Source organism: Helicobacter felis ATCC 49179, from assembly GCF_000200595.1.
Lineage (GTDB): Bacteria > Campylobacterota > Campylobacteria > Campylobacterales > Helicobacteraceae > Helicobacter > Helicobacter felis.
This window is the reverse complement of the sequence record NC_014810.2, coordinates 1,610,251-1,666,987: the sequence shown is the minus strand read 5'-3', so window position 1 is coordinate 1,666,987 and position 56,737 is coordinate 1,610,251. Positions and strand designations below refer to the sequence as shown.

General features: G+C 42.0%; 63 protein-coding genes and 2 pseudogenes (1 of these 65 cut by a window edge). 46 read left to right on the top strand and 19 right to left on the bottom strand.

What is annotated here, in order from left to right; all coding sequences use genetic code 11:
• The 4 genes from HFELIS_RS08375 to HFELIS_RS08360 form a co-directional block, all read left to right on the top strand.
• Window positions 1-519 carry the 3' portion of a phospholipase D-like domain-containing protein gene (locus HFELIS_RS08375; RefSeq protein WP_013470126.1) on the top strand. Its footprint begins 24 nt before the window's first position, so only the last 519 of its 543 coding nucleotides appear in the window; its start codon lies off the left edge, out of view; it ends in the stop codon at window positions 517-519.
• A gap of 31 nt (window positions 520-550) precedes the next feature.
• Window positions 551-991, top strand: coding sequence for a hypothetical protein (locus tag HFELIS_RS08370; RefSeq protein ID WP_013470125.1), 441 nt, complete (start codon window positions 551-553; stop codon window positions 989-991).
• Window positions 992-1,041: 50 nt separating this feature from the next.
• Complete coding sequence (locus tag HFELIS_RS08365) at window positions 1,042-1,860, top strand: phosphoethanolamine transferase (RefSeq protein ID WP_013470124.1); 819 nt, start codon at window positions 1,042-1,044, stop codon at window positions 1,858-1,860.
• Window positions 1,861-2,174: 314 nt separating this feature from the next.
• Complete coding sequence (locus HFELIS_RS08360; protein WP_013470123.1) at window positions 2,175-3,047, top strand: glycosyltransferase family 25 protein; 873 nt, start codon at window positions 2,175-2,177, stop codon at window positions 3,045-3,047.
• On the opposite strand, the gene HFELIS_RS08845 is transcribed toward HFELIS_RS08360, so the two are convergent.
• Window positions 3,022-4,293 (bottom strand): glycosyltransferase family 4 protein, encoded by a 1,272-nt coding sequence (locus tag HFELIS_RS08845; protein ID WP_013470122.1) that lies wholly within the window; start codon window positions 4,291-4,293, stop codon window positions 3,022-3,024. The genes HFELIS_RS08360 and HFELIS_RS08845 overlap by 26 nt on opposite strands.
• A 181-nt stretch (window positions 4,294-4,474) precedes the next feature.
• On the opposite strand from HFELIS_RS08845, the gene HFELIS_RS08350 reads away from it, so the two are divergent.
• Window positions 4,475-5,554, top strand: a complete 1,080-nt coding sequence (locus tag HFELIS_RS08350; protein ID WP_013470121.1) for a putative beta-1,4-N-acetylgalactosaminyltransferase — start codon at window positions 4,475-4,477, stop codon at window positions 5,552-5,554.
• 261 nt (window positions 5,555-5,815) lie between these two features.
• Here the strand turns inward: HFELIS_RS08350 and HFELIS_RS08345 are convergent, their stop codons facing one another.
• Window positions 5,816-7,324: a phosphoethanolamine transferase gene (locus tag HFELIS_RS08345; RefSeq protein WP_013470120.1), complete on the bottom strand. Its 1,509-nt coding sequence runs from the start codon at window positions 7,322-7,324 to the stop codon at window positions 5,816-5,818.
• Between the two features lie 770 nt (window positions 7,325-8,094).
• Here HFELIS_RS08345 and HFELIS_RS08340 point away from each other — a divergent pair.
• The gene (locus HFELIS_RS08340; RefSeq protein WP_013470119.1) at window positions 8,095-9,618 is read left to right on the top strand and encodes a replication initiation protein; all 1,524 of its coding nucleotides are present in this window, start codon (window positions 8,095-8,097) and stop codon (window positions 9,616-9,618) included.
• A gap of 205 nt (window positions 9,619-9,823) precedes the next feature.
• On the opposite strand, the gene HFELIS_RS08335 is transcribed toward HFELIS_RS08340, so the two are convergent.
• Window positions 9,824-10,999: a glycosyltransferase family 4 protein gene (locus HFELIS_RS08335; RefSeq protein ID WP_013470118.1), complete on the bottom strand. Its 1,176-nt coding sequence runs from the start codon at window positions 10,997-10,999 to the stop codon at window positions 9,824-9,826.
• A 293-nt stretch (window positions 11,000-11,292) separates the two neighbouring features.
• Here HFELIS_RS08335 and HFELIS_RS08330 point away from each other — a divergent pair, with 293 nt between their 5' ends.
• The 8 genes from HFELIS_RS08330 (at window position 11,293) to HFELIS_RS08305 (ending at window position 15,682) form a co-directional block, all read left to right on the top strand.
• The gene (locus HFELIS_RS08330) at window positions 11,293-11,553 is read left to right on the top strand and encodes a hypothetical protein (protein ID WP_013470117.1); all 261 of its coding nucleotides are present in this window, start codon (window positions 11,293-11,295) and stop codon (window positions 11,551-11,553) included.
• Window positions 11,554-11,598: 45 nt separating this feature from the next.
• The gene (locus HFELIS_RS09110) at window positions 11,599-11,805 is read left to right on the top strand and encodes a hypothetical protein (protein WP_041302962.1); all 207 of its coding nucleotides are present in this window, start codon (window positions 11,599-11,601) and stop codon (window positions 11,803-11,805) included.
• A gap of 61 nt (window positions 11,806-11,866) precedes the next feature.
• On the top strand, window positions 11,867-12,037 hold the full coding sequence (locus tag HFELIS_RS09105; protein ID WP_158305106.1) for a hypothetical protein: 171 nt from the start codon (window positions 11,867-11,869) through the stop codon (window positions 12,035-12,037).
• Between the two features lie 816 nt (window positions 12,038-12,853).
• Window positions 12,854-13,960 carry a DUF262 domain-containing protein gene (locus HFELIS_RS08320; RefSeq protein ID WP_013470115.1) on the top strand — a complete coding sequence of 369 codons (1,107 nt, stop codon included), beginning with the start codon at window positions 12,854-12,856 and terminating at the stop codon, window positions 13,958-13,960.
• Window positions 13,953-14,162: an AAA family ATPase gene (locus HFELIS_RS08315; RefSeq protein WP_013470114.1), complete on the top strand. Its 210-nt coding sequence runs from the start codon at window positions 13,953-13,955 to the stop codon at window positions 14,160-14,162. The genes HFELIS_RS08320 and HFELIS_RS08315 overlap by 8 nt, the downstream gene beginning before the upstream one ends.
• A gap of 31 nt (window positions 14,163-14,193) precedes the next feature.
• Window positions 14,194-14,943, top strand: a complete 750-nt coding sequence (locus tag HFELIS_RS08310) for an AAA family ATPase (protein WP_231844173.1) — start codon at window positions 14,194-14,196, stop codon at window positions 14,941-14,943.
• Entirely contained in the window at window positions 14,943-15,209 is a 267-nt protein-coding gene (locus tag HFELIS_RS08660) for a hypothetical protein (protein WP_013470112.1), read from the top strand. Before HFELIS_RS08310 ends, HFELIS_RS08660 begins: the two co-directional genes overlap by 1 nt.
• 230 nt (window positions 15,210-15,439) lie before the next feature.
• Window positions 15,440-15,682 (top strand): hypothetical protein, encoded by a 243-nt coding sequence (locus HFELIS_RS08305; protein ID WP_324732818.1) that lies wholly within the window; start codon window positions 15,440-15,442, stop codon window positions 15,680-15,682.
• Between the two features lie 264 nt (window positions 15,683-15,946).
• Here the strand turns inward: HFELIS_RS08305 and HFELIS_RS08300 are convergent, their stop codons facing one another.
• Complete coding sequence (locus HFELIS_RS08300; protein ID WP_013470110.1) at window positions 15,947-16,237, bottom strand: hypothetical protein; 291 nt, start codon at window positions 16,235-16,237, stop codon at window positions 15,947-15,949.
• A gap of 25 nt (window positions 16,238-16,262) precedes the next feature.
• Between HFELIS_RS08300 and HFELIS_RS09100 the strand changes: the two genes are divergently transcribed.
• From HFELIS_RS09100 to HFELIS_RS08295, 3 genes are read left to right on the top strand one after another with little or no spacing between them, the layout of a single operon-like run.
• Window positions 16,263-16,424, top strand: coding sequence for a hypothetical protein (locus HFELIS_RS09100; protein ID WP_013470109.1), 162 nt, complete (start codon window positions 16,263-16,265; stop codon window positions 16,422-16,424).
• A gap of 24 nt (window positions 16,425-16,448) precedes the next feature.
• Window positions 16,449-16,718, top strand: a complete 270-nt coding sequence (locus tag HFELIS_RS08655; protein WP_148229961.1) for a hypothetical protein — start codon at window positions 16,449-16,451, stop codon at window positions 16,716-16,718.
• 6 nt (window positions 16,719-16,724) lie between these two features.
• Window positions 16,725-17,342, top strand: a complete 618-nt coding sequence (locus HFELIS_RS08295; protein ID WP_013470107.1) for a hypothetical protein — start codon at window positions 16,725-16,727, stop codon at window positions 17,340-17,342.
• A gap of 769 nt (window positions 17,343-18,111) precedes the next feature.
• Here the strand turns inward: HFELIS_RS08295 and HFELIS_RS08285 are convergent.
• Complete coding sequence (locus HFELIS_RS08285; RefSeq protein ID WP_013470105.1) at window positions 18,112-18,672, bottom strand: ribonuclease H family protein; 561 nt, start codon at window positions 18,670-18,672, stop codon at window positions 18,112-18,114.
• Between the two features lie 947 nt (window positions 18,673-19,619).
• Between HFELIS_RS08285 and HFELIS_RS09545 the strand changes: the two genes are divergently transcribed.
• Both HFELIS_RS09545 and HFELIS_RS08270 read left to right on the top strand, forming a co-directional pair.
• Window positions 19,620-21,653 (top strand): methyl-accepting chemotaxis protein, encoded by a 2,034-nt coding sequence (locus tag HFELIS_RS09545; RefSeq protein WP_013470104.1) that lies wholly within the window; start codon window positions 19,620-19,622, stop codon window positions 21,651-21,653.
• Between the two features lie 1,038 nt (window positions 21,654-22,691).
• Window positions 22,692-24,455 carry a replication initiation protein gene (locus HFELIS_RS08270; RefSeq protein WP_013470103.1) on the top strand — a complete coding sequence of 588 codons (1,764 nt, stop codon included), beginning with the start codon at window positions 22,692-22,694 and terminating at the stop codon, window positions 24,453-24,455.
• An 88-nt stretch (window positions 24,456-24,543) separates the two neighbouring features.
• Here HFELIS_RS08270 and HFELIS_RS08265 read toward each other — a convergent pair whose 3' ends face one another.
• The 3 genes from HFELIS_RS08265 to HFELIS_RS08255 all read right to left on the bottom strand — a co-directional run bounded on the left by HFELIS_RS08265 (window position 24,544) and on the right by HFELIS_RS08255 (window position 26,420).
• On the bottom strand, window positions 24,544-24,798 hold the full coding sequence (locus HFELIS_RS08265) for a hypothetical protein (protein ID WP_197531853.1): 255 nt from the start codon (window positions 24,796-24,798) through the stop codon (window positions 24,544-24,546).
• 241 nt (window positions 24,799-25,039) lie between these two features.
• Window positions 25,040-25,894 (bottom strand): pirin family protein, encoded by an 855-nt coding sequence (locus HFELIS_RS08260; protein WP_013470101.1) that lies wholly within the window; start codon window positions 25,892-25,894, stop codon window positions 25,040-25,042.
• Between the two features lie 10 nt (window positions 25,895-25,904).
• Complete coding sequence (locus HFELIS_RS08255; protein ID WP_013470100.1) at window positions 25,905-26,420, bottom strand: NAD(P)H-dependent oxidoreductase; 516 nt, start codon at window positions 26,418-26,420, stop codon at window positions 25,905-25,907.
• A gap of 804 nt (window positions 26,421-27,224) precedes the next feature.
• Here HFELIS_RS08255 and HFELIS_RS08245 point away from each other — a divergent pair.
• The 3 genes and pseudogenes from HFELIS_RS08245 (at window position 27,225) to HFELIS_RS08230 (ending at window position 31,382) form a co-directional block, all read left to right on the top strand.
• A complete protein-coding gene (locus tag HFELIS_RS08245; protein WP_013470099.1) occupies window positions 27,225-27,788 on the top strand; it encodes a replication initiation protein in 564 nt (187 codons plus the stop codon).
• Window positions 27,789-28,366: 578 nt separating this feature from the next.
• Window positions 28,367-29,344, top strand: coding sequence for a sulfatase-like hydrolase/transferase (locus tag HFELIS_RS08235; RefSeq protein WP_049776981.1), 978 nt, complete (start codon window positions 28,367-28,369; stop codon window positions 29,342-29,344).
• A gap of 1,058 nt (window positions 29,345-30,402) precedes the next feature.
• Window positions 30,403-31,382 (top strand): annotated as a pseudogene (locus tag HFELIS_RS08230) (alginate lyase family protein).
• 211 nt (window positions 31,383-31,593) lie between these two features.
• On the opposite strand, the pseudogene HFELIS_RS08650 reads toward HFELIS_RS08230, so the two are convergent.
• From HFELIS_RS08650 to HFELIS_RS08985, 7 genes and pseudogenes are all read right to left on the bottom strand, one after another.
• A pseudogene (locus HFELIS_RS08650) lies at window positions 31,594-32,063 on the bottom strand (recombinase family protein).
• Between the two features lie 508 nt (window positions 32,064-32,571).
• Window positions 32,572-32,745 (bottom strand): hypothetical protein, encoded by a 174-nt coding sequence (locus tag HFELIS_RS09095; RefSeq protein WP_158305104.1) that lies wholly within the window; start codon window positions 32,743-32,745, stop codon window positions 32,572-32,574.
• Window positions 32,746-32,813: 68 nt separating this feature from the next.
• Entirely contained in the window at window positions 32,814-33,686 is an 873-nt protein-coding gene (locus HFELIS_RS08210) for a hypothetical protein (RefSeq protein ID WP_013470091.1), read from the bottom strand.
• Window positions 33,673-34,101 carry a hypothetical protein gene (locus HFELIS_RS09135; protein ID WP_041302949.1) on the bottom strand — a complete coding sequence of 143 codons (429 nt, stop codon included), beginning with the start codon at window positions 34,099-34,101 and terminating at the stop codon, window positions 33,673-33,675. Before HFELIS_RS09135 ends, HFELIS_RS08210 begins: the two co-directional genes overlap by 14 nt.
• A 119-nt stretch (window positions 34,102-34,220) precedes the next feature.
• Complete coding sequence (locus HFELIS_RS08200) at window positions 34,221-34,676, bottom strand: hypothetical protein (protein ID WP_013470089.1); 456 nt, start codon at window positions 34,674-34,676, stop codon at window positions 34,221-34,223.
• Between the two features lie 17 nt (window positions 34,677-34,693).
• A complete protein-coding gene (locus tag HFELIS_RS08195) occupies window positions 34,694-34,876 on the bottom strand; it encodes a hypothetical protein (RefSeq protein ID WP_013470088.1) in 183 nt (60 codons plus the stop codon).
• A 388-nt stretch (window positions 34,877-35,264) separates the two neighbouring features.
• A complete protein-coding gene (locus tag HFELIS_RS08985; RefSeq protein ID WP_148229959.1) occupies window positions 35,265-35,471 on the bottom strand; it encodes a hypothetical protein in 207 nt (68 codons plus the stop codon).
• Window positions 35,472-35,673: 202 nt separating this feature from the next.
• On the opposite strand from HFELIS_RS08985, the gene HFELIS_RS08190 reads away from it, so the two are divergent.
• From HFELIS_RS08190 to HFELIS_RS09255, 3 genes are all read left to right on the top strand, one after another.
• Window positions 35,674-36,153 carry a hypothetical protein gene (locus HFELIS_RS08190; RefSeq protein WP_013470087.1) on the top strand — a complete coding sequence of 160 codons (480 nt, stop codon included), beginning with the start codon at window positions 35,674-35,676 and terminating at the stop codon, window positions 36,151-36,153.
• Complete coding sequence (locus HFELIS_RS08185; protein ID WP_231844172.1) at window positions 36,146-36,736, top strand: hypothetical protein; 591 nt, start codon at window positions 36,146-36,148, stop codon at window positions 36,734-36,736. Before HFELIS_RS08190 ends, HFELIS_RS08185 begins: the two co-directional genes overlap by 8 nt.
• Window positions 36,737-36,831: 95 nt before the next feature.
• On the top strand, window positions 36,832-37,446 hold the full coding sequence (locus HFELIS_RS09255; protein ID WP_013470085.1) for a hypothetical protein: 615 nt from the start codon (window positions 36,832-36,834) through the stop codon (window positions 37,444-37,446).
• 209 nt (window positions 37,447-37,655) lie between these two features.
• Here the strand turns inward: HFELIS_RS09255 and HFELIS_RS08175 are convergent, their stop codons facing one another.
• Both HFELIS_RS08175 and HFELIS_RS08170 read right to left on the bottom strand, forming a co-directional pair.
• Window positions 37,656-38,372, bottom strand: coding sequence for a Fic family protein (locus tag HFELIS_RS08175; RefSeq protein ID WP_013470084.1), 717 nt, complete (start codon window positions 38,370-38,372; stop codon window positions 37,656-37,658).
• Between the two features lie 244 nt (window positions 38,373-38,616).
• A complete protein-coding gene (locus tag HFELIS_RS08170) occupies window positions 38,617-38,853 on the bottom strand; it encodes a hypothetical protein (protein WP_041302943.1) in 237 nt (78 codons plus the stop codon).
• A gap of 767 nt (window positions 38,854-39,620) precedes the next feature.
• On the opposite strand from HFELIS_RS08170, the gene HFELIS_RS08165 reads away from it, so the two are divergent.
• The 7 genes from HFELIS_RS08165 (at window position 39,621) to HFELIS_RS09085 (ending at window position 43,570) form a co-directional block, all read left to right on the top strand.
• Window positions 39,621-40,013 (top strand): hypothetical protein, encoded by a 393-nt coding sequence (locus HFELIS_RS08165; protein ID WP_041302941.1) that lies wholly within the window; start codon window positions 39,621-39,623, stop codon window positions 40,011-40,013.
• 82 nt (window positions 40,014-40,095) lie between these two features.
• Window positions 40,096-40,302, top strand: coding sequence for a hypothetical protein (locus tag HFELIS_RS08160; RefSeq protein WP_148229958.1), 207 nt, complete (start codon window positions 40,096-40,098; stop codon window positions 40,300-40,302).
• A gap of 17 nt (window positions 40,303-40,319) precedes the next feature.
• Window positions 40,320-40,919: an AAA family ATPase gene (locus HFELIS_RS08155; protein ID WP_013470083.1), complete on the top strand. Its 600-nt coding sequence runs from the start codon at window positions 40,320-40,322 to the stop codon at window positions 40,917-40,919.
• A 189-nt stretch (window positions 40,920-41,108) separates the two neighbouring features.
• On the top strand, window positions 41,109-41,729 hold the full coding sequence (locus HFELIS_RS08150) for a hypothetical protein (protein WP_148229957.1): 621 nt from the start codon (window positions 41,109-41,111) through the stop codon (window positions 41,727-41,729).
• Between the two features lie 69 nt (window positions 41,730-41,798).
• The gene (locus HFELIS_RS09090; protein WP_013470080.1) at window positions 41,799-42,566 is read left to right on the top strand and encodes a hypothetical protein; all 768 of its coding nucleotides are present in this window, start codon (window positions 41,799-41,801) and stop codon (window positions 42,564-42,566) included.
• Between the two features lie 8 nt (window positions 42,567-42,574).
• Complete coding sequence (locus HFELIS_RS08140) at window positions 42,575-42,982, top strand: hypothetical protein (RefSeq protein WP_041302935.1); 408 nt, start codon at window positions 42,575-42,577, stop codon at window positions 42,980-42,982.
• A gap of 423 nt (window positions 42,983-43,405) precedes the next feature.
• Window positions 43,406-43,570 carry a hypothetical protein gene (locus tag HFELIS_RS09085; protein WP_158305103.1) on the top strand — a complete coding sequence of 55 codons (165 nt, stop codon included), beginning with the start codon at window positions 43,406-43,408 and terminating at the stop codon, window positions 43,568-43,570.
• A 164-nt stretch (window positions 43,571-43,734) separates the two neighbouring features.
• Here the strand turns inward: HFELIS_RS09085 and HFELIS_RS08135 are convergent, their stop codons facing one another.
• Together HFELIS_RS08135 and HFELIS_RS09540 are read right to left on the bottom strand one after the other, a co-directional pair.
• A complete protein-coding gene (locus HFELIS_RS08135; protein ID WP_013470078.1) occupies window positions 43,735-44,118 on the bottom strand; it encodes a type II toxin-antitoxin system death-on-curing family toxin in 384 nt (127 codons plus the stop codon).
• Window positions 44,119-44,244 carry a hypothetical protein gene (locus HFELIS_RS09540; RefSeq protein ID WP_013470077.1) on the bottom strand — a complete coding sequence of 42 codons (126 nt, stop codon included), beginning with the start codon at window positions 44,242-44,244 and terminating at the stop codon, window positions 44,119-44,121.
• An 884-nt stretch (window positions 44,245-45,128) separates the two neighbouring features.
• Here HFELIS_RS09540 and HFELIS_RS08130 point away from each other — a divergent pair.
• The 14 genes from HFELIS_RS08130 (at window position 45,129) to HFELIS_RS08070 (ending at window position 56,557) form a co-directional block, all read left to right on the top strand.
• Window positions 45,129-46,754 carry an HAD-IIIC family phosphatase gene (locus tag HFELIS_RS08130; RefSeq protein ID WP_231844171.1) on the top strand — a complete coding sequence of 542 codons (1,626 nt, stop codon included), beginning with the start codon at window positions 45,129-45,131 and terminating at the stop codon, window positions 46,752-46,754.
• On the top strand, window positions 46,732-46,980 hold the full coding sequence (locus tag HFELIS_RS08125) for an acyl carrier protein (protein ID WP_013470075.1): 249 nt from the start codon (window positions 46,732-46,734) through the stop codon (window positions 46,978-46,980). Before HFELIS_RS08130 ends, HFELIS_RS08125 begins: the two co-directional genes overlap by 23 nt.
• Window positions 46,955-47,371, top strand: coding sequence for a MaoC/PaaZ C-terminal domain-containing protein (locus tag HFELIS_RS08120; RefSeq protein ID WP_041302933.1), 417 nt, complete (start codon window positions 46,955-46,957; stop codon window positions 47,369-47,371). The genes HFELIS_RS08125 and HFELIS_RS08120 overlap by 26 nt, the downstream gene beginning before the upstream one ends.
• A complete protein-coding gene (locus tag HFELIS_RS08115; protein WP_041302930.1) occupies window positions 47,364-47,828 on the top strand; it encodes a MaoC/PaaZ C-terminal domain-containing protein in 465 nt (154 codons plus the stop codon). Before HFELIS_RS08120 ends, HFELIS_RS08115 begins: the two co-directional genes overlap by 8 nt.
• Window positions 47,825-48,535 (top strand): SDR family NAD(P)-dependent oxidoreductase, encoded by a 711-nt coding sequence (locus HFELIS_RS08110; protein ID WP_013470072.1) that lies wholly within the window; start codon window positions 47,825-47,827, stop codon window positions 48,533-48,535. The genes HFELIS_RS08115 and HFELIS_RS08110 overlap by 4 nt, the downstream gene beginning before the upstream one ends.
• 13 nt (window positions 48,536-48,548) lie before the next feature.
• Window positions 48,549-50,009 carry an MBOAT family O-acyltransferase gene (locus HFELIS_RS08105; protein ID WP_013470071.1) on the top strand — a complete coding sequence of 487 codons (1,461 nt, stop codon included), beginning with the start codon at window positions 48,549-48,551 and terminating at the stop codon, window positions 50,007-50,009.
• 543 nt (window positions 50,010-50,552) lie between these two features.
• Window positions 50,553-51,356: a polysaccharide deacetylase family protein gene (locus HFELIS_RS08095; RefSeq protein ID WP_081458357.1), complete on the top strand. Its 804-nt coding sequence runs from the start codon at window positions 50,553-50,555 to the stop codon at window positions 51,354-51,356.
• Window positions 51,349-52,428, top strand: coding sequence for a hypothetical protein (locus HFELIS_RS08090; RefSeq protein WP_013470070.1), 1,080 nt, complete (start codon window positions 51,349-51,351; stop codon window positions 52,426-52,428). The genes HFELIS_RS08095 and HFELIS_RS08090 overlap by 8 nt, the downstream gene beginning before the upstream one ends.
• Window positions 52,429-52,706: 278 nt before the next feature.
• Entirely contained in the window at window positions 52,707-52,940 is a 234-nt protein-coding gene (locus HFELIS_RS08085; RefSeq protein ID WP_013470069.1) for an acyl carrier protein, read from the top strand.
• Window positions 52,941-53,269: 329 nt separating this feature from the next.
• The gene (locus HFELIS_RS09535) at window positions 53,270-53,677 is read left to right on the top strand and encodes an outer membrane beta-barrel protein (RefSeq protein WP_013470068.1); all 408 of its coding nucleotides are present in this window, start codon (window positions 53,270-53,272) and stop codon (window positions 53,675-53,677) included.
• Window positions 53,647-53,862, top strand: a complete 216-nt coding sequence (locus HFELIS_RS09530) for an outer membrane beta-barrel protein (protein ID WP_081458355.1) — start codon at window positions 53,647-53,649, stop codon at window positions 53,860-53,862. Before HFELIS_RS09535 ends, HFELIS_RS09530 begins: the two co-directional genes overlap by 31 nt.
• Entirely contained in the window at window positions 53,820-54,047 is a 228-nt protein-coding gene (locus HFELIS_RS08640) for an outer membrane beta-barrel protein (RefSeq protein WP_081458354.1), read from the top strand. The genes HFELIS_RS09530 and HFELIS_RS08640 overlap by 43 nt, the downstream gene beginning before the upstream one ends.
• A 783-nt stretch (window positions 54,048-54,830) precedes the next feature.
• A complete protein-coding gene (locus HFELIS_RS08075; protein WP_041302924.1) occupies window positions 54,831-55,913 on the top strand; it encodes a replication initiation protein in 1,083 nt (360 codons plus the stop codon).
• Entirely contained in the window at window positions 55,826-56,557 is a 732-nt protein-coding gene (locus HFELIS_RS08070) for a hypothetical protein (protein ID WP_148229955.1), read from the top strand. The genes HFELIS_RS08075 and HFELIS_RS08070 overlap by 88 nt, the downstream gene beginning before the upstream one ends.
• Window positions 56,558-56,737: the final 180 nt, after the last annotated feature.

Here is a 56,737-nt window from a genome sequence, read left to right as displayed (position 1 = left end):
CTCTTTGCCTTGTTTGAGGCGGCACTAGCCCACTCCGTTTACTTCCTTCCTAAGCAAAACAAAGAGGCAGAAAACGCCCTACTGACGGGCATTGAAAACGCTAAATCGACAATCGACATCGCCCTCTACTCCTTCACCTACAAAGACCTAGCTAAAGCTCTACGCCAAGCTAGCAAGCGCGGAGTTGTGGTAACCCTCATCCTAGACACCAGCCAAAACGCAGACAACCCCCAAAGTGTGCTAACCACACTTGCCAAGCTCTACCGCGTAAAAGTCTGCTTACTCAGCGGACTAAAATCCAAACGCTATAACCGCTACACCCAGCAATACATAGGGCTCATGCACAACAAGATGATGATCATAGATAAAACCCTTCTCTTCACTGGCTCTGCTAACTGGAGCACAAATAGTTTTCACAACAACTACGAAACTATCTCCGTTGATGACGACCCGCACATCCTCCAACAAGCTAATGACGCTTTTAAGGACATGACTCAAAAATGCCCCGGGTTTTTGTAAAATAATCATCCACATCAAAAAAAGGACTCTGATGGATTTTTTCAAAATCGGACAAGATGCCGGCACGCTTTGGGTAGAGCTCTACACCAAAACCCACCAACTCACCGCGCTACAAAAAAGTGCAATGCTGATCTACTACCACCTCACAAATGGCTACAGACTGCTCTATACAAGCCACACACAAGCAGACAAGGAACAAACCGCCCAAACCATCGCCAACACACTACAGCCCCTTACAGCTCAAAATATGAGCGAAAAACACCTAAGCCTAGAAGTGCTTAAAATCTGGGCGCGTGATCCACAACGCGAGGAGGAAATAGCAGAATACCCTATCTTACCCGCCCGCCCTTTTAGAAACACCCCCCACTACAGCACGCTCAAAGAAATTAACGCCCTCCCCGCTGATGAGTTGCACACCCTGCTAAAAACCGCGCTGGAGTTTGCTAGCAACCTTGACCCCTCAAAAATTTAAACGGACTTCGCTCCGCAACTTTTCCAGTAATTTCCCCCTTTGGAGGCACTATGCCTGTTTTTCAAGTTCTTCTAAATTACTCGGATGTGGAAAACAAACACATTCCTTGGTATCTTAAAGAGAACATTGGCACAATCCTTAGGGCTGCTGGTTACACCACTTTTTGGCTAGATAATCAAGACAACTGGCAAGATGAGTCGACCTATGCCAATGTCTATACACTCACTTCTCATTCCTTTGATTACACATACTGGACCAACCAGGGTTGGAAAAATCATGATCAGGTTCTCATCAATACTTACAACCATGAAGTCAAATCCAAACTTAGAGTTAAAAACTTTATTTTATTTCACTTAATGGGCAACCATCTCATATTCAACCAGCGTTTCCCTAAGTCATTTGCTAAATTCACTCCAAAAGACCTTCCTTACACTGGCCTAAAGGTACAAAATATGGCAGATAAGCAAATCGTAGCCGATTATGTCAATTCACTTTATTACACCGATTACATTTTACAAGAAATCTTTAATCTCTTTAAAGATAAAAATGCCTTGATTGTCTATCTCTCAGACCATGGGCAAAGTGTTTATGAAGATTGGCATGGTTATGAGCATAGTTGTTCTAAAAGCGGCGTGGAGATTCCTTTTGTCATCTATGTTACGGAGAAATTTAAACAAAAGTATCCGCAGAAGGTTAAAGCCATCGCCCAAGCCATCAATAAGCCTTTCATGACTGATGATTTGATTCATAGTTTATTACCATTAATGGGCATCCACACTAAAGACAATATCGAAAGTAAAAATCTCTTCAGCCCCACTTTTGATGTGAAAAGAAAACGGGTGTTTTGTGGGAGCGTTTATAAACCTTAGCTGTGGCGTTTGGTATTGTTAAGGCTAATTCGTGGGGATTATTTGCGTTGCTTTTTGTGCGCGAGTGCGTATTGAGAACGGGTTGTTTTTTACAAAAAACATTTCGAAAAGGCTTATAAATTAAAAGATTATAGATTGGAAGTGCCTGACAGATATTGGGAGGATTGGGAGGATTGGGAGGATTGGGAGGAGCGTCTTGTTTTTATTTTGAGTTTTTTGTTAAAATATGGGACTTGGTTATCTAGAATTTTAACATCTTTAATGCGTGATTTTATCAACTCCAAAGGTTTTGATCGCTTCATTTAGGGGATTTTATGGTTTTGCCTGTTTATTTTATTTCTCTCAAAGACCATCCTAGGCGCAAACACTGCCAAAGCATCATTGACAATCCACCTGCTCAAGAGGGCGATCTTAAACTTGAATTCCATCTTTTTGATGCGATTGACAAACACAGTTGTTATTTTAAGAAGGATTTGGGTTATAGCAGTTTGATTGAAAATTCTTATTCCTCTGAGTGGCTTAAAGAGAGCGAATGGTTCAGAGGCGCACATGGAAGAGAATTATTGCTGGAAGAATTGGGTTGTTATGCGAGCCATTACATGTTATGGCTTAGGTGTATCGAGTTAAATTGTCCCATAGTCATTTTAGAAGACGATGTGGTGCTCAAGCCCCACTTTTATGAAAGTTTGGTGCATTGCATGCAAAGTCCCTTTGATTTTGTGCGTTTATTTGCTACTTTTTGGGAGATTAAAACTAAAAAATCAGTCATTGCACATACGGGTGGTACACAGGTGCTACCCACCGATTCTAGGATAGAAGTAATCTTAAAAGAGCATTTTTATCTCTCGGCCTTAGAAGTCTTTGCTGCTGCTGCCTACTATCTCACCCCAAAGGCGGCAAAAGCCTTTGTGAGTGCGAGTTTGCACTTCACTGAACCAGTCGATAATTTGCTCACCCTAGTGCATACCCATCGGATACCCAATTTGACTTATATTCCCTTGAGCGTGGGATTTAGCAAACACCATTCTATTTCAGCGATTTCTTCAGATGACCCCACAAATTTACGGGCAAGCGCTAACAAATCTCCCAAGTGTTTATCCACACGCTTTTTTAATTCTGTTTTCTTTGCAGTCCGCCGCTACTACTATTACCGCCTTTTTCTCAAGCGCTATGCCCATTTGCGTTAAGAGTCTCTAGGAATTTTGGGATGATTTTGTCATAAGTGTAGTTTTGAATCGTGATGTGCAAGTTCTTAGCTACTTGGTAGTAGTGATCAGGATCACTTAATAGAGAGTCCACTTTATGTGCCATTTCTTGAGGAGTTTGCACCACCAAGTCAGCGTAAAGTTGCTTGACACAGCCTACATCCATGCACACAAAGGGTAGTCCGTACTGCATGCTCTCTAAAATCGCCATAGGATAACATGGGTGAGGAGCAGCGTGCAAAAACAAAGTAGCATGGGTGAAGAGTGCTAGTATCTGTGAGCGTTCTAGCGAATGGAGAAACAATACGGGCTTGAAACCATATTTATCATCTAAATCTTGTTTAAGCGTTTTTAACATACCAAGGGCATGTACATAATTGCAAAAGCCTACAAAAACCAAGGGGATTTGCACTTGGCTTAAATAATAGGCTTGCAAAATTTTGTCATGATTTTTAGCGGGATGATAGTTAGAAACACTGAGCAGATAGGAGCCTTGCATAAGGGTTTCTAAATCATTGTCATTGGTTTTTTTTAAGGGTGTGTGCAGAGTCTTGGGTGGATAGATCTCAAAAACCCCATGGGGTAAAATACTTATCCTAGAACAAAAAGGCGCAAGGGTGTGGTAATTGTGTGTTTTTTCATCTAAGAAAAACACACAATCAAAGTCTTTCAGATGATTTCTTAGCATGCCCTCAATCCATCTAAAATATTTTTTATCTTCGTTAAAGAATTTTGAGAGAATAATTTTAAGAACTTCTTTGATGCGACTCTTCCATGAATGACCCTGTCGTATATTAGGTGACTCATGGATTTTTAAAGCCTTCTTAACCTCTAAGGTAGGGAGCAAATCATAAAGCAGGTCGCATGTCCAACAGATTCCATAAATCCCTTCATTGACCCCAGAGCAAAGCAACAGATCGCACTCAAAATGCGCCACAAAATCCTTATAGGCCGCAATCTCACCTTTTATCAGGTAACCCTCTACATAAATGTGAAATCCGATGACAAAGAGATTAGGAGCTATTTCTACAACCTCTCTTGCAGTGTTGCCACTAGTGATGGCGTGTTTTTGGCCTTCCCATTGGAGGGTTTGCAAATCAAAAACATTAGCAGTACACACCAGGACTGTATGTCCAGCCCTAGCAAGAGCTAAACTCAAATTATGGGCAACAATCGCCCGTCCTGACTGCAAAGGATAATATTGGCTAGTGCAAAAGAGAATGCGCATTGAAGTCCTAAATTAAGTTTCTCATCCGTGTTTACACTATACTTAAATGCTCTTAATCTCACAATAAATCAAAAGTTGAAAGATGGGGTTCGACTGTGGTTTTTGAGTAACATCAAGATTTGACTTTATGAAAAACTTTGTTACAATTTGCGGTATGGAATGTGGAATAAGGAGCGGTTTTTTGGCAAATTTTAAACAACACATAAAGTCCAGACTAAAATGGGCAAGAGATAAATTGCTATCTAGTGTTCATAATAGGTTGGATCGCCTTGAGCACACCTTGCAGAATATGTCCGACCCACAATTTGGAAAGATTTCCCATCCTCAAAAATTCTTGGTATTTAAACGAATCGAAAATTTGAGCAATGAGAATTTTATCGTCGCCAACAAAAAGATCGCCGCAGGGGGGGGGGGGGAATCCTTTAGCGACAAACCAACTCACCACGGTTATTTCGAATATGATGAAAAAAGCAAAGACCCTGCAAGCCCTCTCAATCCATGGGCTTTTATTCGAGTGCGTAATGAGATTTGCACCTTGGAAGAATGTCTGCACTCAATACTCCCGGCGATTCAACGGGGAGTGATTGGTTATAACGACTGCGACGATGGAAGTGCAGAAGTGATTTTAGACTTTTGCCAAAAATTTCCCAGCTTTGTGCCCATTTCTTATCCCTACAAGGTAGCTCAACTTGGTCGGGAAACCCCTGAACACCTGCACAACACGCTCTATCACTATTCTAATTATGTTTTTTCCTTCATCCCAAGGAATCAATGGGTGGTAAAAATTGATGTGGATCACATCCACGATGCCAAGAAGCTTTACAAGAGTTTCTATACGGTGCGCAATACTTACGAAACCTTGGCTTACTCTAGGGTGCATTTCTTAGTAAAAGATGGACGAGTCTTTGTGTGGCATGTAAATGTTGCTGGCGAAGATGACTTTGGATTTGTAGAAAATTGCGCAGGGCATTTTTTACTCTACAATCGAGATTGTGGGTTTGTGAAACACCCGGAACAGAATTGGATAGAAGAAATGTGTTATAAGCGTCCCGTGGAATTTGTTGGTGATCCAGAGTTAATGAACTGGCATTTTCCCTATATCAAACCTCGAAGAGCCTCTGAAGCTGAAAAGTGCAAGTGGGTACCTTTAGCCGATTTTAAGGAGTATCATAAGAAGTTGTTAGGCAATAAGATTCCTTATGACATGGTGGATGAAGAGAGGATTCTAGAGATTTATTCTAAATTCAAAACCCCCCATTAAGTGCCTATTAGTTGTATTAAAAAAATTTTAAGCTATTCAAAACATTAAACATAAATCTAAGAGAATATGCAAGAAGGAATAATCTTGTGTAGTGAATGAGAAGGGAAGAAAGTTAAGGGGCGTTATGGTTGTGGGTTGTTGGGTATTCTAGGTTACCACAATAAACCCGTTTCCTGTTAGTGTCAAACTTTGGACTAAAGAGATTTTTAGCTTCTAGATTGTCTTTCGTGTGTATCCCTACAAGAGGCAGAAGAGAATGAATCAGACGTCGATCATGAAGGGTTTGTTCACTGCTTGGGCAATGGCTTTGACTTTCTGTGGGTAGCTTTGCTTAAATTTATCCGTAACATAGACTGCAAAAGGAACTTCAACGCCATAATTGGAGCATTTGTGGACAAAAACATGCCCACTCCTAAACATATCTTGCCCATGATCAGAAAGATACAAGATGATTGCATTTTTATCTTTAAACAAGTTAAATATTTCTTTAAGAACATGGTCTGTGTAGTAAATTGAGTTGACATAATCAGCGACTGTTTGTTTGTCGGTCATGTTTTGCACATGTAATTCGGTGTAAGAAACATCTTTTGGTGTAAATTTTGTAAAGCTATGAGGGAAACGATTAGTGTAAGGAAAATGGTTGCCCACTAGATGGAATAGAATAAAATTTTTAGTCCCTAATTTAGATTTGACTGTGTTATTGTAGGTATCAACGAGTATTTGATCCTTATTTTCATAATCATTGTTAGTCCAATATTTGTAGTCAAAAGAGTTAGAAAGGAGTGAAAAGGCATCTGTTAGGTAGGGGTTTGCTTGATTGTCCAGCCAAAAAGTAGTATAGCCTGCAGTTTTGAATATTTTACCCACACCTTCTGTGAGGTACCAAGGAATAGTTTTGCTATTTTCTACATCCGAGTAGTTCAAAAGAACTTGAAAAACAGGCAATGTGTAGGCAAATGGCGACACTACATCCGTAAATAAGAACAAGTGTTGCGATTGCTTGAGTTTGCTGAAAAATGGGGTGTTTGGAGTGCTGTAATCGTAAACTCCCATAAATGAACGCGATTCGCTCTCACCCACGACGAGTATCACATTAGGTGGGGTATCCGAATCAACATGGATATAGTCTTTAGGTAAAGGTTGCTTGAGCTTATCATATATTGCTTGGATTTTACTATGTTCTCTAATATTTAGAGCAATTAGAGCGATCTCTTTGACAGAAGGAATTATCTGTGTGCATAAGAATTTGTAAAAATGATCCATGTGTTTCAACGAAGAATAGTATCCTTTGAAAGCGTGCAATGCGTGAACTAGCAATAGTGTTGCAAAAATCACCTTGATTCTCTTGGGTTGGATTACCAATTGGAAGCGTATCGAGGCAATCGCTACACACACCGCTATTGTTGTGAGAACAAGTAATGTATGAGGGATGACTTGCAGTGTAAAAAAAGCTCGAACTTCCACCCAGTGGCTTGAAAAGATCATATTGACCAAGGATTCTGTTAAAATCATGTTGAAATAATAAGATGCAAAAAAATCAATAAATGCGAAGAAGAGAACTACCGTCAATAGGATGTTTTTAGTTGTCTGCAATACAAAGCGTTGTTTGATAAAAGAAAGTCCCCAATAAATCAAAAAGCTAATAAAAAAACTATAAAAAGCGACCTTTCCCACAACAAAGCGTCCGTATTGAGACTCGGCATTGGCACTAAAAAGCACCACAAAAACGGGAGCTAGCCACATCAGGAAAAATCGCATATCCAGGACCATCGCATACCTTGCATACTTGATTGCTCATACGCAGGGATACCAAAATGGCATGGTGTGCGATGAGAGATGCATAAGTTACTATTTTAACATAAAAAACGCGCAAGTTGACGGCGTTTGCTTATGATTTGTGGTCTCGTATGGTGAGGGATATATAAACAGTTGAATGTGAAACATTTAGAATATGATCAAAACATCAAAGAGGATTACACAATGTTATGCTGAGGTATAGTTCGTGTGGTTTTTACTTGTTCCTCTCTATCCTCCACTTTAAAACACCTCTATAAAGTACTCTAGGATACTCTACAATCAACAAGATGCCCTTAATCCATAGGAAAACCTACATACACTCCAAAAACGTTATATGGCCATTCTAGCGTGCTAATTTCCACCTCAAAAGCTAATGGGGGTGTGGGGGCTCGCCCCCACAGTTAAATCTTTCTGTAAGCAGTGCGTGAGCACTGCATTCCTAGTTTCCATTTCCAGCAATTTAACCTTAAGCGTTTTTTTCTCGCGCGCGCGTAAGAGTTTGTAATAAGTTTGTTAATATATTTGTAGGCCGCGTTTTTTTGCGCTTTCAGCTCCCATGTGTGCGGGGTTGCGGGGGCACTTTTTGAGCTATTTCCCCTACTTTTTGAGCTATTTCCCCTACTTTTTGAGCTTATTTCCCCTACTTTTTGAGCTTATTTCCCCTACTTTTTGAGCTTATTTCCCCTAAATAAAATATTAAACATGGTATAATATCAAAAATAAGCATAGCAGGTAGGCTTTAGATGGACACCACAGAACAGCTAGGACAGCAGATAAAAGCACTCCAGACAATCATTAGTGCTACAGCTGATATAGGTCTAAGAGAGGTACTAGAGAGAGAAAAGGCGGAATGCTTAAAGAAGCTCGTAGCCCTAGTCCCAGCTCTTGACCTACAATCACCTCAAGACCCCCCAAAAGTCGCCCCGGAGCCTACTTTGGACACCACACCAAAGAGTGAAACCGAGCACTCCAACAAAGCTCCCACCAAACAAGAACAAAAGCCTATAGACACCTCTACTCCAAAGGGCACGTCTGCTAAAGAAGTGCCCATCGCTAACCCCAACCAAGTAGTGATTCATAACGACATCTACAAGGTCAATCTAGGCAAAATGGGGGCGCGTGAGATCAATCTCCTCTTCTCTCTGTTTAACCGCCTCAAAGACCAGCAAGACACCTGTATCTACTTCACTCCTAAAGAAGTCAAGGAAATGATGGATGCGCCCAAAATTGGCGATAAAGACCTCTTAAAAGCGGTGAAAGCCCTTTGGAAAAATGTAAAAACTGCGAACTTTTGGGAGATCGCACGCTGTATTGAGGATGGAAGGAAAATTACTAGAGAAACCAACCGATTTTTATTCAAAGATTTCACCATTGCCTATGATGAAACCGAGAAACTTTGCTATATTGAAGTGGGAGTCAACGCCCCCTATTATTTGCATTTGCTCAATGACTTAAGCGCAAATTTCACCACTTTTCAGCTCAAAACCTTTTTATCCTTGCGTAGCAAATACGCCAAAAACCTTTATCGCTTATTAGTGCGCTTTGAGGATGTAAAGAAGAATGGCATGTGCGAGATGATCAGCTATAAAAATGATTTTGCGGGGTTTAAGGAGTTTATGGGCATTCCTACAACCATGCGAACAGATTTGATTGATGCTCACATACTTAAACCCGCCTGCCGTGAGCTAGGGGTAATCTTTGAGGAGGGCTACGACCCCAAAAACCCTAACCGCAATCTGCCCTATGAAACGATTTTTTATGTGAAAGAAAAAAAAGGCAGGGGAGGAAAGGTAGTAGGCATCACCTTCCACTTCATGCCCCACCCCCACGCAGATGCTCAAAAGGCTATCTTAAAACGCCGCTCTCAAAACCGCATCCAAGAGGCTGTGATCAAGGCGCAAAAACAAGAGCGCAAGGAACAAGAAAAACAAGCCAAAGAGCAGAAAAAAGCCCAACGAGGCTATTACACCAAAAAAGAACGCGAGGCCATAGGGAAATTTTGCGGACTAACAGGGTCAATCTGTATTGATAGCCCCTACCATGTGTTCCAAAACGCTAAACTCATTAATGTTTTGACCCGTCTTGGAGACAACCCCTCCATTGTAGGACTATTCCAGCTCATCCCAACGCATCCTAACGATCGCCACTACGCCCAATACTGTACAGAACACCTAGAGAGATTCAATACTCAAGGAGACGATTTATTCACCCACACCTTTAAAGACCATGAGGATTTTGTGAACAATTTCGTCAAACATGCGCGCTAGAACACACCTCCAAAAAAAAATGTGCGTTAGAAGCCCCTCTAAGCCTTTTAAAAATTTGGGGCAATACCTACAATCCTCCTAAGTCCCGTGTGGATTGTGGGGTAATTGTGTTACCACTCTGTTGCGTTCTGTTGGCTGACAAGGCACCAAATAGCCTTTTTAATGTAAAATGCGCCTGTAAGTTTGGATATAGAAATAACCAGCCCTAGCTTTCTTCTAGCATGCGTTCCACGATCTCTATGTGTTTTTGCATACTTTTTTTTAAATCAAACTCTTTAGCGCGTTTTAAACCCCTCTCTATGCACTCTTTTCTTAAAACTTCATCGGTTAGAGCCACTTCTAGTTGCCTGGTAATGTCTTGGACACTGTATGGGTCACAATAAATCCCTGCATCACCCAAGATTTCTGGCATACATGAAACATTACTGGCCAACACCACGCATTGAGCTTGCATAGCTTCCACCATGGGCAATCCAAAGCCTTCAGCTAAACTACCCCACCACAAAAGTCGGGCATTTTTGTAGAGAGTTTGTAAAAGTGCATCTGAAACATAACCTAGATTAACAATAAAATCTTGTTTAAAAACTTTCTCATCATCTTTTGTCAAAGTGCTAAAAGACGATGATGTTAAAACAATTTTGAAGCGTTTTTGTAAGTTCTGAGGAAGTCGCTGAAAAGCCTCGATTAATCGCGTTGCATTTTTACGCTTTGACTTGGCTCCCACCACTAAAATAAACTCTCCTAGATTAGGAGGCAAGCTCACATGGTGAGTATCTCTATATTCTCTCAGACCATGATAGATTACATGCACCTTAGATTCTGTAAATCCAAGAGCGTTGATAATATCTGCTTTAGTGCATTGGCTAAAACAAATCACCTCTGTATAGGTAGACATTTGTGGGAAAATATTTTTCTCAAAATCTAACCTCATTTTTTTGGGCAGACACCACATCTCACCAATAGGCATGTCATGGATGCAACCTAAAATCTTGCTGGACCTTATTCCCTTTGGACCTAGAAACTCTGGCTGGATGTATAAGTCAGACACAGTGTCTGAAACATTATGATGTCTTCTTTTGACACACAACTCCGCTAAAAAACGAAAACCTAAAGACAGATAAGAGTAAAGTGGACTGATCAAGAAAAACCGGAGTGCTTTCTTTATGGTCTTAATAAAACCAGTAGAACTGGGAAGCGGATCGCTTGGTAAATCCTTGAGATTAGCATAAAGTTTTCCATGTGCATAAAAATTAAGTTCCACATCACCTCTGCTTTTAAAGTATTCCTCCAAAGCTTGAGCCAACGCTAAAGTATAAAGTCCAATACCAGTCAAATTCCCTGCATTGGCTATAGAAGATGCGTTAAAAATCACTTTTTTCATTTTTTAAGAATTCTTTTAGATATATTTCAAACGGGAAAGCAAGCAAGCCAACTTGACCAACACTACTCAAAATCCAATCGACCTAAATTTTCGACAGATTACCAAAAAATACCCAAATTCTCTATCATGGGCTTTATTTATCAATCAGGTGAAAGTCATTGTGAGAAAATTAAGGTTGGTAGAGGTGTGGCGATTCGAATTCCAGCAAAGTGTGAGGTGTGTTATCTGATAACCGCTGATTGTATAGATATTTCCTAAATGGAGCACAATAAGTGGAATGTTTTGAGCAGATAATGAAGCTAACCACACAAACCCCCCACACACAAGACCAAAACCAACCAGCAGTCCAACAACAACCTATAACAACAAAAATCATCACACAAAACACTCCCAAATCCCCCCATGCCATCTCTAAAAAGTATGTTACTTTTTATAACGATGTCAACTCTACTTATTTAGGCAAGCTAGGTACATCAGAAACAAATCTACTCTTTGCAATCTTTAACAAACTCAAAGATAAACAAGATGATTTCTTGGTGTTGTCGATAAGATAGATAAAGCAATGGTGCGTGCGGTGAAAATCAGCCACAACGATCTTTGTGGTATTGCCAAAAGACTTTGGAAAAACATCAGGATCGCTAACTTTTGGATACTCTTTCCCCAAAGAGGGAAACTACATATTTTTTGAAACCCTTGCCACAAACTACCGCAATACCAAGAAAACCCAAGTCAATATGCCCTACTTTGGTTACTTGCTCAACTTTTTAAACGCTAACTTTGCTTCCTTTGAATTGCTAGAGTTTTAGAATATTAGTAATAGAGTGTGCCAAGAAACATAGAATTCTCAAGCAACGGAAAAGCACGGGAGTGCCTCCAAGGAAGGCATGGAGTGAGTTTAGAGAATTGATGGGTGTGCCAGTGAATCTACCAGCTATCAATGTGGGGCATGTTGTCCTCAAACCCGCCATTAAAGAACCCAAAAAGCCCCCTCACTCTGAAAATCTTTTCTACAAAAAACTAGAATTTATAAGTCTTTGAATAGCTGTTCTAAAACTCTCCGCCGATCTGATGTTTTCACTCTATAACTCTCACAATTCTTTTTGTCATTTATAACACATTTGATACTTAAATTAGCTATTTAGTGCGTATTTCTTCATTATTAGTACCTCACGAGCCCCGTACTACACGAACTTCTCGAGGGGTCCAAAAGGTTAAAAAGACGAAATCTTTTAAAAAATGGTTAAAAATCTGCCTGCGCGCGTGAGGAAAGCGAGAAAGCTTAAAGCAATTGCAAAAATTTTCAGTGTACGCTTTCTGATTGATGAGGAGTGGAGATGGGCATAAATGCCTCTAAAATCGATTTTAAGCGCATTTTAGAGTGTGGGGTATGTGTGTCTAAGGATGGTTTTTGCTAAATCGCGCTGTAAGATCCCTTTGTGTGTTTGGAATCGCTATGTTTTTCAAGGGGAAAAGAAATAGAGAGACGGAGGCAAAAACTCCGTCCTTTATGGTGGAGATGTAAGCGCACGCTAAGAAAAGAAAGGTCACTCTTGCAGTGAATTAGGTAAGCGGGATTAGTGGAAACCTAATGTGGCGGGGTTGGATATGCTCATTCTAGCCACTAAAGTTAAGCACGATGACGAGTTAGCAACTAGTCTCCATCCATCGGTGGGTCTGTAAGTCTTTTAGATTGGGAACTGGCCTTACGGACTAAACAGCAAAGTCTTTCGAGCACAGAAGCCTTAGTTTCTGTTGGTTAGGAGGCTCCTCCCTCAAGAGAGGAGCGGTTCATGTGATATTTTAACTTTGAGCTGGCTATAACCGCAAGATCAAGATAGATTAAGGATGCCTTGGATGTCTCAAGAATTAGAAGGCGAAGAAAGATTAGAAATTGCAACAAGCAAAGACAATTATCCTATTAAAGAACTCAGGTTAGCTAAGGATAGGATTAGTGTTTTTGACATGAAGAGAAGACTAGATGATCCCAAGCGCTGGAGGATTAATCTCCAACCAGATTTTCAGAGAAGCCCAAGAGTTTGGGACACTAAGCAAAGATCAGAGCTCATTGAATCGATCCTCATAGGGATTCCCTTGCCCGTCATTTACATGATTGAATCAGAAAAGCAGAATTCTCAAGAGCCTACTCGCCAAGTGATTGATGGTTTGCAAAGACTGACCTGTATTCAGGATTTTCTCAATGAAAGATTCGTCCTGAGCCCTTTGAAAATCTTGCCAAGTATTAACAAGAAAAGGTTTTCAGAACTAGAACCGTTTATGCAAAATAGGATTGAGGACTACCAACTGGAGGTATATACGATCCTACCTCCTGTGCCCGATCGGGTTAAGCTTGATGTCTTTGATCGACTCAATAGAGGAGGAACACAACTAAACAATCAGGAAATGCGCAATGCGATTTATTGTGGTCGTTCTACAACCTTTATCAACTCCATGTGTCAATCAGAGGGCTTTGAGAAACTTATGGGTAAAAAACTTAGTTTGAGAATGAAGGATCGCTATCTCATCTTGCGCTTTGTGGCGTTTTATTTGCTGAGAACTGAACGTTTAGGCGATCTTAAATACACAAACATGGATGATTTCTTAGGAGGGGTTATGGAGCAGATCAATCGATCTGAGGAGGGTGCTTACGAAGATGTGGCCAGAGATTTTAATCAGGCTATGCAAGATATATTGGAGAGGTGCGACGATTCTATTTTTAGATTCAAGAGCAAGGAAGGAAAGGCTCAGAAAAGGCCGATTAATATAGCTCTTTTCGAGTGTTTTGTGTATTTATTTGTGCGTGCTCGCCAAGAACACAAGGAAATTACCATCGAAGCACTTGAACGCTTAAAGAACGAATTTGAAGATTCTGGCACGTTTGCCTCTGGCGTGGAAAGTCCAAGCAATATTGGATTTAGATTCGATCAAGCAGAAGGGATACTAAGGAAGGCTTTACATGATTAGTTTTATTCAGATTGAAAACTTTAAGAGTATCCAAAAAGAAGTCTTTGAGTTAAAACCCCTGACTTGTTTTGCGGGCACAAACTCGGTAGGCAAGTCTAGTGTGTTACAAACCATTTTACTAGCCTCCTATTACAACCACAACAATATGTGGCTTAGAGATGCCATTTACTTCGTCATGAGCTATACTAGGTATCAAAAATAACGAAAGCAGAGCCGAAGAAAGTCGACTTTTTTTGTGTAAAGACCAGCAACAAGCAGAATTGGTGTGTAGCCACGATCGGCCTTGGCATTTTGAAGGAACACCTTTGGATTTGATGTTTGAAGAAAATCTTTTCTATCTTTGGTCAAACAGAATAGGGCAACAATCCCAAGCGAAATCCCAAGAGGAAATAAAATTTGGCATAGATGGCGAATACGCTTTTGCCTATTACCATGACAATAAACAGACTCTCAATCAAGACCTACACCGCGATATGCAGGGGATTTTAGACATCGATCTAGAATTGTTTACAGAAAAGGTTGGGGATGGTGTCCATGTTACTTTTAGAAAGTCCGGGACAGCAAATCCTTTTTCACCTTTTAATGTGGGAGCAGGGGTGAGCTATGTGGCTAAGATTTTAATCATAGCTCTCTCGCTTAAGGAGAACGACATTTTTCTCATTGAAAATCCAGAAATCCATTTACACCCTAAAGCCATCGCTAATTTAGCCAGTTTTTTTGCCAAACTCATTGCGTGTAAAAAAATCCAATTAATTATTGAGACACATTCGGCTTATTTTTTACACAAACTCCGCCATGAGGTCTATAAGAAAAATCTAGCCAGTGATGCCGTGCGTTTTTTTTATAAAGATCAGCCCAATAAAAATTTTGAGGTCATTGATATTGGCGCAGGGGGGCGATTGGTCAATCCAAACAAGGAGCCCATTAGCTTCCCCACGGGTTTTTTAGATGTCGGATTGGACGAACTATTGGAGATCATGTGATGGGCTTTTCCATGTGCTGTGAAGACGATTTATACGAAGTGTTTTTAAAATTCAAGAAGGGACAGCCCATAGAAATAGAGGATAAACCTCTTATAGAGCGCATGTTGCATTACTATAAACCTGAGATTTTGCCCACCAAAGAACAACTAGAAATCTTAAAAATTTGGGACCCAGAGTTGCGTGCCAGCAAGCATCATAAAAAGCGGGCATGTTTATCCCCAAAAGGAAGCTCCAGCCCACACGAAATACAAAATTGTTTTATCTAGCCATAAAAATGATTTTCCCTTCGTCAATGTCAAGGACGATGTGATTGAAAACAATTTCAGCGCTACTTTTTTTCATAAGGAAAACAGAGAGAAGGCCAAACAACACATCAAAACCTTGCTGGAACATTGCAAATATTGTGTCATTCGCGATAGGTATCTTCTCAAACAATCAAGATACATTTAAAAAATTCGCTACAGAATTGCTCCCTAAAAGGGAGTTAAGAATTTACTTGAGTATTGGCAACGATCCCAAAGACCCCAGAGAGCAATCTCTAATCACGGACCTAAAACAGATTTGTGAAGATTGGACCATCACAAAGAACACTACCCAATACCAGAAAACCCACGATCGTTACATCTTAATTGAAGACACAATGGAAGTCATTCTGACAAGTGGCATCGACTATTTGTATGATGAAAATAAAGATTTCAGTTACTTAGTTAGAAAGAAGTCCAAAAACTCACGATCCTAACAAACTCCTTTGGGTTACCACGCACAGGGTCTAATGTCATCGGTTGAATGAAATTCAGGCATTTTACCTCTTTAGATTTGGTAAGAAGCAGTTATAGCATTAAGATAGTATTTTTAGCAGTGTTAATTATTTATCATCCTCTGCCTTTCTTTGACTGGTAAGTGAAACTCCGTTGAGATTAGGGGGTTGATTTTGGGGTTTTTGGTGCTGTTGAAGTTGTATTTTTGAGGTCTGCGTTTTACAGCCATGAAGTATGAAACGCTCTTAAGAATCCCTCTTGCGGACATAGCGCATCTGAGTAAGCTCTGTAATGCGGTTTTCTAGTTCTTGCTTATCTTGTTCCCCCTCTCTTATTATAGAAACTCCTACCTCCATTTTTTCTTGCAAGCCCCCTATTTTGGGGGTTTTGTCGCTATCTCTTTTCGTGCGATTTTTGGGGGTGTTTTTGGCAGTGAATTGGGGGCGGGTGAGCTCACACCCATCCCCTTTAAACACATGATCTAACGCACCATTGATATGGTAGAATTTGGCTTTAAAAAAAACCCTTCCCTTCACCTAGCCAAAAGACAAGGAGTGCCCGATGAGCGTTTTTAGTACTAGCGTTTCAAAACCTAGCAATTTTCACGCCTTAGATCAGTGGTGTGTTGTGGAGTTTGAGAAGTGGGAACATATCACGCTAGGGGCGATTAAGTATGATGTGTCTGTGGTGCATTTTAGTGAGAGTTATAGCACCAAACACTAGCGCAGTGGCGAGAATGTGATAGGCTTGCACCCGTTTCTCTTTTACGATGTGGATAATGATAAGGAGGGCAAGAAACGCCCCTTGAGCGTTAAGGGCGCGCTTGATCTGCTAGCGCGTTTTGATATTGCCTTTGCCATCGTGCCCTCCCGTAACTACAAGAGAATCAAAGAGAGCGACCCACGCCCCGGTATCGAGCGTTTTAGAATTATCGTGTCCTTAGAGAAAGCCCCGCCTACAGAGTTAGTCAAAGATAAGGAGCTATTGTGCAAATTCCAAGAGTTGTTTGCGCAATAGCTAGGCGTGATTGACTATGTAGATGACGCGCCCTTAAGAGATATGGCGCGCTATTATGCCAAACACGAAACCGCCCCGCTTATGAACCCCCTTGTTGTGCAAGGGCGTTTAGCGCGCGTGGATAAGATTTACAGCATGGCGCGCCAAGAGCTCGCCAAAGCACGCCAAGAAAAAGAGGCGCGCCTAGCACAAGCAAGAGAGCAGCACACACGCAACATAACACCAAGAGCCCCCCGCCCCATGATTGTAAGCGGTGGTAGCATTGTAGTTGCTGATATGGAGCGGATTAAGGCAATCCCCATCGTTAAGCTCATTAGAATGTTAGAGAGAGTGGTGAGCGAATACACAGAGGGCACATACAACATGATTAAGACCGCGACTGCTAAGTATTCTATCATGGATGACAATGTCGCGCATGATTTTAAGAGCGGAGAATCTTATGGGGTGTGTGCTTACCTTGCCAAGCAGTTTAACACGCCCGTGTTAAATAGCATTGCGCGTAACCTAGAAAAGTTGCTAGGGGATAGTTTCCTTATCCAAGACCCCACCTTTGGTAGTGTATTGCAAAACGCTTTAGAGGGAGCGTGTAGCCGACAGGGAGTAGAGCGCAAAGTAGCAGACTAAAGTCTGCATTACCCAACAAGGCAAGTGGAGAGGGATTTAATGTTATTGACATACTCCTCCATAGCTAAAGCTAAGGGATTCTGGTAAAAGTGGGCAATGGGGGCATGCCTATAAAAACTTTGATTATTGAAGCCAAAATGACCAATAGGCCCATATCGCCGGGATAACCAAGTTCAAAGAACTCAACACACAAAAGACTAAAGACTCTTTGCAGACTTTAGGGCAGGTGCTCTTTTGCGAGTGGGCTTTTAGATTGCACAAGGAAGCAAAAAGAGACGCAATCATCACACAGATAAATTACAGCTTAGATAAGAGTAGCTGGAATATGCGTGTGCAGTTTAAACATTCCGATAATGGAGGACTTAAAATAACAAGCTTAAGAGAAAGAGCAAAGACTGAAACTAAATTTTAAAACGGTGTTAATCACGATATTGACTGCTATTTTCAGTATTTTTGATCCCATTACGATTCATCACGGCAAAATTAGATTTATTTCAATGGGAACGCATCTTAACATAGATTTTTTGGTGCTTTTGCTAAAGATTGTGTTCTCTTGTGTCAAAATGTCATCTTTAGCCCTCAAAAAATTGAAAGTGGGTACCAATGATGTCGTTTATGACCCCCTTACTAATTTTATTCAAATTGTTCTGTATGGCCTACCCCCACTTATTGTCTTGATAAGATCGGAAAAAGACAGCTCTTAATAGAGAAAACAAGACAGAGAAATCACCAGATAACTATTACAACATACAAAAACGCCACAAGTAAACTAGGACCCGGAAGATGTGGAAATAAATGGGTAAACACGGGACTTGGGAACATACTTGGGCGGGGGGACTTTAGAATAATGCTCATGGACAGTCTTGTGGGGGTAGTGCTGGAGAAAAAGCTCTTTCATGTTTTTGTAGGCGCGTGTATCACATTCCCAATAAAGAGTCGCAAACTCGGGTCTGTCATGAATATGAACAGCAGTAATAGGGATTTTGTTGGCGTGTTGCAAGAGGAGATTACGCCAAGCTTGTTGTTGTTTGGAGAGAGCATAAACTTGCAACCCCTTTGTGTTAATAGCTTCTATCATGCCTAGGTGGTCACAGTAGATAGTGATATGGAGGGGCTGGTGTTGAACGACAGCCTTAAGCCCTTCACTAATGGGGTAGAATTCCAAACTTGCGCAGTGCCCCTGTCTAGCTCCGCCACTTTCTACTAAAATGTTCTCTTGACTATCTAAAGCACAAAAGGCCCAACCACAAATGCCCAAGCGCGCTTGACATTTTTTGCATGGCCCTACGGTTTTGGCTAATCCAGTCGCAATGAGGGTTATGTTTTTCATGACCACCCCTAATATTGAGGATAAGAAAATCCACATCCGGAGCCTACCATTTCGATGTAAATATAAATTAAATTCATTTTAGAGATGATCTTGTGAACCTGAGAGAGGCGGATGGAATGTTTACGCCTACGATAGTGTTGCAGATGCGATTGTAATCTTATTACAACTGACTCTCTTGCCTTTGATCTTGCGTGAGGTGTTCAACTAACAGGCAGTGCCTAGAATCTCAGCAATTTTTCTTACACAGATTTTTAGCTTCTATAATTAAATACGGATGATCGAATCCATCCTGTAGAACATATAGCGATTTAAGCAGGAATTAAGTTCTCCCCATGATCTCCAAAAACTCACTAGACACTGCTTGCCATCCTAATGCAAATAATAATGAAGACCTTAATCAAGCCCTCTGTTTCTTTTTTTGTGTATTGCTTAAAATTCTACAATGCCATATTCCATTCAAAGTCTTGGACTAGGCTATCTAAACGAGCGGATAGTCCTTTGAGACAAAGAGTTAAGATATGGTGAGTTTAGCAAAGATGCTTGACATATCCTTGGTTTGTGCGTGCTGTTTTGGTAGTCTTTGTGGAGGAAACGCTGCAGTATATTACCCATTGACAAGAAATGTGTGTTAAAGGGAGCAAAGACAACGCCAATGGTTTAGAGATTTACAAACCAATGTCGCCAAATGGCCAGACATGTAAATATGTAGTGGAAAGTTACAAGTATGAACGAGTCAATGAAACCCCAAACAGCTAGAAGTCGGAGTGCAAAAAACGCCAAAACTGTCCAAGATACCGACAAAAACACCTAAAAATCAACGAAATTGCCAAGATTTTAGATGATACCAATAATCAAAAAAGTTTTGAAGTTTTAAGGAAAAAAAAGAAAATTTAAGTATCTGTCATCATTATAAATAACCATTATTATACGAGTGAGGAAAGAGTCATATGTTTTCTAAGTTTGGAATTGGCACTAAGATTATTGTCGGCATGTGTGTGGTTGTAGCACTTGGCATCACGATCTTAGGAGTCATAATTAACAAACAGACAAGAAGTGTTATGCACAACACTATCATCAACAATATGCAAGGAAATATCGATCAAAGTGCTGCCCGCCTACAAAGGGTGATGAATCGCTTGTTTGTGCGAATGAGTGCCCTAGGAGAGGATCTAGTTACCAATAATCTAAATAACGAGAACAAAAGACAACAGTTAGTCCGAAAGTTTTTGAACAGTAGCCCCCATGTTAGACTACTCAGTATATCCGCTGTGGGTGATTCTAGTGGTTCTTATGTTGCCAAAAAAGTGGGGGATACTATAGAAACTTCTACTAAAAAAGATTTTTACAATCCTAAGATTACCCGTCAAGTGCTACAAGATGGCAAGATTCTCAAAACAAACCCCTATTTTAAAGATATTGGTGGACAGAAAGTTTTTGGGTTTGAACTAGCGGTGCCTCTTAACAAAAATAAGCATGGAGAAAATAAATTGGTGGGGGCAATGATCATTTTTGTGGACATTGATAGTTTTGCTGATGTTGTCATGCGCAGTAAGAACGATACCTTTGTAATGCAACGAGATGGATATGTGTTGCTTATAGGCTATAAAAATATGCAAGGCAAACTTTTAAGCGAAATTAATCCTGATGTTACAGCAATGCACCTTGTAAAGATGGTGCGTGAAAACAGCTCTGGTGCTATGGACTACCACGCTGTGGCTACCAATAAAGATAGCTTTTTGGTTGTCAGATCCTTTGATATCTTTAACAAAATTGGCCATAAGGATTTTAAATTCAATTGGGCAATCGCACGGTTTATAAGTAAAAACGAAGTCTTTGCAGCAGCCCATTATTTGCAAAATTTGATTTTTTTCATGGGGTTAATTGTGGTCATTGTGTTGGTGATCACAGTCTATTTCCTTGTGCGTTATTTAGTGGGTAACCGCATAGAAGTGGTTTCCAACACCCTAAGCGGTTTCTTTAGGCTACTAAATGACCCAAAAAACAAACAAGATGTAAGTATTGTTGAGCCAAAAATGCTCGATGAGATCGGGCATATGCAACAATCCATCAATAAAAATATTTCAAAAATCTACGAGAATACCAAAACGGACAGCGCAACTATTGAAGATATGCTAAATGTGGTGCGCCACATTAAGGAAGGCGACTTCACGCAAAGAATCACTGCTACGCCCAATAACCCCGATCTCTTGCAACTTAGAGAGCTTTTTAACGATGTAATGGTGTATTTACAAGAACACATAGGTTCTTATATGCAAACCATTAACCAAACCTTTGAACGCTACCAAACCTTAGACTTCACAAAGCGCATCTCTAACCCCTCTGGCGATATTGAAAAAGCCATGGACGCTTTGGGGACTGAGATCACCAAAATGTTACGCACTTCACTAGATTTTGCTAGCGCGCTTACAAAAGAGTCGCAAGGTTTAAAAGCCTGTGTTGATCGACTTACAAACAGCGCAAACCAACAAAATAAAAGCCTACTCCAAACTTCTAAATCTATCGAATCCATCACAAAAAGCATTGCCGACATTGAAAAGAAAAGCGATGAAATGATGGCACAAGGACAGGACATTAAAAACATTGTGGAGATCATTGGAGACATTGCTGACCAAACAAACTTATTAGCTCTAAACGCAGCCATTGAGGCGGCACGCGCCGGCCAACACGGACGGGGTTTTGCAGTGGTGGCCGATGAAGTGCGCAAACTTGCTGAGCGCACGCAAAAATCCTTGGGCGAGATTGAGGCAAATATCAATGTTTTGGTTCAAAGCATTGCCGACACTTCAGAATCCATCAAGGCACAGAGTCAAAGCGTAGAGGGGATTAACGCCTTTTTACAAGTTTTTAAAGAAGACACGCAAAATAATCTCAGTATCGCTAGCACTTCCTTGGAAGTGGGTAACAACATTGACCGCATTTCTAAAAATATCTTGGAGGATGCAAATAGGAAGAAATTCTAATGCAGATTCGCAGATAGTTTCCTTATTGTTTTGTGCAACGATCTCTCTCTAGTATTACCTTGGCCATCTTTGTGGCCATACGCGCAAAACATTGCATTGGCTATTAGTGAACCGATTGGCTTATACACCCGCACACAACCACTCAACAATGCAGAAAAAGCGCATGGAAAGAATAGAAAAGGTAAAGTAGCAACACCCCCGCGAGGGGTAAACCTAATTAAGGGGTTCGCCACGCGAAAAGCTGGTAAAACCTCTGTGCGCAAATTCTGCCTTAAGTTCTCTTTTTTTGGACTTAAGTTTAAAACCTCTTTTTAAGGGCAACCAATTCGCTTTGAAATTCAAGCGATAAGCAGGCGCGCTAAAGTTTCCCCGCTTTTGTGGGGGTCTCCCTTATAGGTTTTTGAATCATTTGCCACCGCCCTAAACACATCCAAGCTTCTTTTAATCGCCCTTAACTCGTGCTCACAAGTGCTATTTAGGACGTGCACTTGTTCATATTTCTTTTCTTCGTGATCGCGTCCTGCTATTCCTGTTGTCGGGTTACTTTGATGGGACAAAGTATATCACATTGCAGTGTTTTTGCAAACCACAACAAATCACTCCAAAAACGCCTCCAATCGCTTTCATGTCTTTGGGTATGCCAGACCATTACCCAACTACACTAAAGCGATTTGAAGCCATTCTAGCGTGTTAATTTTTATCTTAAAAGCCAACGGGGGGGTGCGGGGGTTTCTCCCCCGCTTGTAATCTTTCTGTAAGCAGTGCGCCAGCACTGCATTCCGATTCTAGTGAGCGCAAAACTTTTTTCTTAGCCCGACTCGCATGCGCGCGCGCGTAAGATTCTTTGTAATATTTTGTTAAAATATTTGTAGGCGTTTTTTTTTTCGTTCTCAGCCCCGCACTGCACGGGGCTAGGAGGGGTTGAGAGAAGGCTTAAAAAGTACATTTACCGCACAAACAATAACATTTACCGCTAAAAACAATAACATTTACCGCTAAAAACAATACAAGATACATAAAAGTATTTTTTATGCTACAATGCTCAAAAAAGACAGGGACTTGCTCGTGAGCGCACAAAGCAACCCCATCTCCCAACTTCTAGGACTATTTGACCATCTTCAAAGCATAAAAAACGCCCTTAAGGCCTTTAATATCCCTATGGAGGAGGATAATAACAGCGCCATTCTTCAAATTCTCGTCCAAATTTTGGCTCAACAAGCCCCCCCTCAAAAACCCCTCCCCCAAGAGACACAAAAAGAAATTAGCACCTTAGAGAGCAGTCTGACAGATATATCCCAATTTTTAGAGCTAGCCAAAAACGCCAATATCCTCCCAAGCGCGCAAGCTACGCCCCCTCAACCTCCTGCAACAAAGCCCACTCAACAAACCCAACCCCCAAGCGTGCAAGAACTCTTAAGGCAAGCGGGTAAAGAATACGCCGCCATAATGGCACAAAAAACTTTAGCCTCTATGCCTCAACCTTTGTCCAAAAGCCCCCCCAAACAAGAGCTAAAACTAACTTCTAAAGAGCCCATCCTAGCTAATAAAGTGTCTATTTCTAGCCCCGGGCAAGTGGTGGTGCACAATGACATCTATAAGGTCAATTTAGGCAGATTAGGCGCGCGCGAGCTCAATTTACTCTTTTCTCTGTTCAACCGCCTCAAAGACCAGCAAGACACTTGCGTGCGTTTTAGCCCGCAAGAGGTTAAGAATCTCATGAATGACCCAAAAAGTAGCAATGCCGATCTTTTAAAAGTTGTAAGAACACTTTGGAGCAACATTAAGGCGGCCAATTTTCAGCAAATCGCGCATGTTGTTGAGAATGGCATGGAGATAGTGCAAGAGCGCGATTTCAACCTATTTAGTGGCTCTACCATTGCCATGAACAAAGAGAAAACACGGCTACTCTACCTTGATATAAAAGTCAACACCGATTGTTACCTGCACCTATTCAACCAGTTAAGTGCCAATTTTACAGCTTTTCAGCTCAAAATCTTTTTATCTCTAAACAGCAAATACGCTAAAAACCTTTACCGCCTCTTAGTGCGTTTTGAGGATGTGCGCAAAAATGGCATGTGCGAAATGTTAACCTATAGGGGGGATTTTGAGGGGTTTAGGGAGTTTATGGGCATTCCTAAAAGCATGGAAATAGGAATCATTGAAGAGCGCGTTTTAAGACCCGCCTGTAGAGAGCTAGGCCATTTTTTCCCCCCTCCTAGCAAAAGGAGCAAAAAGCAAGAGGATACGCCATACGATCCAGCCAACCCCGATCGCTCTAAGCCCTATGAAACTATCTTCTATGTTAAAGAGAAAAAGGGGCGCAAAATTGTAGGCGTTACCTTCCACTTCATGCCCCACCCACATGCAGATGCTCAAAAGGCTATCTTAAAACGCCACTCTCAAAACCGCGTCCAAGAAGTCGCCCTTGAACAACAAAGGCAAGCAGAAAAAGAAAAACGCAAACTAGAAAAAGCCCAAAGAGAGTCGCAACAAGGCTATTGTAACAAACAAGAGCGCGAAAGTTTAAAGGAATATTGCGGGCTAATCGGCGGGCTTTATATCAAAACCCCCGAGCATTTCTTTAAAAGTATCAGACTAGCCAGTGTAGCCACCCGTTTAGGCAATAATCCCAACATTGTGGCCCTTTTTCAACTCATAGAGCCTAGCCCTAATGACATCCATATTGCCAAATTCTGCACAGAGCACATTGAGCGTTTTAACTGCCCCAAAGAGGGCTATTTTACCCATGTTTTTAAAGATATTGAAGACTTTATAGGCAACTTTGTTCAAGACGCGCGTTAAAGCCATTTTAAGCCCTTTGAGAAAAAGGGGGCTGTACCCTCAATCCTTTTAGCCCTCACACGCAACACAGAGGCGCACACGCGTATTTTTACAAAATCACTCCACCAATGCTAAAAGTGCGGGTGAAAAAGCTCACTTTGTTCTGAGAGATTAGCACCCAATCCTTGACACTGCTAGAAAATTTGTCAATGATAATCTTTTGCGTGCGTGTGCTCTCCAAAGTGGAAAAGCGCAAAGGTCTACGCGCTTCCACTTTAGCGACAAGTCCCTCAAAGTCTTTGAGGTGATTCAAATACAAAGTCGCGCTAAAGCTAATGCGCTTTTCATTCGCGCCTAACTTCAAATAGAAGTTCTTGCTTAGAGTTTCCACCTTGAAGGTGTATTTATCAATTTTGATAAATGAGAGTCTTAGCAATAGTGAATAGTTTTGATAAAAATCCTTAACAAGTCAATGCAGATCAAAAGAGCCTACAAACTAACTTAACAAATGCGTAATCCTCGCTGTTTTAAGCCACTTTTACTTTGCCAAGCAAACAACCCCTTCAGTGCCTCTTGCAACATAACCACTTCATCAAGTAAGGTATCTAAAGATTCCCAAAATGCCCTGAGCGCACATCTGCTATGGCCTGCTCAATCTCTCTTTGCGTGTTCATGACAAAAGGTCCATAGCCGACCACGGGTTCATTGAGCGGTTCGCCTGTGAGCATAAGCACCTTAGCTTTTTCAAGGGCCAAAAGATCGATTTGCGATCCTCCCTTTTGAAAGGTGATAAGCTGTTCTTTGTGTGTGCGGTGTCCCCCTAATTCCACCACACCATCTAGCACCAGCATCAAGACATTATGACTCTCAGGGACCTCTAAACGCAAAGTATCCCTGTCATGCACCTCTAAATCCCACAAATTGATGGGAGAAAAGGTCGTTGCTGGACCTTTAACCCCCATTAACTCCCCGGCGATGATCCGCGCCTTGCTTGCGCCCTCTAGGGCCACTCTTGGGATCTCTTGTGCGGTGATCGCCTGGTATTTAGGAGGAGTTAATTTATGGGCTTTGGGCAAATTCACCCAAAGCTGCACCACTTCAAACACCCCGCCTTCTTTGGCAAACTTCTTGGAATAAAACTCTTGGTGCAAAATGCCAGAACCTGCTGTCATCCATTGCACATCCCCGGGGGTGATGATCCCCCCTCCCCCATGCGAATCCGTGTGCTCCACTTCACCGCTATAGGCGATGGTTACCGTTTCAAAGCCCTTATGGGGGTGTGATCCCACACCAAACTCCCCTCCACCCCCCTTAAAATGGTAGGGTGCGTTGTAGTCCAAGAGCAAAAACGGGTCGCAGTTCTTGTGTGTATCGTGGTAGCTAAACATCGAGGCAACATAAAACCCATTGCCCACCCAATGTTTGGAGGGCGCGTCATAAACCCTATCCACTTGTTTCATCATTCTCCCTTTACTTAACAAACTCTTGATAATCTTGGCAATGGATAGCTAAATCCTGATCGCTTAAATTCAAAGCCCCAAAAGTTGCAAAATGGCCTGCGTATTTGCCCCCTATAAACAGGATAGTGGCTTTAAGAGGAGATAAGATATCTTCTATGGTGAGCAGTCCTTTGGAGCTCCCCTTTGTGTAATTCTCTACAGGCGATCCGAAACTCACGGCCAAAGAAAATTCTTTATCTTGTAACGCCTTACCGCTAGAACCATGGGCAAAACCATAGGCAAGAACATCATCCAAATACTTTTTAAACAAGGGAGGGTAAGAATACCAAAAGACGGGGAATTGAAAAACGATCCGCTGGGCTTGTGTGAGCAGTTGCTGTTCAGCAGTTACATCAATTTTAAAGTTAGGGTATTTCTTATAGAGCTCACTAACTACCACATTTTTGCGACTAATGCTTTCTTTTAAAGCTTTATTGACACGGGACTTTTGCAAATCAGGGTGGGCTAAAATAACTAAAGTAGACATTTTGTTCCTTTCTATAATCTCTGTTGTTAAGGCAATAGAACCTTGGTCAAAGGTAGAGACACTTAACAGAAATTAACATTTGTCAATATAGCAAACGCATCCTATTAGTAGAGCAATGTACAAATCTGCTAAAGCTAAAGCAGAGATTCATAAAAAGACCGCATGTCAATTGTGAAAACACCGCACTATTTTAGTCATCTTAAAAGAAGAAAGCTAAAATGTCTATTGCACACGGATTTTGTAAAGAGCTTTTGAAACTATGTTGGTTGCTACCAAGAGCAGAAAACCTAGCAACGCACCAAAACGCCCGCAGGATGCCCCCAGAAAGCAACCACCACTTGAACCGACCTCAAAACCATTACACCACCCAAGATAAAGCTCTCAAGCCTTCTAACAAGCCAAAAACAACGAAAAAGAGCAAAAGCCAAAACAATAAACCAACCGACCTAGAAAATCAATAGCATTTTTAGAGCCATAGAGAGGTCATAGAGCGCAAAGATGACTAAATGTAGAAAAACTATTATAAAGCCTACAAAATCGATTGTAGAGCGTTTTAGAGCGTTCTATAACTATTTTACAAGTCCGGTCTAGTTTACCCCTCTTCTTATCCCCTTTTTTTACACCACATAGCCCCATAATCAACACTTTACCCCTAACCCACCCCCAAAAAAACCCAGTGTGTTGCCTAGCTCCATGCTGTCCAATCTCTCAAAATCTCACTTCTAAAGCCTCTCTCAAAGAGCTTGGAAAAACATCAGGATCGCTAACTTTTGGAGACTCCTACCCAAGAGAGATGAAAGCTACATGCTCTTTAAGACCTTTGCTATCAACCACAATGACACCAAAAAGACCCAAGTCAAGAGCATAGAAATCCAAGTCAACATGCCTTGCTTTGGTTATTTGCTCAATTTTTTAAATGCTAACTTCACTTCTTTTGAATTGCTAGAGTTTCAGAATATTAGTGGGAAGTATGCCAAGACACTTTACAGACTTCTCAAACAAAGGAGAAGCACGGGTGTACCTCCTAAGAGAGAATGGGGTGAGTTTAGGGAATTAATGGGAATCTCCGAAAAAGTTAAACTAATCCGCGTGATTGAGTATGAGATTCTCAAACCAGCCATTAAAGAACTCAGCAAACTCCCTCACTTTGATCATCTTTGCTACAAAAAACTAAAAACAAAAGGCATGGGCAATCGTATCACTCACATTCAATTTTACTTCCAGCCAATTACCAAGACCAAGAAAGAACAAGAACAAGCCCAACATGATCTAAGAATCATTGCATGGCACTTTATAAACCTGAACAACCTGAGATCATTCTTGCTATTGATAGTGTGCAACCCACTCCAGAAGGTTACGAGTTTTTAGTTAAATATTACCAAGATAGTCAAGCATTTAAAGAAAGATATGCCCCTGCACCCAACAAAGAGGTTTTATTAGAACAGATAGCTCAATCAGGAGAACAAAACAAGGCTTTAGAGTCTTTTATCCTTAAAAGCGTAAAACACTTTGAAAATTGGTTTAAAAAGTATGGAGAGTAAAAGATGTCTTATACTGGTAATTACCATATCATTAAATTTTCTTAATAGAGAGCTCCCCGTTGGCTAGTGCAATAATGAGAGAGAAAACTTTCCTTTCACCTAGAAAAAGGCAGATAGCTCACGCGTAAGGAGATAACGGTGTTTGCAAAAGCGTTAGTGTGGTGGAACATGTAAGCGGTGGATAGCCGAAAATAGGGAGCTAAGAGTTTTTGAGTAATCTAGTGCGCTATACGCAGGATCATAGGGCGTTGAATGCCCTAAAAGATGAGAGCTTAAGTATTAAAGATTTGGAGAAACGCAGTAAAGAATTAGATGAGGTAAAAAGAATGAGAGAAGGGGGAGGGGGAGTTGTTTTGATTAGTTAAGCGTTCTTTGCTTAGAATCAGAGTTTTGGCAAGGGATTTTATGCGTAATGTTGTTTTAGATAGTCGCTTTTTTCTTATGTGGCTTGCTCCTGTGGCAGTGGCGTTTTTTAGCGCCAATCCTCAATCTCAGTATGGGCATTTTTATGTAGGGAAGGTCGCCTTTTATAGTCTCACTCTTACCTTTGTGATCTACTATGGGCTTTCCCTAATCAAACAACGCTTTGTATCGCAGAGCATCAAAAATATTTTGTTGGTGCTGAGCTTGCTCTTTGCGTTCACTGATTTCTTTGTCTCCTACTACTTTAAAATGGCTTTTACACAATCGCTGGTTGACACGATCCTATCGAGCCACTGGGCGGAAATCCGATCTTTCTTCGTCTCCCAAGGTTTTTCCCTTGTGTTACCTTTTTTTATAGCTATGGCAACATGTGTGGGAGTCTCTTTGTTGCCTCTCTCAATAACGATTAGCCCTAAGGGAATCAAAGCAATCTTTGCAGTATTGCTATTGGTTTGTGCATTGCATGCTTTTCAGGCATATTATGTGAAGAAAGTCGATCTTCGCCCGTTTTATGGAGTGTTGTTTCAACGGGTAATTCCTCTTGTTAAGGAAATTAATTTGATTGCCATGAGTATCAGAGATCATGGCCGCATCCAAGCAATGTATGACAAACTCAGGCAACCTTTACCCAAGGATTATCTACAAGTTGATTCCAATAGTGTGCCTAATGTAGTGCTCATTATAGGAGAAAGCGCATCGCATCACTTTATGGGACTCTATGGCTATCCTGTGCAAAACACCCCGTTTTTGAGTAAGTTAGAGAGAGAGAGAGAGAGAGATCTGTTTACCTTCACAGATATACGATTAAGGTGTTTCAGGCAATGCCATTCCTTTAAATCCTCCTCACTCAAGGGAACGCGTTTTACCTCATCTCTCCAGTTATTTTTTCTTGAACTCGCCATCTCAAAACTCCTTTCATTTGTTCTGTTTTGCCTCAAAAATATATCGCATAATATCTAAAACTTTATTGAATAACAAATGTAAAATTTTAACGAATTTCACTACTAAACAGCGGGAATATAGATTTTTATGCGGGATTTTGCGATAGCGGGTTTTTAATTTGCGATACACATACGGGATTTTGCGACCCATAAATAGGGCACTCCGTGAATTTTCAAAATCGCATTATAGGAACGCGCGCGCGTAGTTACACTTAGCACTGCGTGCTACACCATGCGCGTGTAGCTACACGCACTTTCAGTGCTATGCGCCTGATCGCTAACGCTAGGCGCAGTTTGAGTGCTAGCACACGCTCAGTGCTCCGCGCGCAAGAAAAAGAGAAAATACCCCCTAAACCCCAAACCTCAAACAAAAAAAACCTCCACTCCACATAGATACACCTAGGCTAAGTGAAACTAAGTGGAATGGAGGATTTTTTTACAAGACAACAAGGCTAAAAGCCACACAGAGATTTTGCAACACCCAAAGACTCTCGAATCTTGCAAGGCACATGGATTCTCAACCAACCAGCGTTTTTTTGCCAAAAGACGCTAGAGCTTTTAGCCCTTGTTCTGTGTTCTCAAAATTAGACTTTGGCATGTCAATCGTGACTTGAAAGAAACAATGGCGTTTTAGCCTCGTAGAAGCCTCGTTAAACGAAAGATGAGGGGGGTGCTATGTTGGTATTCTTTTGTGGGTCAAAGCGATTGTAGGGCATTTTAGATGGGTTTAAGCGATATGTGCCCTATTTTAGGCGGTTGGCAAGGGTTAGAGACGGGGAGAAAATGCCTAGAAATGCCCTTATCGTGGGGTTTCGTGGGTGCGGTTTAAAAACGGCACTTTTAAGCTTAAGGTTTGGCAATTTCCTATTTTTTTGCGGGTTTATCTGTTTAAGCTTTTTCTTAAGGTTAGGGGGCTAAATCCCGTGAGTGCAACCCTAGCTATTAGCCTTTGCTCTTAAGTCGCTATTTAAATTCACACATTCCATGTTAGAATTATATTATAAAACATACTATAAACCGGTTAAGATCCGGTTTGTTTCTAAGACATGGGTGTGATACACCAAGTGGAGATGGTACATGAAGAGATTTGTTTTGCCCTTATTGTTTGTTTGTGCCCAAGCCCATGCCCAGCAAGACTACTTTTTAAGGATTTTAAAGCGATAAACTTGCCAGAGAAACTCCATCTTGCTACAAGGCTCACCAAAGAAATCCGACCCTGTGCGCACCTTAATGCCCAGCGCCACTACACGCCCACAGGGGTGCGCCAACCAGATCAATGCACTAAGAGTTTTAAAAAATCTGCCACCATGGCCTATGATTTTGCCCTGGGTTTTCATGTTAGCAAGAATCAACAATATGGCTTGAGAGCTAGATATATCTTGAATGCCTGGGCTAAAACACTGCAAAGTGCAGACACACACCAAAGCCAAGACAATGTGAATTTCTACTTGCCCTACATGAACATGGCATATGTATTTATCAAAAAGATTTCCCCATTCTGGAGTATGAGAAGTTTGTCAAAGCAATGTTGGGCTATTCGCAATCTCATCTTAATACCAATCATGGGGCGTGGGGTATACTCTTTGATATTACTTCTGCGCTCGTGCTAGGTGACAACGCGCTCTTGCAAAAAGTGCCAAGAGATGGCAAGAGTGGATATTTGTAGCCATAGATAGCGATGGGGTCATAGGCAATGCGATCACTAGGAGCAACACGAGCAATTACCATGGCGGTCCCACAAAGGGTATCAAGGGCATAGCCTACACAAATTTTGCCCTTCTTGCGCTCACGATCTCGGGGAGTTGCTTTTTGAGAATGGCTATGATTTATGGCATAGCAAAGCTGGAGAGAGGCTTGCCATGGCATACAACAAAGTGACAGCATGGATTCTAAACCCCCAAACATTCCCCTATTTTCAGCCCAATCTCATCGGTGTGCACAACAATGCTTATTTTATTATCCTAGCTAAGCACTATACCAATCCGGGTGCAGACCAGTTAATCGCCCAGGGTGATTTGCACGAAGATGGCTTTAGACTCAAGCTTAGATCACCATAGATATCCCACCAAACAGCATGGATCGCCAGTTAGGTTGGCATCTGGCGCGCTCTAGGATCGCTTTAAAATTCCTTTTTTACCAGCATTGTCGTCTATATTTGCGCGTGTGTGAGATCAAACTCCTCGCCGTTTGCACCACTTGAGAAAACCGCCATACACGCCTTTGGTAGGCACATCCAACATCTTGTAGATAGCCATGTAGCCTAATCCTTTAGCGCGCAACACGCGGATGTAGTCTAGGTGTGGGTCGTATTGGGGTGTTTGCGTAGCCGTCCTTTTGCCAGCCTAGCTTTTTGCCCTTAGCTTTGAGTGCTTGTAGTCCTGCCTTAGTGCGTTCGCTGATGAGCTCTCTTTCTGCTTCTGCTAGATAGGCGTAAATGGCTAGCAAGAGTTTAGAAGTGGCGTTGTTGCAATTTGAGAGTTCGGGTTGGCGTATGAATACAAACTTAATGCCCAGCTTATCCAGCTCTAGCAACAAGTTGATGATCTCGTGCATGGTGCGCCCTAATCGGCTGATCTCAGTGGCAATGAGTAAATCCCCTTTTGGAGCTTGGCTTTCAGTTCCTCAATGCGTCTTTTAGCCTGTGTCTTGGTCGCGCTGATCTCAATGGCGATTTTCTCATCTATGCTAAGTTCGTGTTGTTGGGCGTAACACTCTATGGCGTGGTCTTGGCTATGCATGTCTTGCTTTTCTGTGGATACACGGATGTAGGCAAACACCCGACTAGCTGTCTTTTCTACTTTTCTACGCATTGCACTTTAACCCTTGTTTTAAGATATTTCTATGGTTGAAGTTAGGCAACCCTTTAAGTGTAATTCACAAGAAACATAAGACGGGCGTTAAAGGTTACATACCCAAAGGCTTCTTAGGTGTCGTGCTCTGTGTAGGCTGTGGGCTTTTGAGTGGCTCTGTGGGCTTAGGCGTGGGCTTGCTTTTGGTAGGTGTGGGGTGTCATCTTTGGTCTGTTCTTGTAGCTCTTTTACCTTGTGTGTTAGGTCGGCTACCTTGTCATTGAGCTCAATGATGTAATCCCTTGCCCCCTTGTTTGGTTTTGCTCCCGTGCTAAATCCTCTTTTAGCCTGTTGTTTTCCCTTGTCAAGTCCTCGTTTTTCTCTTGCTCTGCGGTGAGTTGTTTGCCATACTCTTGGCTGTCTTTTACCACTTGTGCTATCCTTTCCACTGCCGATGTCAAACTAGAGAAGGCACTTTTAAGCGTGATACATGCCCTGCATTCTCTTTACTGACTTCCTCTAGTGGTGTTTTGAGTGCTTGGGCTGATGTGCTCCTAATCTCTTGCTTTTGCTTGTCTATGAGACTGGGCTCAAAATACCCCGGGTCGTCCAAAGATTTGGTGAAGCCCATTTTGTTAAAAGCACCTTTAATCGCGTTAGCTAACTTTTTGTCTTTCCTTGCGCGCTCTATCAAAAGGTCTAACTTCGCATTGAGCTCTGCTGTTGCCATTTCGTATTCGTGTTTTGCCTTACGACTGCCACGCTCTGTGCTTTCAAGCCCTCTGTTACTTCAGCCACTGCGGTGTCAAACTCTTTGGCTATGCGCTCTTTGACTTGCCTTATTGCCTGCTCTAGTTGGGTAATGGTCTTTTGCTGTTGGGCGGTCTGTGCTTCAAGCCTTGTGATCTGCTTATCTTTCAGCGCGCTGTTGGTGTTTAAGTCCTCAAGCTCCTTAGAGTGCTTTTGCTTCAACTCCTCAAGCTCTTTGGTCTCTAACGCCTTGTATGCTGTTTGTAAGTTTGTTAGGGCGGTCTCTGTCTTTGTCTTAGCGTCTGTGAGCTCTTTGGCGGTTTTAGTGGCACTATCAAGCTGGCTAATAGCCTTGTCTCTTTCTTGTGTAAGTTGTGCTTCTTTGGCAGAGTGCTCTTGTTTTAACTTCTCAACATCTTGGGTGTGCTTGGTGTCTTTGGCTTCTAAAGCTTCAGTGTGTTTCTGTTTGAGCTCTTGCACGGCTTTAGGGCTTAGGTAGTCTTTGTAGCTAGCTATCTGTGCGTCTTTCAGTGCACTGGCGGTTTTTAAGCCCTCAATCTCTTTGGTGTAAGGGGCTACTAGCCTTGCTTTAAAACGCTCTAATGCCCTGCTAACAATCTCTTTTGCGCCCTCCTCTAGGTTACTTGCTTCTAAAGCTTTGATGTCCGTATAGTCCCCTTGAGTGAATAGCTTGTCCTCACCACAAAGCTTGTTAATCGCAATCATCTGGTTACGGGCTTCTTTTAACTTCTCTTTGAGCTCTTTAGCCGTGGGCTTCTTGTCTGTGGCAAAAGGGCTATGAGCTCCTCTAATTGGGGGCAAGCTGGGCGTTAGTGGTTTTGAGCTCGCTAAGTTGAGCGGTGAGCTGGGCGTTAATGGTTTTGAGTGTGGCAAGCTCTGTGTCTTTGGCTTTTAGCTCTTTAGCGTGTTGTTCTTTGAGTTTGTTTAGTTGGGTGTTGAGCTCGGCATTAGAAGTCTCTAGCTTTTGCTTCTCTTGGGTTAGGGTAGCCTCTCGATCTGCATAACGCTTCTTAGCCCTCTTAGTCATCTCTTTAGCACTACTCTGTAAGCTACCCCAGTCTAGCGGTAATCCATCTTTGTCTTGTTGCGTGAATAGGTCGCTATTATAAAGGGTGTCAAGCGCACTGGCCGCTTCATAAAGCCAATTAAGGGCTTTGTCTTTCTCTGCTTTTAGCTCTTGCTTCTCTGCATTATGTTTCTGCCTGACTTCATTCATTAACTGGCCATAGGCTCTAGGCTCAATGCGCTTTCTGCCACTTTTCCTAACATCCTCCCCTCTTTGCATGCCTAAGATGTGGGCGGTCTCGGTTTGGATTTGGCTTAAAACATTTGGGGTTATCTTGCGTCTTTGGTATCTGTTTTACCCGTAACACTATCTAGCGTAACAAACTCTAAATGCGCGTGTTGGTTGATCTGCTCTTTGCCCTCGTCATCTATGTGTCCTTCATCTCTGTGGATAGCGATTTGGTAGCATTGAAACCCGTATTTGGTGTTGAAGTGTGTAGCTAACCGCTCTAAGTCCTGCATAGTGGTGTCGGGCTTGATATTGACAACGGCACTCCAAAGATAGCTCTTGGCTTGAAAACTCTGCCCTACATGCTTTTTGTAATCTTGTGTGGCTTTAGAAACAATGCTGTCCCTTAACGCTAAAGCTTCTTGCCCGCTTCTATTACACTCAACACCTAGCCCTCCACTTTTCAAAACATAGTAAGGCTTAATACTGCGGTCGTTGTGATAAGGCTGTATGTTTAGTTTTGTGGGCTTGAAATTGAGTGATGACTTATTACCCATTCATGTAGAGAAGAGTTTTACTTTTCCTCTGCCTGTTTCTTAACAAGTATTTGGCTAGCCTGTGCCTGCTTCTCTTTAAGCCCTGCAAGCTTAGCGTTTGCTACTTCTAAGAGATGACTAGCTTTATCACGCTCGGCCTTAGCTTTTGAAATCTGCTTACCTAAACGGGATACTAAGTCTCCTAACTCACGGGCTGACATGCTATCCAAAGGCTTTGGTGTCTTTTACCTGCTGAAACTTTAGCGGGCGGTGTGGGTTGTTTAGTGGGTATCACAGAATATTCACCAGTGGGCTGTGTTTCACTATTAGGCTGTGGATTGCTCTTTGCTGTCATGTTAATCCTTCATGTTAAAATGCCCTATTATACCAAGTCTTTAAGCCCTACGGCGTTTGAGTAGCAAATTATCAAGCGAACTTGTGAGCGCACCCTTTAGGGTTGATAATTTGCAAATTATCAAGCGAACTTGTGAGCGCACCCTTTAGGGTTGATAATTTGCAAACTATTACCCTTAAAGGGACACTTCGCAAACTATTACCCTTAAAAGGGACACTTCGCAAGCTCGTTTGATAGTTTGCCCTGCGGGGCTTCTAAGTGATAGGTGGCAATGCTAAATAGTGTTTTCTGTCTTCCGCACTTGGATAGTCTAAGCACTGATCTGCTACCCTGATGTAGTTATATTCAAACCTAACAAACACCACTCCATAATGCGCTTTGAGCGTGCGTTCTACTTCTTGTCGGCTATGCGCTCTAGCCATCGCGTTTCTAAGCACGACACAAAAGGCTGGATCAGGCACAAGAAACTACACAGCCCATTAGCTTTCCTAATTTGCGGGTCCATTCCACTTAGTTTCACTTAGCCTAGGTGTATCTATGTGGAGTGGAGGTTTTTTTTTTGTTTGAGGTTTGGGGGTTTAGGGGGTATTTTCTTTAAGTTATCTTTCATTGCAAAACCTTACAATTGGGCTTTTATTTTTATCCACTAAGGAAAACAAAACCATGCGTTGTTTATTGAATGTTTACGGGGGGGGGGGGGTAACTAAAAACCTCCTTAAAATCGCTTTAGTGGGGGCGTGTGCCCTAAGTAGTGTGCAAGCAAAAGCACATCACCACGCCCCTAGCCCTCGCCCCTCTTTTGTTACGATAAATCCCCAAAGCTTTGGCATATGCGAGATACCAGAAACGCACTACTACGAGAATGCCCTTGATAAGGATACGCGTGTCACTTATTTTGAAACGGGCACGGGGACGATCTCTTGTTCGATTGGGGATGCGGCATGGGTGGGCACAGATGAGGATGGCAAACCTACACTCAAGAGGACAAAAGACTACTGGTACTCTAAACTCATAGGCCATTACATCATCTATAAAAAACGCGGGAATTATTATGCCGTGATCTCTTTTAACAAGCTCCACCTACTAGGCACACCTGAAAACGAAGCCATAGACTTGGGGAGAACAATGTTTGGGGGTGTTTAAAGCGGATAAATATATGCACAAGCCACTGACAATGAAGGAGGTAGGAATCATCGGTACCCTCCTTGGTGGTACCCTCCTTGATAGAGGGGATAAAGACTTCAAACATCTAAAGAAAATCTCCACAACACACCTCCCCTCTGACTATGCAAGAGCCTTTGAGACCTACGCCCAAAAAATCCAAGAGAGCCAACGCCAACGGAAGAAAGTAGATTTATTCAACGACCACCCCAAAACAGATGTCATAACTGCCTTCCCACAACTCATTCAAGAGGCATACAACGATAAAGGAGTGACGCTCTTTTGGATCAACAAGGGCATTAGAGTGTCTGGCCAAGATGTGCAAAACATGACAGAACTAGCCAAATACCAACAAATGTGGGAAGAAGATTGCAACTACTTAGAACAAGACAAAGCTAGACTAAATCAGGCCGCAGAAGACATCTTACACAGCCCATTACAGGGTGCACTTGCACATGTAACGGACGGTTTCGCCGTTCAACAGCGACGAAAGATATTGTTCGCTCAACAAACGACATGCGATGGCTACAAAAACGCGATAAAACAATTGCAAGGCAGAAACTAGCCCTTTAAGTCACCGAGGAGTCATTAATAAACGCACAGAGTGCCTACAACAAGCACATTGCCGATACAGAGCGCAAATTGCAAAGGAAAATGTAATTGATTGAGCTAGACAGACACGAGGAACAAGAAGACTCTTTGAGAGTCGTGGCCGAGATGTTTGAAACGACCGACCTTTTAGCCAACTCCACAGCCTCTAAGACAGAAAATACATTCATGCGCCTAGCGTGTCTTTTAGGACTTTACAACTTCAAAAACGAGGCCGGCGACTCAATCGGGGCTTTCTCTAGGCTTTTGATAAGCTTTGTCAAAAAAGAACACGGGATAAACATTGGTGAAGAGCTCCAAATGCCACCCCTTGCGCTTGTCAAGGCGGATCAAAGGCTCATGTTTCTCACATCCGAGCCTAACAATAAAAGCATTGATCCTAGCCACCACAAAAGCACCATCTGCTTTCGCCTTGAGAACAAAAAGGGCAAATACTATTACCGCCCACTTAAAAGCAAAGATGAGATGCTTTTTAAAGGACTGATGGATAGTTTCAATGCCTATTGTTCCAACCCTAACTGCTCCATGAAAGTAGATAACACCATCATCTTTAATAGCAGGTGGCTTAATGCTCTAGGGCTAACCAATGAATATCTTTTAGAACGCTTGAAAAGAAAGAGGCTATATTGCTTTATAGCGACTACGAAAATGGCAATATACGGATAACCTTTACCCCACGCGCACAATTTTACAACTGCTTGCAAAGCCCTGATTGGAGCAAACAAAGCTATACGCAAAGAATGCGTTCCCTAGAAAAAATTCTACACATCAAAGGGTTAGTGCCACCACCACTCCCAAGTCTTGGCGAAAAGTGGCTAGTGGCATAGATTCACTCAAAGTGGCGTTGGGATTAAGAACTTCCCCTTTATCCACCCTTAAAAAGTGTTTTGTTTCACATGCTCTAAGCTTTGTTCTTGGCAACGCTCTAAAAAACGGGCAAATCCACCACAATCGCCCTCTACTTGACAGCTTTCCAAAAAGCTTAAATACTCCGCTCGCCGACTATCTACGATCAAAGGTGGGACTAAATCGTTTTGGATCGCTTGAAACGCCATAATCAACCGACCTGTGCGCCCATTGCCGTCAATGAAAGGGTGGATACGCTCGTATTGGGCGTGAAACATCGCAATTTGGGTTAGGTTAAGGGCATTGCTTGGGTGTTGAAACAATAAGCTTTCTAGCTTTTGGGAAACAAGATGAGGAGGAGTGGTATTAAACTTTGCACCCGCAATACTAACTTCAGTTGTGCGATAAGCGCCAATCGGCTTAGAAACAAATTGCGGTGTGATTTCTAAAGCGGTCTTAAACAGCAGATAGTGCAAATCCTTAATAAAACCCGTGGTCAAAAGCGTGTCTTTACTGCTAGCCTCACGCACCACTAAATCATAGGCATTAGCAAAGCCCAAAATAATGAGCTGTTCGTGCAAGGGCTTATTAGGTGCAGTCAAACCTTTTTCTAAAAGTTGCTTAGTTTCGCCTAATTGCAAACTCAAGCCCTCTATAGCATTGCTGTGGTGCGTGAGTGTAACACGCAAGGTTCTAAAAAGCTGCTCCCTTTGGAGTAAAGATAAGTCGCTTAATTTGTGTGCCATCCTCCACTCTTACCCTATCCACCCTTAACCCCCCCTTAACCCAACGCTTCTAGCCTTTTTACCACAACACCCCGCCAGCCACTCACAGCACCACTTGAGGAACACAAGGCTCATAGCCCCCACTTCTCCCTAGATTTTACCCCCCAACCTTAAGAAAAAACTTAAACCGCTATACCCGTAAAATAGGGGCTTGCCAAACCTTAAGCTTAAAAGTGCCGTTTTTACACCGCACCCCACGAAGCCCCTAAAATAGGGCACTCACAAAGGCAGTTGCAACCATAACGCACGCACGCACATGACACGAGGCAAAACCCCACTGCCACACAAGGCCAAAAACAGCGCACAGATCCGCCAACCCCCCACAACACCCAGTAGGCAAAAACCCACGAAACCCCACGATAAGGGCATTTCTAGGCATTTTCTCCCCCGTCTCTAACCCTTGCCAACCGCCTAAAATAGGGCACATATCGCTTAAACCCATCTAAAATGCCCTACAATCGCTTTGACCCACAAAAGAATACCAACATAGCACCCCCCCCTCATCTTTTCGTTTAACGAGGCTTCTACGAGGCTAAAAACGCCATTGTTTCTTTCAAGTCACGATTGACATGCCAAAGTCTAATTTTGAGAACACAGAACAAGGGCTAAAAGCTCTAGCGTCTTTTGGCAAAAAAACGCTGGTTGGTTGAGAATCCATGTGCCTTGCAAGATTCGAGAGTCTTTGGGTGTTGCAAAATCTCTGTGTGGCTTTTAGCCTTGTTGTCTTGTAAAAAAATCCTCCATTCCACTTAGTTTCACTTAGCCTAGGTGTATCTATGTGGAGTGGAGGTTTTTTTTTTGTTTGAGGTTTGGGGGTTTAGGGGGTATTTTCTCTTTTTCTTGCGCGCGGAGCACTGAGCGTGTGCTAGCACTCAAACTGCGCCTAGCGTTAGCGATCAGGCGCATAGCACTGAAAGTGCGTGTAGCTACACGCGCATGGTGTAGCACGCAGTGCTAAGTGTAACTACGCGCGCGCGTTCCTATAATGCGATTTTGAAAATTCACGGAGTGCCCTATTTATGGGTCGCAAAATCCCGTATGTGTATCGCAAATTAAAAACCCGCTATCGCAAAATCCCGCATAAAAATCTATATTCCCGCTGTTTAGTAGTGAAATTCGTTAAAATTTTACATTTGTTATTCAATAAAGTTTTAGATATTATGCGATATATTTTTGAGGCAAAACAGAACAAATGAAAGGAGTTTTGAGATGGCGAGTTCAAGAAAAAATAACTGGAGAGATGAGGTAAAACGCGTTCCCTTGAGTGAGGAGGATTTAAAGGAATGGCATTGCCTGAAACACCTTAATCGTATTGTGCCCATCGCGCCCAAAGAGGACGAGGCTAGGTTTGACGGCAAAACATGGGAGGAAGTTAAAGAGATAGTTTCCAACACGCCTATTGGCACACCGCTAGGTCAGTTTGAGGAGGAAGTTTCGTTTAGTGCGTGGGAAAACGCGTTTAGGGTGCGTGGCATGCTGGCTTCTAAGCTTTGTGCAATGGATGAGCTCCCTGATCCTGAGTTCTTGTTACAAGGCTTCAAAAGAGGCACTTGTGGGTTACTCAGCTCAAGCGGGGGGAGTGGTAAAAGCTTTTGGCTCTAACAATAGCGATGAGTATGGCAGACACCACACACACGCTCCCTAGTCTCAATGGTTTGGTGCAATCACGCGGGGGGTGCTCTACTTGAGTAACGAGGACGATAAAGATGTGATTGATTATCGGGTGTGGCGCATTTTACAGCATAGGATAGATCAGGGCTTCATCACCAACCCCAACCCTGTGGCAAAGAGTCTAGATCATAACTTTATTCCCATTGATGTTGTGGCGGGTTTAGGAGAGAGGCAAAGTTTCTCATCGCAGAGGGCAACCGCGTTAAGAACACGGGACTAGCACGCGCCCTAGAAATATTGATTAAGGAGAAACGCCATAAATATGACTTAGACATCAAGCTTGTCATCTTAGACACCCTTAGTCGCTTTCACGCCCTTGATGAAAACTCCAACAAAGAGATGACGCTTTTAGTAGGTCTTTTGGGAGATTTAGCGCGCTCGGCTAATGTCGGTATTTTGATGATCCACCACTCTAGCAAAATAGGCGCGATGAACTACAAGAATGAGAGTGCCAGCGCAAGAGGTGCGAGTGCTCTAGTAGATAATGTCCGCTACCACTTGACGATGAGCTCTGTAACGCTCCAAAAGAAAAGCAATCTCTCTAAGGACAAAGAGGAAATGGCGACTTTTGAGGAGGAGGATAAGCAAAACCTAGAAGCCATTTTGCAAAATGAGCCAAACAGGGATGAGGAGATAGAGAGGCTACAAGCAATCGCGCAAAATAAAGATTTAGTGCGTTTGAATCTCAGCAAACAGAACTTAGGAAAAAGTGCTATGCCTTTGTATTTTGCCCGTTTTAGATATGGAGTTTTAGATGTCGTTAAGGAGGAGGCCACCCCCGAAGATGGCCTTCCTTTTAAAAACCAAAAGCACGAGATTATAGCACAGGAATGTTGAGGAGTGTGTGAAAATGGCAACAAACATAGCAAGAGCATTGGAAGCATCGCAAGAGGGACGAACGCAAAAGAGAGTCAAGTTTGAACCCCCCAAAGAGTTTTTTACCACTAGCGTGATGGAGTGTGGGACATCCTTATTTGCACCCATTGACAAGCGAAAAAAGGCGAGCAAAGCGATTTAGATCACAAGTTGCCAAGGGTGATTCAATGGAACAAGCGCAACTATAAGCTCACACAAACGCTTTTGAGGATGTCGCACAAGACAATCTTAGAATGCCTATTAGCCTTGAGCTGTGAGGAGAAATTCAAGGGCTTTGAGCCAAAGAGCGGGAAACTCAAAATCACCACAACGCGGTATGCCCTGACGCAGTCAGTCTTTGGAGGGCGCTCACACCATTACTATAAGTCTTTAGAGCAGAAGCTAGAGGACTTACAGCACGCGCGGATTGATGGTTGGGCGATTGTGAGCGATGTCATCAGCAAAGACACACAGCTAGAAGTTTGGTTATCTAAGGAGTATTTGGACTTCGTGCAAAAGGGCACTCCCATTGACAGGCGACACTATCACAATGGCTTTGCCACTCTCAAACAAGTTAAACTAAAACACCGCGCGGCTGTGGTTGCGATTTTGCAATCTGTGCTCAAGGATAAGCCACGATATGGAAAATACGGCTGGTTTGGACGGAGCTTAGAGGGGGTGATGCAAGAGCTTAACATCCCTGAGTTTTACACCCCTAGACAAGCCGTTGAGATCAAAGCAACTTCAAAACCAGCTTTTCCTAGATGTGTTGATGGAGCACTTGCGTATTGAGGTTGTGCCTACCACAGATAGACGGGATTGGGTGATAAGACCGCACAAGATGAAAGTCAAGGAGCACACATGAGTAAATTCGCTATTAGTCTATCAAACCCGAGCAACTACCATGCGTTGGATCATTGGCAAGTCATAGAGCTTGAGAAGTGGCAAGATGTGTTGTTGCATGCAATCAGCTACGATGTTTCTGTGGCACACTTTAGCCTAGACTACTCTACTAAGCACCAGCGCAGTGGCGAGAATGTGTTAGCCTTGCACCCGTTTCTCTTTTACGATGTAGATAACGACAAGGATAGCAAGAAGCAACCACTAAGTATCAAGGGCGCGCGTGATCTGTTGAAGCATTATGGCATTGCCTTTGGTATTGTGCCCTCACGCAACTACAAGAAACTCAAAGAGAATGATTCACGCCCTGATGTAGAACGCTTTAGGATTATCATCCCTCTTGAGAGCCCACCACCCATTGAGCTTATTAAGGACAAAGAGTTGTTTCGCAAATTCCAAGAGATATTTGCACAGAAGCTAGGGCTAATTGCCTATGTGGATGACGCACCTTTGAGAGATATGGCACGCTACTACGCTAGACACACAACACCACCACTAATAGACTCTATTGTCGTGCAAGGGCGTTTAACACGCGTGGATAAGATTTTCAAATGGCAACACAAGAGCTCATCCAAGAACGCCAAGAGCAAGAGGCACGCAGAGCAGAACACAAACCCTTTATACCGCCTAAATCATCGCAAACTACATCTAGTAGCCACGGACACATCGTTATCGCCGATAAGGACAGAATTAACGCTATCCACATCGCTGATCTCATCAACACGCTAGAGGGAATAGTGCGAGAATACAAAGAGGGGACTTATCGCATGATTAAAACCGCCACGGCTAAGTATTCTATCACAGATGATAACATCGCTTACGACTTTAAGAGCGGTAAGAAGTATGGCGTGTATGCCTATCTTGCAGAGAAATTTGACACACCCGTATGGAACAACATTGCCCGCAAATTAGGAAAGCTAATGGGCTGTGAGTTTCTTGTGCCTGATCCAGCCTTTTGTGTCGTGCTTAGAAACGCGATGGCTAGAGCGCATAGCCGACAAGAAGTAGAACGCACGCTCAAAGCGCATTATGGAGTGGTGTTTGTTAGGTTTGAATATAACTACATCAGGGTAGCAGATCAGTGCTTAGACTATCCAAGTGCGGAAGACAGAAAACACTATTTAGCATTGCCACCTATCACTTAGAAGCCCCGCAGGGCAAACTATCAAACGAGCTTGCGAAGTGTCCCTTTTAAGGGTAATAGTTTGCGAAGTGTCCCTTTTAAGGGTAATAGTTTGCAAATTATCAACCCTAAAGGGTGCGCTCACAAGTTCGCTTGATAATTTGCAAATTATCAACCCTAAAGGGTGCGCTCACAAGTTCGCTTGATAATTTGCTACTCAAACGACCGTAGGGGGATGCATATGGGCAAATGCTAGAGACAGCCAAAGGGGATGCCCAATACTATAAGGGCAAAACCTTGAAGCTCACAACGGAGCTAGAAGAGAAGGACAAAAGGATTAAAAACCCTTGAGGATAAGAATACCAAGCTTAGAAACACCGATCTACGCTTGTAGAACAATGCACAGAAAACTAAGATTACAAAGCTAGAAAATCAAGTAGAGAGCTTGCAAACACAAAAAGATGATTTACAAAGAGAGCAAGACAAATTACGGACAGAGCTTATAAACACGCAAACGCAATTAAACGAGCAAGTTGCCATAACTACACAACTAAAGGCGGACTTAGAAAAATCTTTAGCGAATCAAAAAGGCAAGGGGAGAGGGATTTAATATTGATAAAAATGTTTTCTAGCCACACTAGAAGCCACTCTAAGTGGCAAAAGAGCTTGAAGTAAGGGTGGTTTATGAATGACTTAAAACCTAAAAACCCTAGCAAGACACAAGACAACACCATACAAGGCATGTTTTGTTGTTTTTTAGGCTTTAATCTAGAGCTAATCGAGCTTTTGTAAATACTCTGCAAGGATTATCTCTAGCTGTTTTTTATTGATTTTGTCTGTGGCTATATCTAACACTAATGGCTCAAAAAATTTTTCACAATCTGCGCTAATAGGCTTGTCATTGAGCTTTAAAAAGTGGATTGCCAAATACACGGCTGTGCGTTTATTGCCATCGACAAAAGGGTGGAACTTCACACAAGAAAAGACAAGATGCGCCAATTTAGATTCAAAAGCGGGGTAATAAATGTCGTTTTGAATATTGTTTAAAGCACTCTGTAAATACCCAAGACTTGTGCAGTTGTAACCCCTTAGCCCTTGCGTGATCTCTAGGATTTCATCATGGATTTCAACCGCAGTTTGTAGATCGAGATAAAACACCTACTTTTGCGCCAATCGTTGATAAACCGCCAAGATCTCAGGGTTTTTCAGTCTCTCTTTACATTCGGCACGCACTTTTTGGAGCTTTTTGGCGTATTCTTGGGAACTTGGTTTTTGTGATGGCATGGACATCCTTTTAAAAAGCATTCTAGCATAACTAAACCACTCTAAGGAGCCTAGAGAACACAGAGACTAAGCTAGAAACAAGCTAAGCGAAACCAAAACAAATGTAAAGCAATCTAAGGTCTTTAGAAACGCTGGAGAGCAACATACGCATCATAATCTATCTAGCCAAGTAGCCTATGATAAAGGACCAAATTGATTTGTGCTCAACTCGGGCAATTTCTCAAAAGCAATTCTCAGGATAGTTCTCAAGATAAGTTGGATTCTAAGTGAAGTGCCCGAATGCTAAAGGCATTTGGATTTTCTAGGCTAGTACTACCAATTAGGGGGATTGATTTTCTCGTTCTGTGTCCCTGTATGTTATCAAGATTTTTTCAAATCGATTTACATCTTGTCATATGGTGTCCTAGAACATATGTGCTGTGAAAAATATTTTAGTTTTCAAAATAAAAAGCAGTTAGCTTAAGATATGCTCAACTCTCACAAAATTAGTGATTTTTGATTACTATGGTGTATAATAGATGAGTCTAAGTTCTGTTAATATGTTTTTACGGTGGTTCCCTTGTGTTGTGTTCTTGGTCCCGTATTAGAAAAGTTTTAGTGGAGCAAAATGATAGCCAATTAGTGCACCTACTATTGCCTATGACAGATAACAAAAGTTCTATAGTCTTTATGAGTTGTTGGACAGTGATTTGCTTATGTTCATCTTCAAATTTTTAATTTTAAAGTTATTGTATGCAAGATATTTCGTATTTTCTGCGTCATAAAAAACGCCTCAAAAGAGAGTTGTTAGATTCTGCGGGGGGGGGGGGGGGTGGCTTTCTAAGAAAATAGCCCTCTTAGGAGGCTCAAGCACAGCCGAGCTTAAAGACCTTTTGGAGGTTTTTTTGCTCCAAAGGGGTATCACCCCTAGCTTTTATGAAAGCGACTACAGGCGTTACTACGAAGAAAGCGCGTTTGAAAACCCCGCTTTAAGGGATTTTGCTCCCGATCTCATCTATTTACACACCTCTTGGCTCAATATCGAGCACTTCCCCGCACTTAACGCCTCAGCGGAAGAAATCGCCAAACTTGTCCAACAAGAGATGAATAAAATAGAGATCATGCTCATCTCTTTAAAGACCCGTTATTCTTGCGCGATCATCATTAATAATTTTGATTTGCCCCAGCACCGATCATTAGGTAATTTGGATTATTCAAGTGGCAAGACCCATTTTATCCATGCTCTCAACACCGCCATTATCAAGCTTGTCAAAGAACACCCCTCGGTGTATATGCAAGATTTGTTGTATCTGTCCGCTCAAGTGGGGCTGTCTAAGTGGTTTGATCCTAGCCTATACTACCGCGCCAAGTATGCGATGAGCTATGAAGGCTTGGCTTGCGTGGCTTTGAATTTGAGCAAGCTGACCTGCGCTATTTTTGGGCTTTCTAAAAAAGTCTTGATCTTGGATATGGATAATACCCTTTATGGCGGGGTGATTGCCGATGATGGTTTAGCGGGCTTGGTAATCGGAAGTGAGAGTGCACTAGCTGAGAGCTATAGTGCCTTCCAACGCTATATTTTAGAACTCAAAGAGCGCGGGGTGGTGCTTGCTATCTGCTCTAAAAACACGCATGAAAACGCCCTTTTGGCACTCTCGCATGAGAACATGCTGTTAAAACCAGCTGATTTTGCTTGTATTAAGGCCAATTTTGAGCCCAAAGATCGCAATATTGTAGAGATTGCCAAAGAACTCAATTTGGGGCTAGATAGCTTTGTCTTTGTGGATGACAACCCGGCCGAGCGCGCTTTAGTTTCTGCCCAATTGCCTAGCGTGGCTGTGCCCGACATAGGGCAACCTGAAGATTACACCACAAAGCTAGATGAAGCGGGGTATTTTGAGCCCATTTCTCTTAGCCAAGAGGATTTAGCCCGCGCTGCCCAATACCAAGCTAATGCCCAGCGCCAAAGTGCACAGCAACAATTTGGATCTTATGCCGAGTTTTTACAAAGCTTAGAAATGCGCGCCCTGATCGCCCCCTTTCACCCCAATGCCTTTGAGCGCTTAACCCAACTCATCAACAAGACCAACCAATTTAACTGCACCACAAAGAGATGTACCCTAGCGCAAGTGCAAGAGTGGGCGCAAAGTCCGGCTTATATCACGCTTTATGGACAGCTTGTGGATAAATTCGGGGACAATGGCATCGTGGCGATCAGCGTGGGGCGCATTGAGGGGGAGATTTGCCATTTAGAAATTTGGCTGATGAGTTGTCGGGTTCTTAAGCGCGATCTAGAATTTGCCATGCTCAATGCCTTAGTCAAAAAGGCTGGAAAGCTAGGCGTGCAAACCCTCAAGGGCTATTACCACCCCACGCCTAAAAATGCGATGGTCGCCCAGCTTTATGCCGGCTTTGGTTTCACTTTAGAGAGCCAAAGCGAGGGCGGGAGCGTTTTTAGTTTGGATTTAGAGAAACACACAGACAAACCCCACTATATAAAGGTAAATGATGGAAACAACACAGATTTTTAGCCAGTTGCAAGAGATTTTTAGAGATATTTTTGACGACTCGAGTTTAGTCATCAATGAGAGCACAAACGCTAACGACATTGAGGATTGGGATAGCCTAAATCACATTAGTTTGATCAGTGCCATTGAGAAACATTTTAAAATCAAGTTCCACTTAAGCGAATTGCAAGGGCTTAAAAATGTGGGTGAAATGGTGGCGTTGATTGAACGCAAACTTGAGCATGCTTAAAACCTACCGCTTTGCCGACCTCTTTGAGGGGTTAGAGGAAAGTTTTAGCCTAGATTTGACCCCGCAACATTTGCAAAACTTTAGTGCACTGAGTGGCGATCACAATCCCCTACACACAGACCCTACTTACGCTAAAGAAAAAGGCTTTAAAGGTTGCGTGGTGCATGGGATGTTACACAGCGCGTATTACTCGACTTTGGTGGGGATGCATTTGCCCGGTAAATACGCTCTCTTTCAGGGGATTAAAGTGGCTTTCAAAAACCCTCTCTATGCCCCCGCAAATTTGCGTGTGTGGGGCAAGATCACCCATTGCAATGCAAGCTTTAAAACGATCGAGATCAGCGCAGGCATTGATGCCCTCATCGGGGGGGGGGGGGGGAGCTATGTGTGAGCCGCGCCAAATTACAGGTGGGGCTGTTGGTCTAAAGCATGCGTATAAGTTTCAAGAATTGCGTGTGGGCATGTGTGGCGGGTTTAGCGTTGTGGTGACTGCAGAAATGTTGGAAAAATTCAGGGTCCTAAGCGGCGATGATAGCCATTTGCACGCCAACACGGATTACATGCTTTCAAAGGGTTTTAAGGGGGTGCTCTTGCACGGGGCGGCACTGGGCATGTTTTATTCTAGGCTAGTGGGTAAGCACTTGCCCGGGGAATATGCCATGTCTTTAAGTTATGACCTACGCTTTAAAAAACCCGTGTATGTGGGGGATTGCTTGCAGGTGAGCGGGCGCATTGTGCATTTGAATGAGGCTTTCCAAGTGGCAAGTTTAAAAGCGCGCATTGAGAATATCAATGATGAACCCTTTTTAGTGAGCACTGCAGACATTTTAGCCAAGGTCTTAGAATGAAAGATACCTATTTAATCTTAGGGGCTTCCTCGGATTTGGGGCTAGCCCTTTTGGAGGCATTGCCAAGAGAAGCCATTATTTTAGCCCACAGCCACAAAAGCCCCCTGCCCAACAAGCCTAATTTACACCCCCTCAAGGCGGATTTAAGCTCTTTGCAAGAAGTGCAAGCCTTGATTGAAAACATTAAGGCTAACCACCCCACGCCTAATAAAATCGTGCATCTAGCCCACCCCAAGTATGCCTACACCCGTCTTAAAGACATCTCCCCCCAAGCCTTGCAACACGACTTTAGCGCCAGTGTGCAAAGCTTCTTTTTGATGTTGCAGGCCTTTTTACCCCCCCTTGCGCACCAAAAACAGGGGGGTAAGGTGGTGGCAATGCTCTCAAGTTTTGTGTGCAACATCCCCCCCAAACACACCAGCGTTTATACCACGATGAAATATGCCTTGTTAGGGCTCATGCGTTCTATGGCAAGCGATTACAAGGAGCACAATATTCAAATCAACTGCCTCTCTCCCTCCATGATCGAAACCAAGTTTTTAGAAAGCATCGATCCTAAAATCGTGCAGGTGGCAGCTGAAAACCACCCTCTAAAGCGCAACGCCACCCCAAAGGACATTGTGCCCATGTTGCTCTTTTTGCTCTCTAGTGGGAGCGATTACATGACAGGGCTAAACATCCCCATCACGGGCGGGTTGGGATTTTAACAGAAAGGTTTTTATGCTTTTTAATTCTGTAGAGTTTATTTTTATGTTTTTGCCCTTGAGCTTTTTGGGCTATTTTGTTTTAAGCCGTTGGAGTGCTTTGGGGGCGAAGGCGTTTTTAGTGGGGGCGAGTTTGTTTTTTTACGCCTATTGGAATGTCAAATACCTCCCCCTCATTTTAATTTCCATTATTTTTAACTACGCCATTGTGCAAGCGATGTGGGCTAAACCCAAGCTAGCCAAAGGCTTTTTAAGCTTAGGATTAGTGACTAATTTAGCCCTCTTGGGTTACTTCAAATACGCCGACTTCTTCATCAACAATTTCAACACCGCTTTTAGCACCTCTTTTAACCTCTTGCATTTGGCTCTGCCTTTGGCTATTAGCTTTTTCACTATCCAGCAAATCACTTTTTTATTGGATAGTTACGCCAAGATCGATTCCCCTAATATAGAACCTAACCCCCCTACTAATTTCTCTAACTTTCTAGATTACGCACTATTTGTAACTTTTTTCCCTAAACTCATTGCCGGTCCCATTGTGCACCATAAAGAGATGATGCCCCAATTTTCTCAAGACAGCAATAAGCATATTTCTTTAGACAACATTGCAAGCGGGGTGTTTATTTTTTCCATTGGACTTTTTAAAAAGGTGGTGATTGCTGATAGCCTTGCTAAAATCGCCACTCTGGGCTTTGACACCTCTAAGACACTCTCTGCCTTGGAGGGCTGGATGACCTCTTTATCCTATACTTTCCAACTCTATTTTGATTTCAGTGGGTATACAGACATGGCTATTGGAGTGGCTTTACTCTTTAATATCCGCCTGCCCCAAAACTTCAATAGTCCTTATAAAGCTTCAAGCATGATAGAGTTTTGGCAACGCTGGCACATGACCTTGAGTCGTTTTATTTTTGATTACCTATATGTATCCATCGTACGCATATTTTCTCAAATTACTTTCCATAAATCTATGTTGACGATTGTAATCGCCTTTTTGATCGCCGGACTTTGGCATGGGGCAAGCTGGCTATTTGTTTTCTTTGGTCTTTTGCACGGATTAGGTGTTGTGATCAATCACTACTGGTCTAAGAAAGTGCGCAAAAAATACAAACTCAAACCTTTGCCCACATGGTTGGGGTGGTTTATCACTTTCAATTATGTGAACATAACTTTAATTTTCTTTAGGGCTAAGGACTTTTCTGATGTATTCAAGGTGTTAAAGGCAATGTTTTTGATGAGTGGGTCTCATAGTGTTTTGTTGGTTGATTTGGATAAACCCGGCAAATTGTTTATTGGAACCGCTGCACTTCTAGCTATTTTGCTCACTTTTAGCGCTAAGAATAGTTGCCAAGCCCTAGAAAGTTTTAAACTCTCTTTGTGGCGTTTGGGGTGGATATGCACCACGATTTTACTTATAGGGTTTTATGTCTTTGGCTATACGGTTCACGCCTCTAGATTCATTTATTTCAATTTTTAGAACTGGTTATATAGGCTAAATCTTACATTTTTGCTGTCTTGATATTCACGATGTTTAGCCTTACTGGATTCATATGGTTCCTAGGGCATCTTTAGTCATTTTTCATATTTTAGAAAGCGAGGATGCTTTATAAACCTAGAATGTTAATTTTGGGTAATTTAGGCGGTCAATCACTGCTCGTTAGCAAGCATGGGTTTCTTGCAACAAGGATCCATGGCCAGTTATCAAGAAATACACATTTTCTTGGACAATGTTGCCCATTGTACGATTTATGCTATAATTTTTGTAGTTAATAGTACAACATAGAGTTCAACTTTAAAGGTAGTTGATGGCAGAAGATAGTTTGACGATTGTGATGTACCACTATGTTAGAGATCTGAAAAATAGTAGGTATCCCGCAATTAAGGGTTTTGATGTGGATGAATTTAGGACTCAGGTTGAGTTTTTTAAAAGGAACTATAGTCCTATCACAATGGAACAGCTGATTATGGCTGTTACCCCCCCCCCCCCCAAGTAGAACCTTCTAGACTTTTATCTCCTCGGATCGATTCATCCAAGCTCCCTAAAAATCCAATTCTCTTGACTTTTGATGATGGTTATATCGATCACTTTACGGTTGCCTTCCCTATTCTCCAACAATATGGTCTGCAAGGTTCGTTTTTTATACCCGGGAAAACGATTGCCGAGAGCACTTTGTTAGATGTGAATAAAATTCATTTTATTTTAGCTAGTGCTGATGTTAATGATATACTTGAGTATCTGCTAGAACGAATGGATTTTTATCGTGGCAAGGAATTTCAATATGCGAGCAACAAAACATTGTGGCATCAGTATGCCAAGGACGGAAGATTTGACACTAGGGAGGTGATTTTTGTAAAAAGAATGTTGCAAACTGTGTTGCCAGAAGAATTGAGACATATTATTTCTAGTGAGTTGTTCGCCAAATATTTAGGTTTAGCAGAGGATAAGTTTGCCAAAGAACTTTATATGAATCATGACCAAATTCGGCTCATGAAAGATGCTGGTATGTTTATTGGTTTTCATGGATACGATCACTATTGGCTCACAAGTTTAAGTGAAGAAAAAATTAAAAAAGATATCCAAAAAGGTTTAGAGGTGATCTCTCCATATATTGATGAAGATGCCTGGGTTGCCTGCTATCCATTTGGAGATTACAATCAATTGGTTCGAGATTGTTGTCAAAGCAATGGCTGTGTGCTTGGACTTACTGTCGAGGTTAGTGTTGTCGATTATCACAAACATGATCCGTTGCTATTACCCAGACTCGACTGCAATGACTTTCCTCCTAGGAGTCAAAATAAGGACATTAGGACGCTGTGTGAATAATCAAGTAAATACAAGGTTTGATGCGCTGTATGAAATAAGGTTGGCCACTCCCGATGATATTGGTAAGATCATGGAGTTTATTAGAGAATATTGGAATGAAAATCATATTCTAGCCATTAATAGAAGTTTTTTTGAATATGAGTTCAAAATGGAGGATAGGGTCAATTATATTTTGGCGATTAACAGAAAAACACAGCAAATAGATGCATGTGAGGGCATTTATATTTACTCAAAGGGCGACGATAGTACAGAGCCATTTGATATGTCTGGAGCGATGTTTCGCACGAGTCCTAATGCTGTCTTGCCGTTTTTGGGCATAGAGATTTCATACCGTAAGCGTTTTATGATGGGGGTTAAAATGCGTTCTTATATTGGAATTGGTGCGAACATCAACACAACTTATGCACTGGCAAAAACATATTTCAAAGATGACAAAGTTGGACGTTTGGAGCATTTTTACAGACTCAGTGATAAGGAAGAATATAAAATAGCCAAAGTTGCACATAAAACAAGATTGAATATCGACACAAGCAATCAGGCAGATTTTGTGCTGTTTAAAGATGCAAACCACATGTATCAAGTATTCGACAACGAGGCTTTTAAACAACATAACCCTTATAAATCTCCATGGTATGTCAATAAGCGCTATTTTAATCACCCCGTCTTTACATACAAGTTGTATGGACTAGATTCGAGCATGGTGCTTGTAAGTCGAGAGGTGGAGTATAATGGGGCAAAAATCCTAAGAATAGTGGATATATTGGGCAATCGAGATGAATTTTATAGAGCTGGGCTTGCCTTGGAGAATTTAATAAAACAAAATGGCTACGAATATGTGGATTTATACCAAAAAGGCATGAATAAAGATGGTTTGAAGAGGGCCGGCTTTTCAGAAAGGACAGAAGATGATGAGAATATTATTCCAAATTGGTTTGCTCCGTATACGGCAAAAAATGTAGAAATTTACTATCACGCCTATGGAGATAATCTTTATATGTTTAAAGCAGACGGCGATCAAGATAGACCAAGCACTCTTGATTTTAAGGTGTTCTTAGAATCTAAAAAAAAATAAAGGTTGTCTTCGGCACATTGTTTGGTATATTTTTGGATAAAAATAGGATTGCTTCTCGTGATATATCTTTAATTATCTTAAAATATTATCTTAAAATAAAGAAGAGGCTAAATAGAAGTGATGGTTGGTTGGGCTAGACTCCATCAAATGGTCATTTTTGTAAAACTAGACAACAAAACTTATATGGAGGATAGATCAATTTTATTCACAAAACGCAACACTAGGGAAGTGTATCTGCCATATCAATGCAAACACATTAATGATGAGGTGATAATTAGATGACAAAATATAAATCATGTTTTACAGCAGTGCTAGAAATTAGTGAAAATGAAGTTAATGGTCTTCAATATCAAGATGTTCCTTCATGGGATAGTGTAGGACATATGATGCTTATAGCATCACTTGAGAAAACTTTTAATATCAAATTGAGCATGGATGATGTCGTTGATTTTACTTCTTTCGAAAAAGGCATAGAAATCCTAGGCAAATATGGTATTAAATTGGATAACTAAATTGCTGGATTGTTGGAACTCCATAAACTCAAAGACAATGGCAGTGTGCTTGTGTATTTTTCGTCCCGAGAGTAGACTCTGTGTTTCTGTGTTTTTAAGCTCATCGCAAAACCAAAGAAACCAGTATTTGTCTTAATAACATCAAGCTTAGTGGAATCCCTCAGCTTGAAGAGGCTTTTCAAACATTCGACATAACCAGTCAGCAAGTGGCAGAGGCTGTGGGGGTGAGCAATAAGGGAGGAATATTTTTTTGTATTCTGGCAACGCCACTATCCCTACCTTGCAAGCCCAAATCTCTAAACTAGAAAATGCCGCCAACACACTCACCAATGCGCTGTTTTGACACACTCACCAGTGCTCCTAATGGCAAGCTTGCAGTGTCTGACTCTACCCAAAGAAACAATATTGGAACCGTCATTGCATACGACTCCACCCAAACCTCCGTCCTTGCCCAAGCCACCCAAAAAATCCTAGGCGCATATTCCCAATCCCAGCATGCAAAGTTTTTTAACCCCTACGGCTACACCATCCAAAAAATGCTCTCCTCCGTGCAACCCCACCGCACTAACACCAATCTCTATGGGGTGGATATACAGACAGGTTACAAACAATTCTTTGGCAAAAAGAAACGCTGGGGATTACGCTACTACGCTAGCTTTAGTTACAACGGGGGGGGGGAGGTAATCATAGATCCACAAACTATGGCATCAATAACTTCGCCTATGGAGCAGGGATAGATGGTCTGTATAACTTCTTTGAGAGCAAGGATCACAAATACACCAGTGGGCTCTTTCTAGGCTTGATGTTTGTGGGCAGTTCGTGGGACATTAATAGCAGATCATTAAAAACAATTCTCAATACTTGCAAACACAGCAGTGCTTGCAAGCTACAAATGGACAGAGTTACTTCCAGTTGCCCTTAACCTTTGGATTTAGAACCAACATAGGCAAACACAATGGGTTTGAAATAGGGGTGCGCATTCCACTATTACCCATGCTCAACCACTATGCCACCATCATCAATGATGGGACAATCTGGATTGACAAACAACAGATCGGCTTTAGGCGCAACGCTTCGGTGTATTTCAACTATGTCTATAATCTTTAGCCAAACCAAGTGGCTTGATCGTATTTGTTCCTTTTGCCTCAAAAATCCTCCACAATCTCTTTCAACATCCAAACCATAGTTTGATACTCCCAACCACTAACCTTGCGCTCTATGAGCCTTTAAAAGCTTTTTAAGCGCTATCTTTGTTTTATCGCTTTGCTTTGTCTTGCTTTTCAAAGGAATGATTGCTCTGTTTGATTGTTTTTTCACTCTCCCCAAAGGCATGATTACTCCATAATCGTAGATACTTCAGATCAAATGTCTAATCCTCACTTCAAAGCCTTCTCTAGAAAGCCCTACAATCAACAAAACACCCTCAACTACTAACAACCTACCTACACCCCAAAAGCGTTCTATCACCTTCTAAGATCAATTTTCTCATCTCAAAAGCTAAAGGGGGGTGTGGGGGGTCTCCCCCACAGACAAAATGTAAGCAGTGCGCTAGCACTGCATTCCGATTCTAATCTAGGGATTTGCATTTTTTCGTTTAAGCAAACTGACTCATTTTGGGGCTGATCCACATTCACGGGCGCATGCGCGCGCGCGCGCGATTTTAACCTTTTAAAAGAGCGAAGCTCTTTTTAACCTTTTAGACCCCCCGCGGGGCTCGTGTGGTGGGGGCTGGTGGAGAGTAATACCCAGTAAAATACGCACAAATACCCAGTAAAATACGCACAAATACCCAGTAAAATACGCACAAATACCCAGTAAAATACGCACAAATACATAGAATTAAGTTACATATCTATATAATTCATTGCAAATTGCCTCTAAGGTGTAGGTATGGATGTAGTAGAACAAAAACAAATCTTAATGCGACAATTCAACGATTTGCAAGCTCTAATTAGTATCGAAACAGACACTGCATTTAGGAACGCCTTAGAACAAAAGCAGACCGATTGTCTTAAAAAGTTAACTGAACTAGCCGTGCAGACAGCAAGAACTCACCAATTTCCAGACTCAGCTCCGCCCAAAAAGTTCCTCACACCGAGGACAGCAAACCAACAACCAATATCCACGCCATCCCCAGCTACAGAGATCACCACACAAGCTCCCATCCAACAACAAGACCCCCTAGAAACCCAACTTATCACCCAACAACAACCCACAACCCACCATGCTGCCTCCGAAAAGTATGTTACTTTCCACAACGATGTGAACTCTGTCTCTCTGGGCAAGCTTGGCGCACTAGAGACGAATTTGCTCTTTGCGATCTTCAACAGGCTCAAGGATAAACAAGATGAGCTCCTAGTGTTTGAGATTGATGAGATTAAAGCAATGATAGGAGCTAAGACTAAAGTTAATATCAACAACCTCTCCAAGATCGTTGAAAAGCTTTGGAAAAACATTAGAGTTGCTAACTTTTGGATTCTCTATCCCCGCGCTAAAGATGGCATCATGCTCTTTAGGAGGTTTCGCATTAACTATCACGACACCAAAAAAACTCAAGTCAAGAGCATAGAAATCCAAGTGAATATGCCCTACTTTGGTTATTTGCTCAATTTTTTAAACGCTAACTTCACTTCTTTTGAATTGCTAGAGTTTCAGAATATTCGTAGCAAATACGCTAAGACCCTATATCGCCTTCTTAAGCAGTGGAGAAGCACGGGAGTGCCTCCAAAGAAAGAGTGGAGTGAGTTTAGGGAATTGATGGGAATCTCTAGCAATATTAAGCTAATTGAAGTAATTGAGCGCGACATCCTCAAACCCGCCATCAAAGAACTCAGCAAACTCCCTCACTTTGAACACCTTTGCTACAAAAAACTAAAACAAAAGGCATGGGCAATCGTATCACCCACATTCAATTCTACTTCCAGCCAATTACTAAGACTAAGAAAGAACAAGAAAAAGCCCACCATGATCTAAGAACCATTGCATGGCACATTCGCAGTGAAAAAACTATCAAGCAACTTCAACAACAAATGAAGCAGGAGCACCAGCATGATGAAACTATGGAAGTCTTAGGTTTGTGTTTTTATAAACCTGAACAACCTGAGATCATTCTTGCTATTGATAGCATACAACCCACTCCAGAGGGTTATGAGTTTTTAGTCAAATATTACCAAGATGGTCAAGTATTTAAAGAGAGATGCGCCCCTGCACCCAACAAAGAAGTTTTGTTGAAACAAATAGCTCAATCAGGCTATCAAAGACTAGAGATACAAACAGACTACACGCTACAACAGCTATCACAACCAGCACTAGAACTACAAGAACACAATGGTTTTAAAACTTTACAAGGCTTAGTAAAGCCAAAGAAAACACAAAAACCTAAGCAAACTCAAGCTCTAAACTCTAGCAATGATTTAACAGAATACATTGGCAGAAATCTCTATATGAACACTAATGGCATTCCTTCTAATCTTAAAATCAAAGATGTCTCTACATTAGAGAGCGGACATATCCAAGTAGAGATCAAAGATGTAGACAAACCCCGCAAAGCTTTAGAACCTTTTAGTTTTAAGAGTGTCAAACATTTTGAGAATTGGTTTAAGAAGTATGAAGAGTGAGAGTATTTTAACTAGCAATCATCACGCACTTAAAAAAATCTCTTAAAGTCCCCATAGCATTTGAAGGGCAAATGACAATCAAATTAAACAGCACAATGGCATACATTACAAACCCAAGATAATACAAATTTTGATTTTTTAAGCCTCCCCGGCGTTTGAGGGGCATATTAGGCAAGCGAA

Bases quoted from the DNA above. Each gene is read 5' to 3' on its own strand.
- HFELIS_RS08370 (WP_013470125.1), top strand. From the start codon at position 551: ATGGATTTTTTCAAAATCGGACAAGATGCCGGCACGCTTTGGGTAGAG.
- HFELIS_RS08365 (WP_013470124.1), top strand. From the start codon at position 1,042: ATGCCTGTTTTTCAAGTTCTTCTAAATTACTCGGATGTGGAAAACAAA.
- HFELIS_RS08360 (WP_013470123.1), top strand. From the start codon at position 2,175: ATGGTTTTGCCTGTTTATTTTATTTCTCTCAAAGACCATCCTAGGCGC.
- HFELIS_RS08845 (WP_013470122.1), bottom strand. From the start codon at position 4,293: ATGCGCATTCTCTTTTGCACTAGCCAATATTATCCTTTGCAGTCAGGA.
- HFELIS_RS08345 (WP_013470120.1), bottom strand. From the start codon at position 7,324: ATGGTCCTGGATATGCGATTTTTCCTGATGTGGCTAGCTCCCGTTTTT.
- HFELIS_RS08340 (WP_013470119.1), top strand. From the start codon at position 8,095: ATGGACACCACAGAACAGCTAGGACAGCAGATAAAAGCACTCCAGACA.
- HFELIS_RS08335 (WP_013470118.1), bottom strand. From the start codon at position 10,999: ATGAAAAAAGTGATTTTTAACGCATCTTCTATAGCCAATGCAGGGAAT.
- HFELIS_RS08330 (WP_013470117.1), top strand. From the start codon at position 11,293: ATGAAGCTAACCACACAAACCCCCCACACACAAGACCAAAACCAACCA.
- HFELIS_RS08320 (WP_013470115.1), top strand. From the start codon at position 12,854: ATGTCTCAAGAATTAGAAGGCGAAGAAAGATTAGAAATTGCAACAAGC.
- HFELIS_RS08315 (WP_013470114.1), top strand. From the start codon at position 13,953: ATGATTAGTTTTATTCAGATTGAAAACTTTAAGAGTATCCAAAAAGAA.
- HFELIS_RS08660 (WP_013470112.1), top strand. From the start codon at position 14,943: ATGGGCTTTTCCATGTGCTGTGAAGACGATTTATACGAAGTGTTTTTA.
- HFELIS_RS09100 (WP_013470109.1), top strand. From the start codon at position 16,263: ATGAGCGTTTTTAGTACTAGCGTTTCAAAACCTAGCAATTTTCACGCC.
- HFELIS_RS08285 (WP_013470105.1), bottom strand. From the start codon at position 18,672: ATGAAAAACATAACCCTCATTGCGACTGGATTAGCCAAAACCGTAGGG.
- HFELIS_RS09545 (WP_013470104.1), top strand. From the start codon at position 19,620: ATGTTTTCTAAGTTTGGAATTGGCACTAAGATTATTGTCGGCATGTGT.
- HFELIS_RS08270 (WP_013470103.1), top strand. From the start codon at position 22,692: ATGCTCAAAAAAGACAGGGACTTGCTCGTGAGCGCACAAAGCAACCCC.
- HFELIS_RS08260 (WP_013470101.1), bottom strand. From the start codon at position 25,894: ATGAAACAAGTGGATAGGGTTTATGACGCGCCCTCCAAACATTGGGTG.
- HFELIS_RS08255 (WP_013470100.1), bottom strand. From the start codon at position 26,420: ATGTCTACTTTAGTTATTTTAGCCCACCCTGATTTGCAAAAGTCCCGT.
- HFELIS_RS08245 (WP_013470099.1), top strand. From the start codon at position 27,225: ATGCTCTTTAAGACCTTTGCTATCAACCACAATGACACCAAAAAGACC.
- HFELIS_RS08235 (WP_049776981.1), top strand. From the start codon at position 28,367: ATGCGTAATGTTGTTTTAGATAGTCGCTTTTTTCTTATGTGGCTTGCT.
- HFELIS_RS09095 (WP_158305104.1), bottom strand. From the start codon at position 32,745: ATGGGCTTCACCAAATCTTTGGACGACCCGGGGTATTTTGAGCCCAGT.
- HFELIS_RS09135 (WP_041302949.1), bottom strand. From the start codon at position 34,101: ATGAATGAAGTCAGGCAGAAACATAATGCAGAGAAGCAAGAGCTAAAA.
- HFELIS_RS08200 (WP_013470089.1), bottom strand. From the start codon at position 34,676: ATGGGTAATAAGTCATCACTCAATTTCAAGCCCACAAAACTAAACATA.
- HFELIS_RS08195 (WP_013470088.1), bottom strand. From the start codon at position 34,876: ATGTCAGCCCGTGAGTTAGGAGACTTAGTATCCCGTTTAGGTAAGCAG.
- HFELIS_RS08190 (WP_013470087.1), top strand. From the start codon at position 35,674: ATGCGTTGTTTATTGAATGTTTACGGGGGGGGGGGGGTAACTAAAAAC.
- HFELIS_RS08175 (WP_013470084.1), bottom strand. From the start codon at position 38,372: ATGGCACACAAATTAAGCGACTTATCTTTACTCCAAAGGGAGCAGCTT.
- HFELIS_RS08170 (WP_041302943.1), bottom strand. From the start codon at position 38,853: ATGGGTTTAAGCGATATGTGCCCTATTTTAGGCGGTTGGCAAGGGTTA.
- HFELIS_RS08165 (WP_041302941.1), top strand. From the start codon at position 39,621: ATGGCGAGTTCAAGAAAAAATAACTGGAGAGATGAGGTAAAACGCGTT.
- HFELIS_RS09090 (WP_013470080.1), top strand. From the start codon at position 41,799: ATGAGTAAATTCGCTATTAGTCTATCAAACCCGAGCAACTACCATGCG.
- HFELIS_RS09540 (WP_013470077.1), bottom strand. From the start codon at position 44,244: ATGCCATCACAAAAACCAAGTTCCCAAGAATACGCCAAAAAGCTCCAA.
- HFELIS_RS08125 (WP_013470075.1), top strand. From the start codon at position 46,732: ATGGAAACAACACAGATTTTTAGCCAGTTGCAAGAGATTTTTAGAGAT.
- HFELIS_RS08115 (WP_041302930.1), top strand. From the start codon at position 47,364: ATGTGTGAGCCGCGCCAAATTACAGGTGGGGCTGTTGGTCTAAAGCAT.
- HFELIS_RS08110 (WP_013470072.1), top strand. From the start codon at position 47,825: ATGAAAGATACCTATTTAATCTTAGGGGCTTCCTCGGATTTGGGGCTA.
- HFELIS_RS08105 (WP_013470071.1), top strand. From the start codon at position 48,549: ATGCTTTTTAATTCTGTAGAGTTTATTTTTATGTTTTTGCCCTTGAGC.
- HFELIS_RS08085 (WP_013470069.1), top strand. From the start codon at position 52,707: ATGACAAAATATAAATCATGTTTTACAGCAGTGCTAGAAATTAGTGAA.
- HFELIS_RS09535 (WP_013470068.1), top strand. From the start codon at position 53,270: ATGCGCTGTTTTGACACACTCACCAGTGCTCCTAATGGCAAGCTTGCA.
- HFELIS_RS08075 (WP_041302924.1), top strand. From the start codon at position 54,831: ATGGATGTAGTAGAACAAAAACAAATCTTAATGCGACAATTCAACGAT.
- HFELIS_RS08070 (WP_148229955.1), top strand. From the start codon at position 55,826: ATGGGCAATCGTATCACCCACATTCAATTCTACTTCCAGCCAATTACT.